Annotated in this window: 49 protein-coding genes (1 of these 49 running past the window's edge); 24 read left to right on the forward strand and 25 right to left on the reverse strand. The window is 58.2% G+C overall.

Annotated features, from left to right (window positions below; translation table 11 throughout):
* Positions 1 to 160: 160 nt before the first annotated feature.
* On the reverse strand, positions 161 to 1438 hold the full coding sequence (locus tag HMPREF2820_RS00050; protein ID WP_048732259.1) for an MFS transporter: 1278 nt from the start codon (positions 1436 to 1438) through the stop codon (positions 161 to 163).
* 261 nt (positions 1439 to 1699) lie between these two features.
* Between HMPREF2820_RS00050 and HMPREF2820_RS00055 the strand changes: the two genes are divergently transcribed.
* Complete coding sequence (locus tag HMPREF2820_RS00055) at positions 1700 to 3268, forward strand: NYN domain-containing protein (protein ID WP_070602141.1); 1569 nt, start codon at positions 1700 to 1702, stop codon at positions 3266 to 3268.
* A 181-nt stretch (positions 3269 to 3449) separates the two neighbouring features.
* Here HMPREF2820_RS00055 and HMPREF2820_RS00060 read toward each other — a convergent pair whose 3' ends face one another.
* Complete coding sequence (locus tag HMPREF2820_RS00060; protein ID WP_070602143.1) at positions 3450 to 4304, reverse strand: PspA/IM30 family protein; 855 nt, start codon at positions 4302 to 4304, stop codon at positions 3450 to 3452.
* Between the two features lie 161 nt (positions 4305 to 4465).
* Here HMPREF2820_RS00060 and HMPREF2820_RS00065 point away from each other — a divergent pair, with 161 nt between their 5' ends.
* Positions 4466 to 5767 (forward strand): serine hydrolase, encoded by a 1302-nt coding sequence (locus tag HMPREF2820_RS00065; protein ID WP_070602146.1) that lies wholly within the window; start codon positions 4466 to 4468, stop codon positions 5765 to 5767.
* 106 nt (positions 5768 to 5873) lie between these two features.
* Here the strand turns inward: HMPREF2820_RS00065 and trxA (HMPREF2820_RS00070) are convergent, their stop codons facing one another.
* The 10 genes from trxA (HMPREF2820_RS00070) to HMPREF2820_RS10770 form a co-directional block, all read right to left on the reverse strand.
* Positions 5874 to 6254, reverse strand: a complete 381-nt coding sequence (gene trxA / locus HMPREF2820_RS00070) for a thioredoxin (RefSeq protein ID WP_016421700.1) — start codon at positions 6252 to 6254, stop codon at positions 5874 to 5876.
* Positions 6255 to 6396: 142 nt separating this feature from the next.
* Entirely contained in the window at positions 6397 to 7245 is an 849-nt protein-coding gene (locus HMPREF2820_RS00075) for a fumarylacetoacetate hydrolase family protein (RefSeq protein ID WP_070602147.1), read from the reverse strand.
* Between the two features lie 89 nt (positions 7246 to 7334).
* Positions 7335 to 8531, reverse strand: a complete 1197-nt coding sequence (locus HMPREF2820_RS00080) for an acyltransferase family protein (protein ID WP_070602148.1) — start codon at positions 8529 to 8531, stop codon at positions 7335 to 7337.
* Between the two features lie 142 nt (positions 8532 to 8673).
* Positions 8674 to 10266, reverse strand: coding sequence for a replicative DNA helicase (gene dnaB, locus HMPREF2820_RS00085; RefSeq protein ID WP_049170075.1), 1593 nt, complete (start codon positions 10264 to 10266; stop codon positions 8674 to 8676).
* Between the two features lie 735 nt (positions 10267 to 11001).
* On the reverse strand, positions 11002 to 11454 hold the full coding sequence (gene rplI, locus HMPREF2820_RS00090) for a 50S ribosomal protein L9 (RefSeq protein ID WP_005511982.1): 453 nt from the start codon (positions 11452 to 11454) through the stop codon (positions 11002 to 11004).
* A 100-nt stretch (positions 11455 to 11554) separates the two neighbouring features.
* Positions 11555 to 12121, reverse strand: a complete 567-nt coding sequence (locus HMPREF2820_RS00095; RefSeq protein WP_070602149.1) for a single-stranded DNA-binding protein — start codon at positions 12119 to 12121, stop codon at positions 11555 to 11557.
* 121 nt (positions 12122 to 12242) lie between these two features.
* On the reverse strand, positions 12243 to 12530 hold the full coding sequence (gene rpsF / locus HMPREF2820_RS00100; RefSeq protein WP_005511978.1) for a 30S ribosomal protein S6: 288 nt from the start codon (positions 12528 to 12530) through the stop codon (positions 12243 to 12245).
* A 311-nt stretch (positions 12531 to 12841) separates the two neighbouring features.
* Positions 12842 to 13033, reverse strand: coding sequence for a hypothetical protein (locus HMPREF2820_RS00105; protein ID WP_016421704.1), 192 nt, complete (start codon positions 13031 to 13033; stop codon positions 12842 to 12844).
* Positions 13034 to 15511 (reverse strand): transglycosylase domain-containing protein, encoded by a 2478-nt coding sequence (locus tag HMPREF2820_RS00110; protein ID WP_016421705.1) that lies wholly within the window; start codon positions 15509 to 15511, stop codon positions 13034 to 13036. It abuts the gene before it with no gap.
* An 11-nt stretch (positions 15512 to 15522) separates the two neighbouring features.
* Entirely contained in the window at positions 15523 to 15894 is a 372-nt protein-coding gene (locus HMPREF2820_RS10770) for a DUF5318 family protein (protein WP_224433683.1), read from the reverse strand.
* 272 nt (positions 15895 to 16166) lie between these two features.
* On the opposite strand from HMPREF2820_RS10770, the gene HMPREF2820_RS00115 reads away from it, so the two are divergent.
* The 4 genes from HMPREF2820_RS00115 to HMPREF2820_RS00130 all read left to right on the forward strand — a co-directional run bounded on the left by HMPREF2820_RS00115 (position 16167) and on the right by HMPREF2820_RS00130 (position 19818).
* Positions 16167 to 17252, forward strand: a complete 1086-nt coding sequence (locus tag HMPREF2820_RS00115; RefSeq protein WP_070602151.1) for an inositol-3-phosphate synthase — start codon at positions 16167 to 16169, stop codon at positions 17250 to 17252.
* Between the two features lie 523 nt (positions 17253 to 17775).
* Positions 17776 to 18267: a MarR family winged helix-turn-helix transcriptional regulator gene (locus HMPREF2820_RS00120; RefSeq protein WP_016421708.1), complete on the forward strand. Its 492-nt coding sequence runs from the start codon at positions 17776 to 17778 to the stop codon at positions 18265 to 18267.
* A 158-nt stretch (positions 18268 to 18425) separates the two neighbouring features.
* Complete coding sequence (locus tag HMPREF2820_RS00125) at positions 18426 to 19358, forward strand: universal stress protein (RefSeq protein WP_070602153.1); 933 nt, start codon at positions 18426 to 18428, stop codon at positions 19356 to 19358.
* A 43-nt stretch (positions 19359 to 19401) separates the two neighbouring features.
* The gene (locus tag HMPREF2820_RS00130) at positions 19402 to 19818 is read left to right on the forward strand and encodes a hypothetical protein (protein ID WP_048733161.1); all 417 of its coding nucleotides are present in this window, start codon (positions 19402 to 19404) and stop codon (positions 19816 to 19818) included.
* Between the two features lie 155 nt (positions 19819 to 19973).
* Here HMPREF2820_RS00130 and leuS read toward each other — a convergent pair whose 3' ends face one another.
* Positions 19974 to 22892, reverse strand: coding sequence for a leucine--tRNA ligase (gene leuS, locus HMPREF2820_RS00135; protein WP_048733159.1), 2919 nt, complete (start codon positions 22890 to 22892; stop codon positions 19974 to 19976).
* Between the two features lie 60 nt (positions 22893 to 22952).
* Here leuS and HMPREF2820_RS00140 point away from each other — a divergent pair, with 60 nt between their 5' ends.
* From HMPREF2820_RS00140 to HMPREF2820_RS10990, 4 genes are all read left to right on the forward strand, one after another.
* The gene (locus tag HMPREF2820_RS00140) at positions 22953 to 23564 is read left to right on the forward strand and encodes an SdpI family protein (protein WP_070602155.1); all 612 of its coding nucleotides are present in this window, start codon (positions 22953 to 22955) and stop codon (positions 23562 to 23564) included.
* Between the two features lie 71 nt (positions 23565 to 23635).
* Entirely contained in the window at positions 23636 to 24619 is a 984-nt protein-coding gene (locus tag HMPREF2820_RS00145) for a bile acid:sodium symporter family protein (RefSeq protein WP_070602157.1), read from the forward strand.
* Between the two features lie 108 nt (positions 24620 to 24727).
* Positions 24728 to 25858, forward strand: a complete 1131-nt coding sequence (locus tag HMPREF2820_RS00150; RefSeq protein WP_069358893.1) for a DUF695 domain-containing protein — start codon at positions 24728 to 24730, stop codon at positions 25856 to 25858.
* A gap of 14 nt (positions 25859 to 25872) precedes the next feature.
* Positions 25873 to 26787, forward strand: coding sequence for a hypothetical protein (locus HMPREF2820_RS10990; RefSeq protein WP_370545943.1), 915 nt, complete (start codon positions 25873 to 25875; stop codon positions 26785 to 26787).
* A gap of 60 nt (positions 26788 to 26847) precedes the next feature.
* On the opposite strand, the gene HMPREF2820_RS00160 is transcribed toward HMPREF2820_RS10990, so the two are convergent.
* The 4 genes from HMPREF2820_RS00160 to HMPREF2820_RS00175 all read right to left on the reverse strand — a co-directional run bounded on the left by HMPREF2820_RS00160 (position 26848) and on the right by HMPREF2820_RS00175 (position 30073).
* Positions 26848 to 27198, reverse strand: coding sequence for a branched-chain amino acid transporter permease (locus tag HMPREF2820_RS00160; protein ID WP_016421723.1), 351 nt, complete (start codon positions 27196 to 27198; stop codon positions 26848 to 26850).
* Entirely contained in the window at positions 27195 to 27878 is a 684-nt protein-coding gene (locus HMPREF2820_RS00165; protein WP_049193116.1) for an AzlC family ABC transporter permease, read from the reverse strand. The genes HMPREF2820_RS00160 and HMPREF2820_RS00165 overlap by 4 nt, the downstream gene beginning before the upstream one ends.
* Positions 27879 to 27989: 111 nt before the next feature.
* A complete protein-coding gene (locus HMPREF2820_RS00170; protein WP_016421725.1) occupies positions 27990 to 28631 on the reverse strand; it encodes a YqgE/AlgH family protein in 642 nt (213 codons plus the stop codon).
* A complete protein-coding gene (locus HMPREF2820_RS00175) occupies positions 28631 to 30073 on the reverse strand; it encodes a CCA tRNA nucleotidyltransferase (protein ID WP_070602160.1) in 1443 nt (480 codons plus the stop codon). Before HMPREF2820_RS00175 ends, HMPREF2820_RS00170 begins: the two co-directional genes overlap by 1 nt.
* Before the next feature lie 160 nt (positions 30074 to 30233).
* Here HMPREF2820_RS00175 and HMPREF2820_RS00180 point away from each other — a divergent pair, with 160 nt between their 5' ends.
* The 7 genes from HMPREF2820_RS00180 (at position 30234) to HMPREF2820_RS00210 (ending at position 41476) form a co-directional block, all read left to right on the forward strand.
* The gene (locus HMPREF2820_RS00180) at positions 30234 to 31091 is read left to right on the forward strand and encodes an NUDIX hydrolase (RefSeq protein WP_210398690.1); all 858 of its coding nucleotides are present in this window, start codon (positions 30234 to 30236) and stop codon (positions 31089 to 31091) included.
* 6 nt (positions 31092 to 31097) lie between these two features.
* A complete protein-coding gene (locus tag HMPREF2820_RS00185) occupies positions 31098 to 33635 on the forward strand; it encodes a hypothetical protein (RefSeq protein ID WP_070602273.1) in 2538 nt (845 codons plus the stop codon).
* Between the two features lie 27 nt (positions 33636 to 33662).
* Positions 33663 to 37265 (forward strand): murein biosynthesis integral membrane protein MurJ, encoded by a 3603-nt coding sequence (locus tag HMPREF2820_RS00190; RefSeq protein ID WP_070602162.1) that lies wholly within the window; start codon positions 33663 to 33665, stop codon positions 37263 to 37265.
* A 235-nt stretch (positions 37266 to 37500) separates the two neighbouring features.
* A complete protein-coding gene (locus tag HMPREF2820_RS00195) occupies positions 37501 to 38064 on the forward strand; it encodes a sigma-70 family RNA polymerase sigma factor (RefSeq protein WP_224783764.1) in 564 nt (187 codons plus the stop codon).
* A 164-nt stretch (positions 38065 to 38228) separates the two neighbouring features.
* Positions 38229 to 39167 carry a thioredoxin-disulfide reductase gene (gene trxB, locus HMPREF2820_RS00200; protein ID WP_070549576.1) on the forward strand — a complete coding sequence of 313 codons (939 nt, stop codon included), beginning with the start codon at positions 38229 to 38231 and terminating at the stop codon, positions 39165 to 39167.
* Positions 39168 to 39560: 393 nt separating this feature from the next.
* Positions 39561 to 39881: a thioredoxin gene (gene trxA, locus HMPREF2820_RS00205; RefSeq protein ID WP_016421730.1), complete on the forward strand. Its 321-nt coding sequence runs from the start codon at positions 39561 to 39563 to the stop codon at positions 39879 to 39881.
* Positions 39882 to 40291: 410 nt separating this feature from the next.
* A complete protein-coding gene (locus HMPREF2820_RS00210; RefSeq protein WP_048733139.1) occupies positions 40292 to 41476 on the forward strand; it encodes an N-acetylmuramoyl-L-alanine amidase in 1185 nt (394 codons plus the stop codon).
* Positions 41477 to 41502: 26 nt separating this feature from the next.
* Here HMPREF2820_RS00210 and HMPREF2820_RS00215 read toward each other — a convergent pair whose 3' ends face one another.
* The 8 genes from HMPREF2820_RS00215 to rpmH form a co-directional block, all read right to left on the reverse strand.
* Positions 41503 to 42456 carry a hypothetical protein gene (locus HMPREF2820_RS00215; protein WP_048733137.1) on the reverse strand — a complete coding sequence of 318 codons (954 nt, stop codon included), beginning with the start codon at positions 42454 to 42456 and terminating at the stop codon, positions 41503 to 41505.
* An 11-nt stretch (positions 42457 to 42467) separates the two neighbouring features.
* Positions 42468 to 43745: a ParB/RepB/Spo0J family partition protein gene (locus HMPREF2820_RS00220; RefSeq protein WP_069358896.1), complete on the reverse strand. Its 1278-nt coding sequence runs from the start codon at positions 43743 to 43745 to the stop codon at positions 42468 to 42470.
* 21 nt (positions 43746 to 43766) lie between these two features.
* Positions 43767 to 44723 carry a ParA family protein gene (locus HMPREF2820_RS00225; RefSeq protein WP_016421734.1) on the reverse strand — a complete coding sequence of 319 codons (957 nt, stop codon included), beginning with the start codon at positions 44721 to 44723 and terminating at the stop codon, positions 43767 to 43769.
* A gap of 278 nt (positions 44724 to 45001) precedes the next feature.
* Positions 45002 to 45637 (reverse strand): 16S rRNA (guanine(527)-N(7))-methyltransferase RsmG, encoded by a 636-nt coding sequence (rsmG, locus tag HMPREF2820_RS00230; RefSeq protein ID WP_083308387.1) that lies wholly within the window; start codon positions 45635 to 45637, stop codon positions 45002 to 45004.
* A gap of 325 nt (positions 45638 to 45962) precedes the next feature.
* Positions 45963 to 47111, reverse strand: a complete 1149-nt coding sequence (yidC, locus tag HMPREF2820_RS00235) for a membrane protein insertase YidC (protein ID WP_070602164.1) — start codon at positions 47109 to 47111, stop codon at positions 45963 to 45965.
* An 87-nt stretch (positions 47112 to 47198) separates the two neighbouring features.
* On the reverse strand, positions 47199 to 47531 hold the full coding sequence (gene yidD / locus HMPREF2820_RS10595) for a membrane protein insertion efficiency factor YidD (RefSeq protein ID WP_083229182.1): 333 nt from the start codon (positions 47529 to 47531) through the stop codon (positions 47199 to 47201).
* Positions 47491 to 47871, reverse strand: coding sequence for a ribonuclease P protein component (gene rnpA, locus HMPREF2820_RS00240; RefSeq protein ID WP_048731381.1), 381 nt, complete (start codon positions 47869 to 47871; stop codon positions 47491 to 47493). Before rnpA ends, yidD begins: the two co-directional genes overlap by 41 nt.
* Before the next feature lie 20 nt (positions 47872 to 47891).
* Entirely contained in the window at positions 47892 to 48029 is a 138-nt protein-coding gene (gene rpmH / locus HMPREF2820_RS00245; protein WP_005511646.1) for a 50S ribosomal protein L34, read from the reverse strand.
* Positions 48030 to 48723: 694 nt separating this feature from the next.
* On the opposite strand from rpmH, the gene dnaA reads away from it, so the two are divergent.
* From dnaA to HMPREF2820_RS00280, 7 genes are all read left to right on the forward strand, one after another.
* On the forward strand, positions 48724 to 50472 hold the full coding sequence (gene dnaA / locus HMPREF2820_RS00250; protein WP_048731378.1) for a chromosomal replication initiator protein DnaA: 1749 nt from the start codon (positions 48724 to 48726) through the stop codon (positions 50470 to 50472).
* A gap of 502 nt (positions 50473 to 50974) precedes the next feature.
* On the forward strand, positions 50975 to 52165 hold the full coding sequence (gene dnaN, locus HMPREF2820_RS00255) for a DNA polymerase III subunit beta (protein WP_048731377.1): 1191 nt from the start codon (positions 50975 to 50977) through the stop codon (positions 52163 to 52165).
* 9 nt (positions 52166 to 52174) lie between these two features.
* Complete coding sequence (recF, locus tag HMPREF2820_RS00260) at positions 52175 to 53374, forward strand: DNA replication/repair protein RecF (protein ID WP_070549578.1); 1200 nt, start codon at positions 52175 to 52177, stop codon at positions 53372 to 53374.
* A gap of 5 nt (positions 53375 to 53379) precedes the next feature.
* The gene (locus HMPREF2820_RS00265) at positions 53380 to 54042 is read left to right on the forward strand and encodes a DciA family protein (RefSeq protein WP_005511606.1); all 663 of its coding nucleotides are present in this window, start codon (positions 53380 to 53382) and stop codon (positions 54040 to 54042) included.
* A gap of 289 nt (positions 54043 to 54331) precedes the next feature.
* Positions 54332 to 56371 carry a DNA topoisomerase (ATP-hydrolyzing) subunit B gene (gene gyrB, locus HMPREF2820_RS00270; protein WP_016421743.1) on the forward strand — a complete coding sequence of 680 codons (2040 nt, stop codon included), beginning with the start codon at positions 54332 to 54334 and terminating at the stop codon, positions 56369 to 56371.
* A gap of 74 nt (positions 56372 to 56445) precedes the next feature.
* Positions 56446 to 57342, forward strand: a complete 897-nt coding sequence (locus HMPREF2820_RS00275; protein ID WP_370449400.1) for an alpha/beta fold hydrolase — start codon at positions 56446 to 56448, stop codon at positions 57340 to 57342.
* 47 nt (positions 57343 to 57389) lie between these two features.
* Positions 57390 to 57671: the 5' end (the start) of an alkaline phosphatase family protein gene (locus tag HMPREF2820_RS00280; protein ID WP_070602167.1), read on the forward strand. The gene runs 1671 nt beyond the window's last position; only the first 282 of its 1953 coding nucleotides appear in the window; its start codon is at positions 57390 to 57392; the stop codon falls past the right edge of the window.

A 57671-nucleotide genomic window follows, 5' to 3' on the forward strand; every position in this document is an offset into this window, starting at 1 on the left:
CTGGCCACGCTGACCTCCAGATACATTACACACATGCCCCTATTTAAGCGAATCCGCTGGTAGAACCTGGAAAACGAATCACTTTAGTTAACTCTGTACGCCAGATTTGAGCCTTCCTACGGCTCGGGCGCTACTTTTCAGCAACTCAGCAATCGACCAATTACTTAGTCAGAGCCGCCTTGTCACCTGCGAGTCGTCGCCAAGCAGTGGCAGACGCGACCCCCATCAGCGCACCCGCACCCAGAAACACGCTGCCTGCACCCATCGCGGTAGCACCCAAACCAGCAACCGGCGGCAGGATGACCTGCGCCAAGCGGTTACCCATCAGTCGGATGGATAGCGCCTGAGCGCGCACCTCGGCATCCACCAGGGAGCTCACCCACGTCATTGACATGGGCATGACAAAACCCCACGCCAAGCCACAGATACCAACCGCGACAACCATCAGCCACGCACTCTGTAGCCACGGCATTGCCAAAAGCGGCAGGACACCGGCACAAACTGCAATGATAAGGACTCGATTGCGATTAGCTCGGTTCAAAACAGTCGGCATGAGGGCTCGGGAAATAATCGCGAGGCCACTACGCGCACCAAGGATTGCCGTCACCTCGGCAACACTAAAGCCCAGTTCGCGTCCCAGCACCGGCACATATGCCGTCAACAGGTCAATGGCTACGATGACCGCAATTGATACAGCCATGGCGCTGGACATGCCGTCGATACGCAGGATGCTTAGGACCGATGCGCCGCTGGCTTCGGCCTGCGCCGGCCGCCTCTTGTCCATCCGGCTGCGGTCGCTAACAGTCGACGCCGGGGATTGCTCAGTTGAGCTAGCAGCTTGCACTTCGGCGGCTGCATTCGCTTCGTGCCGTCGATAAGCAGTTGCGACCGGCCAGCCGATGACCAGGGCGACCGCGCCGATTCCCGTCATCGCCCAGAGCGCAGAAGTGGTGGCGGTCATGGCGCTGCCGTCGTGGTTGGGAGTGAGCAGACCTGCACCGACAATGCCGAGGAACTGCCCGACGGAAATTCCGAGCGTGAAATAAGCAAAGAGGCTATCGAGCCCGGCGACGCCGCCACGCAGGTGCGAAACCATGCCTTGAGCGGCGATGAGCGTGGTCATGTGGGCAAAACCCAGGGCCACGTAGCCGAGCAGAAGAATAGGTAGGTTCGGCGAGAGCGCCATTACTGCTGCCGCGATGACGGTGGCGACGAGACCGGAGTACATGACTTCGGTGGCGCGATGACTGTCGACAAGCTTGCCGGCGGGAAGCGCAATAATAAGAGGTACAAGTGAAAATGCAGCAGTGAACCAGCCGACGGTGGCGGCGGAACCGCCAAAATCGAGGACTCGCCAAGAAAGCAGCACGCGACCGCCGTTGAAAACCGCTTGTCCCAACACAGTAATGAGAACCAATAGGCCGAACCAGCGTCTCATACCTGTTTGTAACTCCCCTTCTCCTGTGTGGTCGTACTCTTCGCGGGGCGATTTCTTTGCACGTCAATACCTAAATTGATCGGTGCCTTCTCGTCGACTCGCACTCCTGCCAACCCGCGAAGAGCGGTCAAAGTGATGCGGCTTATTAAGAATAGTCCCTGAAGTTAAACATGTTTAGCGCATAGAATGAATTATTCGGGCATCCTTGTCGATGTAACCGGTTTGCTTATTTAGTTAATAAAGAATCAGGAATTAGGAGCCATGCTTGAACGCACATTGGTGTTCGTCGATACGTCATATTTATTGGCGAGCTTTTACAACTCGTGGGAAACCGGAGCCCGCGGGCAATTAGAAATCGACCTTAGAGAAGTAGTTAGTGTCCTTGACCGAATGATTAACCAGCAGCTGAACCAGCCAGTTCAGCGGCAACTTTGGTACGACGGCATCCCGGAGTCGGGGCCGCATCGTTACCAGCGCTCACTGCGCACGATCGATGGTGTGCAGCTGCGCGCGGGTCAGCTCATTGAATGGGGTGACCGACGGACTCAGAAGGCCGTCGATACGCGACTCGTCGCAGACATGGTCGTCGCCGGCCTGCGCAACCAAGTTTCCGATATCGTGCTGGTCTCGGGCGATGCGGACATGCTGCCCGGCGTCGCTGAGGCTTCGGCTGCCGGTGTGCGTGTGCATCTCTACGGCTTCGGCTGGGACTCCATGTCCGGTGCACTTCGCCATGCCTGCGATTCGACGACAATCCTCGATCCCCGCGAGGACTTCGCCGACGCCATGCAGCTCAACGTCCTTGAAGGCCCAATCCCACCGGTCGTCCGCACGAATAAGCCGCTGGGCGATGCCGAACCAATCGAGGATCTCGGCGCCACCTGCGTGCCGGATACGCGCATCACTCCTCCGGGCGAGGGCTCGCTTGACGACGGCACGGAGAACACTCCCTCCGCTACCGACGGTGACGCTGCTTCGCCGGAGGCCGGCACTCCGGAGGTTCCGCAGGACCAGCGCGTTGTGCCATCCCCCACGGCTGACAGCGACTCCGACTGTCGCAGCGAAGACAATGCCGCAGCCACGCCGACGGCCAAGGCCGACTCGCCGAAGTTCAACGAGGTCGAGCACGCGGCCAAGATGGGTGCCCGGGAAATCCCGGCGCAGGCTGAGCACCGCGCTGAGGTAGAGCGCACCGGCGGTTCAGAAGCTACACGGGTGGATTCCGCTGCTTCGGGCGTTTCGGCTGCCTCGCCAACACAGCAAACGCAGCCAGCGCAGCCTTCTCCAGCGACCATGCCCGGCGCGACAGTCAACACTGGCAGTGGGGCTGGTAACGACACTGCGAACAACAGCGGAGCCGAGAATGCAGGCGCGTCTGCCTCCGATTCCGCATCGTCGACTGCAGTTGGCAGTGGGGGGTCGGCGACGGAGCCGTCGACAAGCGAAGACGGTGCCAACACGAGTACGCCGAAACCAAGCCCGCGGCCGAATCCTTCGATGATGGCGCCAAGGAGGAAGCTGCGTAGTCGATACGTGCCCCTGCCGAACGAGGTGTGGGCATCCGCGGGTTTTCAGACGCCGTTCGATGTGGGACAGCAGTACGCGAACTGGTGGTACGAGAATATTGCGAACGAGCAGGCGCGCGATAGTGCCCACTTGCTCTCTGGTGGTGGGCTGCCACCGGACATTGATCGTCCGCTGCTGCAGTTTGCGTGCGAAACCCTGCACGAATACACGCTGACGGAGACGCAGCGCGTCAATCTGCGCGATGGTTTCCACGCCGGTATCCGCGGAGTGCTGCTCGCGCGGAAGAACGGCGAATTGGAGTAATAGCGCGCCTCACGGATTCGGCAGTTTCGGTGGCTTCAGCACTGCTGGCGCGGCTGACGCTGCTGGTGCGGCTGACGCGAGAAAGTGTCGGGGTTTATGTCAGTTTAGGGTGGTTTTTCCCGCTCAAACTGACATAAACCCCGACACTTTCTTGTTGGCGATCGGTGGCAACTGGTGAACGCTACTTCGCTTCGTCTGCGTCCGTTGTGGTGTCCTCAACGGCCTCAACGGACTCGGCGGACTCGGCGGACTCGGCGGCCTCCAGCTCGCCGGCGTTATCCTTCACGGCAGAACCGGATTCGAGAGCAGCGTTTTCATTACTCATCTGGGCACGAATTTCGGCCAGACGCATGTCAGCAGCGGCATCGCGAGTCGAAGTCTCGATCTCAGCCATGCGACCTGCCTGTGAGGATTCCGCGAGCTCCTGAGCGCCCAACGCATTGGCGTAGCGGCCTTCAATCTTCTCACGGACCGAATCCAAAGTCGGCACATTCGGATCCTCGGAAATACCCTGCATGCTCTGGAGAGTCTTCGACGCGGTCTCTTGCATCTTGGCCTGATCGGCCTGCGACTCCAGCTTGCGGATATCCTGCTTAATCTGCTCGTAGCGAGCCTGCGACTGCTGCGCCTGACGCTGTGCCTCCTCAGCAGCAGATACGGCCTGCTGGTGGAGCTGCGTAGTATTTTCCAGCTCCTTTTCAACATTCACCAGCTGGGTGGCAAACACCTCAGCAGTGCTTTCCATCTTCTGTGCAGTGGCCTCATCGCCCTTGGCACGAGCTTGATCCGCATTGGCGAGTGCCTGCCGGGTGTTCTCGGTAATCTTGTCACGCTCAGAGGTCAACCGCCCCAGCTGCATTTCCAGCTGATTGCTGTTGCCGATGATAGCCGCAGCCTGACGCTGAATCTCCTGATGGCGCTGACGCTCGGCCTCAGCTGCCTGTGCAATCTGAACCTTAGGATCCGCATTGTCCTCGATCTTCTTATCGAACGAAGACATCATGTACTTCCAGCCCTTGGCAAATGGATTAGCCATGCAAATCCAACCTTCCTCAACATATGCGGAATAACTAATCGGAACCGAGAAGATTCCATCTCTTAAAAAATTGTACGTGAGCTAGCTCGCTCTCTCTCGGCAAACGGAAAGAGCTGGTTACCGACAAGCAAGACTCCCCCAGAGTTGTAAACTCTCTAAACATGGTTCATTGCCCTCAACGCGCGTACCGCGGACTGGCCGCGAGTCTCGCCGCGGTAATTACTCTGTCAGCAACTGCGCCGCTGGCTAACGCGACAGTCACCGCAACTGCTGAATCCACCGATACCGGTGCATTTTCGCAGGTAGTCGTAGCAGCTCCATCCTCAACAGAGCCGACTAAGCCCTCCGACGCAAAAACGAAGAAGACCACCGAAAAGCCAGCTGAAAAGGCTCCTGAGAAGAGCACAGGGCGAACCGCAGAGAAGTCGGCGGAACAGTCGGCTGAGAAGTCGACCGAGAAAACCTCTTCACCGACATCGGAAACGTCCTCGACGGAGCCGTCGGAAAGCACTGTGAAAAGTGAGCCGAAGGAGTTTCCCCCACTTGTGCCAGGGGCGAAGACCCAGTGGGGCCTTGGCGTGCAAACTCGTCTCGACGAAGTGACCGAGAAGTTCGATGCTAAGGGCGGCATGCTCGGCATGGGCATTCTGGATCGCCAGACCGGTGAGTTCATCTGCAACTCACACTGTGATGATGTTTTTCGCCTTGCCAGCCTGATGAAGGTATTCGTCGCCGATGTTGTGGCCTATTCCAACTACACGCAGCCGAAGAAGGGCGAGATCGTCGCTGGCCAGGGTGATATGCCGGTTGAGGGCAATCCCGACGCCATGCTGCGCGACGACATGATTCGATACTCCAACAACGAAGCAACTGACGAGCTGTGGGATTCCTACGGCGGTGTACGCATCGTTGACAATGTCCGACAGCGCTACGGCCTCTCGGATAAGACTGTCGGCTCACCTATGTGGGGAGCCACCACCAGTACGCCAGCCGACATGGTTGCCTACTTTGACCGGATGCTGAGCGAAGAAGGCGGGCTGAGCGACACGGAGACCAAATACATGCGTCAGCTGATGTACTCACTGCCGCGCTACTCCTACGGCGATGCAGACCAGAACTTCGGTCTGCGTGCAGCGCTACCGAAGGAAACGATTGCCAACAAGTCCGGTTGGTACGAAGAGCAGCACACCACTGCCGGATTCCTTGGCGACGATGACCGTTACGCTATCGCGGTTCTGGGCAAAAACCTGACCGCCAACGAACTCACCGAAGCTGTCAAGCACGTGTTCCCAGACGGGCAGGTTCTGCCAACAGGTGAGAAGGAGACAAAGCACGCCCGCACCAGCGCACCACTGTCGATTGAGGAGGACTCAAACAAAGTCGCTCCAGCCCTGTGGACGCTAGTAGCAGCACTCGCTGGCTTTGGTATTGGCTGGCTCATTCGTGGCCAGCGCGCGGACTAGATACAAAAAGCCCCCCCGCGCGCTTGAGGGCTAGTTCAGGCGCGGGGGCTTACGCGGAAGTGCTCCAAGTCGGAAAACGCACAGTATGCGGGCTGAACCGCAGAGTTTACTCGGTAGCGCTATCCTGTGCGGCCTGCTCGGCAATTTGCGCACGGACATCATCCATGTTCAGCTCCGAAGCCTGGCCAACCAGATCGCTCAGGGCGGCCTCCGGCAGCACACCAGAGTGCTGGAAGAGCAGGATTCCCTCGCGGAAAACAAACAGCGTCGGAATCGACTGAATGCCCAGGGCTGCCGAAACCTCCTGGTTGGCATCGGTGTCCAGCTTTGCGAACACTACCTCTGAGTGCTTCTCGGAAGCCTTCTCATAAATCGGGGCGAACTGGCGGCACGGACCGCACCAGGATGCCCAGGCATCAACGAGCACAATGTCGTTGTTCTGAATAGTCTCAGCGAAAGTCTCGTTCGTAATATCAACAGTTGCCATGGGTCTAACTCCTCTTACTCTTTAACGTCGTGTTCTAACTTCACGTTCTTTACGTAGGTTTTTACCCGTTAGTCTCCCACAACGCACGCGGGGGTCGATTCATTCCCGCCGGGTTCGCGGGAACGTCGTAAAGCGGCGCGTGCTAGTGGTTGATGCGGACAGTGTTGGCCTGTTTACCCAGACCATCGATGGTGATGACCATTTCCTGACCATCCTGAAGGTAGGTCTGCGGGCTCATGCCGTGGCCAACACCCGCCGCCGTTCCCGTGGAGATGACATCGCCCGGGTTCAGCTGCACGAACTGTGAGATGTAGGCGATCAACTTCGCCGGGGAGAAAACAAGGTCCGCAATCGGTGCATCCTGGCGCAGCTCTCCGTCGACGTATGTGCGCACCCGCGCGGAGTCCGCATCGAAAGCATCAGCCGTGAGCATCCACGGCCCGAAAGCACTGGCGCGCTGCAACGTCTTCCCCTGTAGCCACTGCGCGGTGGCATACTGGAAATCGCGCTGGGTGAAATCATTCATAATCGCGTACCCAGCGATAGCGTCCTGTGCCTGCTCCTCCGACACCCGCAGGCAGGTCTCGCCGACGATAACCGCGAGCTCGCCTTCGTAATCGAGCTTCTCCGCGCAGGCCTCCGGCACTCGGATGTCATCCTTCGCGCCAGCGACGGCATCGGCAAACTTCGCGAATAACGTCGGCACCTCGGGGCGCTGGTGTCCCATCTCATCGATGTGCGCGGCATAGTTCAGGCCGACGCAGACGATCTTGCCCGGCCGCGTGATCAGCGGTGCGAACGCCCACGCGCTCTCCGCCATGACGTTGTCAGGGTTGTTCCCCGCCTCCGCCAAGAGTTCTTCCGCTTCACGACGCCACGTTGGCCGCGCTAACACATCTCCGAGACAGTGGTCATCAAAAAGGACCGCTACGCCGTCGCCGAGAACAGCGGCGCGGGTTGCACCCTGGTATCGCAACGTTGCTAGACGCATGGCTTTCTCATTTCTTCATGGCTATTCTCTGTGTCACTTCTGCCGCCTGATCGGCTCTCGGTTCCACGCTACCGCCTTGTTGAGCTGAATTAGGAAGCAGGTTCGCTCTTCGGCTGACGCGGAGCCTCGCCTTCAGGCAGGGAAGAAGGATTCTGGCTGCGCTGAAGGGCACGCTGCCCCGGCGTAGTCATGCGCACTACCCACGCAGGACGGACAAAGAGCCACCCGGCACCGATGGCAAGCAGCAACCTGTGCAGACCAAGGCACAGCATCGCCGCAATGATAGTCACCAGCGGCGTCATGATGACCAAGTGTGGGTCCTTTGGCAGGATGAGGTCACAAATAATCATGACCACAACCAACATTGGAATGTGCATAAGGAAGATAGGCAGCGTTCGGCCGCCAACCTTTTCAAAAGGCACAACTAGGCGAGTGTTCTGCAGCATCGCCATGACATTGATTGCAGCCAGTGCGCCAGTGGTGGACAGGTACACGCGGGTGAAGCCGACGTTGCCTTCGTTAAAGCTCGAGTAGGTCGCCTGCACCCAGATCGCCACCGACAGAAACGCCGTCAGCGTCACTAGTAGTGCGAGACCACTGCGACGCTGTGCCATCCGGAAGATCCAGGGCGCGCCGTACATGCCCAGCACGTAGAAGAACAGCATTTTGCTGACAAAGTCCCACGACCAGCTGGACGAGGCAAAAGGCGCCCATGCACTAATGAGGCCTGTAACGATGAGCTGAATCACCGGATGTACCCAGCGGAATGCTCGTGTGAGAATTGCGAACAGCGCCAGCGCCCACAGGAACCATAGGTAGGAAGTTGGTTCGATGATCGCGTGAAGCGTGTTGTAAATTCGCGGCCCCCACGCGCTATGGTCTGTAATCGGCGCCGGAGACACTATGCCATCGGCATCCACGTGCGTATACGGCATGAGGAAAAGCACGAAGTCACGCAGTGGAACCCAAATCACGTAGAGATAGACCATCACCCAGATTCGGCGATTGGCTAACTTATGCCACGACTCCTTGAGTGCCTTGCCGGCAAAGAGACCAGATAGCAGGAAAAACAGCGGCATACGGATTGGTCCGAGGAAGAAGTTAATCCCCGCCCACTGCGCCGTGTAGTAACCGTGCGCTTGCAGCTCTGTGATGGCATGGCCAAGCACAACTAAAAGAATGCACAGCCCCTTAGCCGCATCTACCCAACCGACGCGCTGTTTCGGCGCACTCTTCTGCCTTTTCGCTTTGGCCTCCGCTGCCACGGGAGCGGCAGTTGGTGACATAGTGCTTCCCCGCTTCCCGACGACTCCGCGTAACCCTCAAAACCTTCAAAACCATCAACGCACGAAAACTCGCCCCATTGACTGTCACTCACCTTACCTAGCCCCCCGGATTGCACTAATTCTGGGTGGCTAGGCCAGGCACCTAGAGAGAACCGCTGGGCTCCTCCGCTAGGTTGGCGAACCTGGAGTAGTGCAGCTGGTGGGCCACAGCAATGCTTCCGGTCGGTCCACCACGGTGCTTTGCGACGATAATATCCGCCTCACCAGCACGTTCATGGTCAGCCTCCTGCGAGTCCGGCCGGTAAATTAGCATGACGATATCGGCATCCTGCTCCAGCGAACCCGACTCACGCAGGTCCGAGACCTGTGGCTTCTTATCTGTGCGAGCTTCCGGACCACGGTTCAGCTGCGAAATTGCAATCAGCGGTACCTCGAGTTCCTTCGCCAACAACTTGAGCTGACGGGAGAACTCCGAGACCTCTTGCTGCCTGGACTCGACTTTTTTACCCGAGCTCATCAGCTGCAGGTAGTCGACCACAATCATCTTCAGATCGTGCTTCTGCTTCAGCTGACGTGCCTTCGCGCGAATTTCCATCATGGTCAGGTTCGGCGAGTCATCAATAAACAGCGGAGCATCCCGAATCTTGTCGCCGACCTCGACCAGCTTTGTCCAGTCCCGCTCATCCAGGTCACCGGAGCGCAAAGATGCCATGTTGATTTTCGCCTCTGCGGACATGATGCGCATCATGATTTCGTTGCGCGACATTTCCAACGAGAAAATTGCGCTGGTCATGCCGTTGCGAATCGATGCCGAACGCATGAAGTCCATCGCCAGCGTGGACTTACCCACACCCGGACGAGCCGCAATAATCACCATCTGACCTGGGTGAAGGCCGTTCGTCAGCTTGTCCAGGTTGGTAATCCCCGTCGGCACACCCTGCGCCAGACCGCCGTTTTGGGTAATAAGATCCAGTTCCTCCAGCGTGTCATCCAGGACATCGGCGATGGGAACGTAGTCATTCTTCGTGTTCTCACGTCCAACGCTGAAGATGAGCTGCTGCGCCTCATCCACCAGCTGCTCCGGCTCCGTGTCCTCCGCGCCCGCATAGCCGATCTGGGCGATCTTCGTGCCGGCCTCGACCAGGCGACGGATTGTCGCCTTCTCCGCAACAATGCGGGCATAGAACTGCGCATTCGCCGCCGTTGGAACCAGGGAGGCCAAGGTGTGCAGGTACAGCGGACCACCGATACGCTCCAGGTCTCCAGTTCGATCCAGACGACCTGCCAGCAAAATAGGGTCAATTTCCGAGGACTCACCGTAGAGGTGCAAAATCGCCGAGTAAATCGTCTGGTGCGCTGGCCGGTAGAAATCCTCCGGCGTCAGCTGCTCGTACACATCCGCAACGACCTCTGAGTTCAGCAGCATCGCGCCGAGCACACTCTGCTCCGCCTCGATATTGTGCGGCGGCGTGCGCTCAAAAGTCGCGCCCGCGACCGCACTCGCACGAGCGCCACGACCACGGTCTCGCTCCCAGTCCCGCGCCCCAGATCCGCTTGCCGACGATCCGTTGCCCGAGCTCTGAGAGAAGGAATACTCCTCCGGTGGCGCATCCTCTACCGGCGGTTCCGGGGGCAGCGGAACGTCATCGAAGGAATCATCGTGGGAATTTACCGAGTAGGAGGACGCCTCGTCCCCTGCTCCGGAATGACCACCATCACCTACAGGCTGACTCATCGTGAGCAGCTCCTCCCCTTCTGGACCACTTAGGTGCCTTTTCAACCCTGTTGCTGACTGACCGTCACACTCAATATGTCTGTTCCGACCGCCAGCACTGGACACCTGACTACCTACCGCAGTTATACCTGTTCGAGCGGATTGACGGACCTGTAAAAGTACCCTTGAAGGCCCCGGAAAACAATCTTCTACGGTGTTTATCCCCGAAGTTATCCACAGCACCTGTGGACAAGCCTGGGGAGAACATGTGCACAATCAAGAAAAGTCCAGGTGAACGGTCCGTAACCCTAAACCGCCGCTTGAATGTTAACGGGGGTAGCGGAGTTTCAACCCGGAAATATTCTATCTACGCAGGTCAGTGCGTATTTGCCTTAATTCTGCACAAATGTAATCCTCTGTTACCTCGTTAGCATCGATGCTGCTCATGCGGAGATTATTAACGATAAATTAATAAAAATCTCGCGCTCTCCAGAAAAGTTATCCACGGCAGCCAGGCAAGTTACCCACAGGTTTATCCACAGCAATCATCGTTAGCCTGTGGACAAGTCGTAGACGCTCTTTCCAACACCTGCGTAAAAGGCTTTAAACCAGCCTTAAACCACGAAAAGCCCCGACCTTTCACTACGAAAGATCAGAGCTTCACGTGTGCTGTTGTCATTGGGCCTCAGAGCCCGCGCAGTCTTTAAACGCGGTGCTCGTCAGCCGCCGTCAAAGTAAAAACTCTAAACCGCGAACTTACGCGGCGACGACCTGTACGGAAACATGCGCGGTAATCTGCGGGTGCAGCGCGATGTCAACGGTGTGCTTACCAAGGGACTTGATCTGGCTCGGAGCAAGCACGACTGCGCGCTTGTCGATAGCCTGACCGGAAGCCTTACGAACTGCATCGGCGATGTCACCCTTGGTGACAGAACCGAACAGCTTGCCATTTTCCGAAGCCTTCACAGCAACGGAGACGTTGTCGAGCGAATCAATCTTCTGCTTGACTTCACGTGCATGGTCGAGGTCGCGGATAGCGCGAGCCTCCTGGGCACGACGAATGCCCTCGATCTGCTTTTCTGCGCCGCGGGTGGCAACAATTGCCAGTCCGCGAGGAAGCAGGTAGTTACGTCCGTAGCCGGCCTTGACCTCAACGATGTCGCCTGCGACACCGAGCTTGTCAACGTCGGCGGTGAGGATCAGCTTCATGATCCCTGCCTTTCGCTGGATATGTCTTTAAAAGATTATGAGAATTGTGGATGCTAAATCTGCTGCAAACTAGTCACGTAGTGCCGTGGCTGGAAGGAGCTTAGAACGGAGGCTCATCGCCGCCGAAGCTGCCACCGGCCGGAGGAGCTGAGTTCCACGGATCTTCCGCAGGAGCTCCGCCACCAAAACCGCGATCGCTCTGTCCACCCTGGTTGCCCTGGTTTCCACCAAAGCCACCGCCGAAACCACCACCGGCATTTCCACCCTGGCCGCGGTTACCGCCGCCAAAGTTTCCACCGCCGTTGCGTGGAGTGCGCGTAACCTGAGCTCGAGCGAACTTCAGGGACGGACCCACCTCATCGACCTCAACCTCAAAGACGGTACGACGCTCGCCCTCGCGGGTCTCGTAGCTGCGCTGGCGCAGACGACCCTGGACGATGACGCGCATGCCCTTGGAGAGACTTTCGACAGCGTTCTCCGCTGCCTCACGCCACAGGCTGCAGGTGAGGAACATGCCCTCGCCGTCAACCCACTGGCCATCTCGGTACACCCGCGGAGTCGACGCGACGCGGAAATTCGCCACGGCGGTGCCGTTCTGGGTGTACTTAAGCTCCGGGTCAGCAACCAAGTTGCCAACCACCGTGATTTGTACGTCTCCCTGAGCCATGCTTCTTCTCCTCGGTTGTATTCTGTCGAGCTGATGATGGGGCTTTCGCCCGCTATCCTACGGCTTTCGCTTTACCGGTGTGCCCCATTCGAGCACTCTGGCTACGCAAATATGACGCAGATTAACGATCAACCCGCAGCACCTTGGTGCGCAGGATGCTGTCGTTCAGATTCAGACGACGGTCGAGTTCCAGCACGGTTGCGGACTCGCAGGTGAGGTCGACGACAACGTAGATGCCGTCTTCCTTCTTCTCGATCGGGTAGGCGAGGTGGCGCTTACCCCAGATGTCCACCTTCTCCACCTTGCCGTTCTCCTTGCGGACAACGTCGAGGTACTTCTCCAGGGACGGGCCTACGGTGCGCTCATCCTGAGACGGATCGATAATAATCATTACTTCGTAGTGACGCACGGACCTCATCACCTCCTATGGTCTAGTTCTTGTATTTCGGCTACACAGCGTGGTGCGCTGGCACTGTCTTTCATGCCAACCGCTATGCAGCAGGAGGATCGTTGCGTCAAGCAACCCTGCCAGGGTACCGCAGGCAGAGGTATATGTCCTAATCGCAGGCGCCATCGGCAAGCAGTACTGGCAAGCGGTGTCAGGGCGCCGAATAGAAAGAGACGCACACAGAGCTACTGCGTGCGCCTCTTTGAATTGTGAAGTTGTCGCGTGCTTGGTGGGCAGTTAACGCTCTAGCAACTGACTACCTGGCCTGCGTCCTACATTGATGTCGAGGAAGCATGTGCCAACGCAATAATCACCGGAATGACTGTCGCGAATAGGAAAGCTGCCAGGCACAGAGCCCAAATGATTGCCGGTTTCCACTTCTGCATGAAGCCCCAAAAGGCCGTGCCGAACATCAGGAAGCCAATCGCGACGCAGACGATGGTGAAAATCACCCACGTGTCCACTTACTGTCCACCTCCAGGGTTACCGGGGTCTCCGCCGCCTTCATTGCCACCGCCGAAACCACCGCCTCCCGGAATCGGGATGGGCAGTAGGTCAGCGATTCCGCCGCCACCGCCTCCGCCATCGCCACCCGGAACCGGAAGCGGTGCAGGCTGCTCCTCGGAGGACTCAGAGGTCGACTCCTCGGCCGACTCCTCTTCTGTGGTCTCCGGGGCATAGCCCTGGTCATAGCCAGAGTCAGAGGTCGACGGCGCCTGGTACTGCGGCGCACCTGCGACACCACCGATTGGCTCCGGCTTGGTGAAGTACTCAAAGTCCTCGTTAGACAGTGCGTTATCCATGGTGTACTTCCACAGATCGCCCGGGGTTTGCGAGCCGTACATGATGCCACCATAGGAGTTGTAGAGCGCCGAACCATCGACGTTGCCAACCCACACTGCAGTCGACAGCTGCGGTGTCGAACCGATCATCCACGCATCCTTGTTCTGGCCGGTGTCACCCAACTGCGTAGTACCGGTCTTGGCGGCCGACGGGCGACCACCACTCAAGGGCTTGTTGCTGTAACCGGCAATAGGCTCCATGGCCGATATCATATTGGTGGCCACTGCCTTGGAAACTCGACGGTCGCCCTTGTCAGCGTTGGACTCGTAAACAATCTCGCCCTTGGAGTTTTCGACCTTCTCTACGAAGTGAGTCTGCTGATAGACGCCATCGTTAGTCAGGGTAGCCAGACCAACGGCCATATCCAGCGGACGTGAGAGGTACTGACCCAGGGCGATACCGTCCTGCGAGTGACCGTTGTCGTCCATCAGAGTCTTTTCAATACCCGGGATGGACTCAGCCACGCCCAGACGATGAGCCATTTTGGCGGTGTCATCCGGACCATTCTTCAGGTCGCGCTGCAGGCGAATAAACGGGGTGTTCAGCGACTGCTTCAGGGACTCATAAAGCGGAAGCACGCCACCGCCGGCACCGCCGTCGTTGTGCAGAGTGACGTTACCGGACTGCACAGGTGCCGAAGAGTACTGCGCGGTCAGTGGAATGCCCTGATCGAGCGCTGCTGCCAGCGCAAAAATCTTGAAAGTAGAGCCGGTCTGCAGACCGCTGTTCGCGTAGTCCCAACCAGTCGGATCGTCGCCACCGTAGTAAGCGCGGACAGCACCTGTCTTCGGCTCCACCGAAACGATGGCGGCACGCAAACCCGTTGACTGATCGACGTAGTTTTCCATCGCATCCAGGGCAGCCTGCTGCACCGTCGGGTCAATGGTCGTCGTAATGCGTAGACCGCCAGTGTTGACCTCCTGCTCGGAGATACCTTCGCGCTCCAACTCAGCCAGAACCTGATTCTTAATCATGGCAGCCGGGCCGGGCTCCGGAGCCTGCTTCGGCGCCAACGCCGGATCGATGGTCTCCGGGTACTGCATTCCCGCGCGGTCCTGCGGCGAGACGATGTTCATCTCCACCAGGCCATCGAGGACGTAGTTCCAACGCTGCTCAGCCTCCGGGCGGTTAGTCCACGGATCCAGTGCGGATGGACGCTGAATCGAGGCTGCCAGCACGGCACCCTCTTCGGCATTCAGCTCACCGACTTCCTTACCGAAGTAGGCCTTCGACGCTGCCGCGATACCGTATGCGTTACGACCAAAGTAAATCGTGTTGAGGTAGGCCTCAAGGATTTCGTCCTTAGTCCACTCCCGCGCCATCTTCGCCGACATGACCAGTTCCTTGGCCTTACGGGTCAGCGTGCGCTCATTGCCCACCACAGCATTCTTGACGTACTGCTGCGTAATGGTCGAGCCGCCACCGGCACTGGAATTACCAGTCACGACTCCCAGAGCCGCACGGGCATAACCAGTCAAGGAAAAACCCGGGTTGGTATAGAAATCACGATCCTCAGCTGCCAGCACTGCATTGCGTACAGCATCCGGCACCTTGTCGATAGTGATGTTGCTTCGGTTACCGCCCTCGGGGACGATGCGCGTGATTTCCTTTTCACCAGAACGGTCATAAATCACCGCAATCTGGCTATTGGCCAACTCCTCTGGCTCCGGCACGTCCGTTGTCGCATAAGCAACACCGAACACAACTACCGGCAACAGCACGACCAGCGCCACGGCTAGACCGAGCCACGCTAAAATTCGCCGCTTATTATCAGTCGGCTGTTCTTCTTGCGCCATCGAGCTTTCCTCTTCATGGTCATCTGGTTCATGGTCATCTGGGGCGTACTGCCCCTTCTCCGGGTCCGGCTCGCTTGCCGACGTCATCTCTGAATCGGTAGCCAGACCCTCGTCACTGCCACCGACCGAAACAGCATCAATGCTGTCGCTGGAATCGTCGTCAAGCGATGCGTCATCGGAGCGTGCGTGCGTATTGAAGGAATCAGCATCCGGCTGATCCCACCACTCGCCTGATGAATTAGAACCCTGGCCCTCGTGAGGGCTGTTAGGACCGCCTGGGCTATCGGGTCGATCATTGCTCACGGGTGCTCTCCCTAGTTTTCTGACTCTTCTCGAGCTGCCTGAAGTGTCCGGGTCAGGAAACTCCACTTGCAGTCGGGGCACACCTCAACTTCTTTGACGGTGCACGAACCATATTCATTAACTATTGCGGATAATTCGTTTTCAGTACAAGCAGAGCCGGAACGACGGCCCAAGTTTTCTCCGAACACCCAGAATACGAGTCGGAGGTCGAATTTGCGACATACTGGGCACTCTTCCTGGGGCTTTCTGCCGTGAAAACGCGCGGCAGCGACCAGCCGAGCATCGGCATCACAGAGTGATTTCCGTGAAATCTCCCCTGCACGCCACTGCTCCAATAACTGCTTCTTGAGCAAGGAGTGATCGATCTCGCCCTGCCATGTCATCACGAAGACAGATTAGCAGGCGCGTGCGGGCTGATTTCACCCCCGCTTTATCGGTAAACACATGCCCCCTCACGGTTCGGGCATCGGCAAAAAACGCATAAAGGTATAACGTCACGCTCGTTACCTCAATGCGTGCACCCACTCACGGCCGCACCGCTGGCGTAAGGCCCTGGCGCGGGGTCCTGATGCTAGGTCCTGATGCGAGTTCCCGGTGTGAGTTCCCGGCGCGAGGTCAAAGCCTCCGAGCACATAGTTTCAAGGAGAATTACCAAATGAGTTCAATTCGCGTCGCTATCGTCGGCGTCGGCAACTGCGCCTCCTCCCTGGTGCAGGGTGTCGAGTTCTACCGCGGTGCAAAGCCCGATGAGACCATTCCTGGCCTCATGCACGTCGTCTTCGGCGACTACCACGTCTCCGATGTCGAGTTCGTCGCAGCTTTCGATGTTGACGACAAGAAGGTCGGCAAGGACCTCTCCGAGGCCATTGTTTCCTCCGAGAACTGCACCATCAAGATTGCCGATGTCCCGACTCTCGGCGTTGAGGTTCAGCGCGGCCCGACCCTGGATGGCGTTGGCAAGTACTACGCGGACACCATCGACGAATCCCCGGCTGAACCGGTCGACGTTGTTCAGGCGCTGAAGGATGCCAAGGTCGATGTCCTGGTCTCCTACCTGCCGGTCGGTTCCGAGCAGGCCGACAAGTTCTACGCACAGTGCGCCATTGACGCTGGTGTAGCCTTCGTCAATGCCCTGCCGGTCTTCATCGCTTCCGACCCTGAGTGGGCCAAGAAGTTCGAAGACGCAGGGGTTCCGATTGTCGGCGACGACATCAAGAGCCAGGTCGGCGCAACCATCACCCACCGCGTCATGGCCAAGCTATTTGAGGACCGCGGTGTTCGCCTCGAGCGCACCCTGCAGCTCAACGTCGGCGGCAACATGGACTTCAAGAACATGCTCGAGCGCGACCGCCTCGAGTCCAAGAAGATCTCCAAGACCCAGGCTGTCACCTCCAATCTCACCGGTCCGCTGGCCGGCAAGATCGATGACCGCAACGTCCACATCGGCCCGTCCGACTGGGTGGACTGGCTGGATGACCGCAAGTGGGCCTACGTCCGACTCGAGGGCAAGGCCTTCGGCGAGGTGCCGCTGAACCTTGAGTACAAGCTCGAGGTCTGGGACTCCCCGAACTCCGCTGGCATCATCATCGATGCTGTTCGCGCTGCCAAGATCGCCAAGGATCGCGGTATCGGCGGCCCGGTTTACGCCGCTTCTTCCTACCTGATGAAGTCCCCGCCGAAGCAGCTTGCCGACGATGTTGCGCGAGCACAGCTCGAAGCATTCATCAAGGGCGAAGACTAAAAGGTACAAGCACTCAAAAGTACAAGCGAGCAGCTCCGAGAGCATGTTCCTTGAAAAGCGTCAGCCGGTTACCCATGCGGTAGCCGCTGGCGCTTTTGTGCTTCTCTAGCCTCCCCGCGCCCTCCCACGCTCTTCTCTTCCTCCTCGCCCTACTCGCTGCTGCGCCCATCTCGTCCCCGCCATGGATGCGTGCGCTGCAGTCGTCGTAAAGCAGACAGCAATACACCCGCGAGGATGAATCTGCGAGACATATCACAAGCCAAAAGCATTCGCGAAAGTAGCCGTATGGCTACCTCCAACCCAACGTTCTAAGTACAGAAGAAGTGACACTTTAGGGGGTTTCTGCCAGCACCGAAAAACCTTATACGCAGATAGGTTTAATGTTTTGTACTGGGGTTTTAGATGTTTGGTGGAAAATTCCTGGTGATTTCATCGCCGAAATCACCAGTTGTAGAAAAATAAATAGCACCCCAAATAAATTTCGTATTGGCAACTAGCACTGTTCGCATATAACATCGTCGCTATGACATTATCTTCGGGCTCGATTGGCAATCCTGATGCCGTTACTCCTCTGTCGCTCGCTAAGCGCATTCGCCCTCTCCTGACTCGCGCTGAGCTGCTCTACAGCCGCCGCTCCTCGGAGTCCCAGCTCAGCCGCGCGCAGCTGTCCATCATGATGACCCTGGAGGCACTGGGCGCCTGCCGTATCAGCCAGTTGGCTGAGGCCGAGGCCATCCGCATGCCCACCGCCTCCAACGCCGTGCACCACTTGGAGGTCGCCGGCATGGTGGAGCGCGTCCGCGACAGCAAAGACCGTCGTGGCGTCCGCGTTGAACTGACCGACCGTGGCCGTGAAGAGCTGCACCGTGTTTCTGAAGAGCGCAATCAGCAGATGGCTGAGATGTTCAGCACGCTGACCCAGGAAGAGCTGGAGTTTGGCGCTGGTCTTGAGACGATTCTGTCCAAGATCCTCGAAAACTACCCGGAGCACCCAAAGACAAACCCAAGCGTCTAGTCTCTTTTCCAGCTAGCCCTGCCCTCTTTAAGCCCACAGGCAGGATACATAGCTTTTACACTTCCTCGGTGCCGTTTTAAATATGCCCGCCTATCCACGTAGGCTATTACCCAGAAGCACCACTTGGATATTTCTGAGTAATCACAGGAGGATTAGCGATGGCTTCCCGCCCGCTTCGTATCATGATTGCGTGGCGTCCAGGCGAGTACGGCACCGAAACGCTTGCTTACGCCGCTTGGTTAGCTCGCACCACGAAGGTGCAGATTCGCGTTGTCAGCGCACTGTCGCGTGGCTGGCCGCTGACCTCACTGGCTCGGTTGAGCACCAATGACTCCTGGGTTTCCCACGAAACCGAGTCTCTTGAAAAAATCATCAAGGATGAGCTAAAGCTCGCTGGCCTGCGCAAGGGCATGCTTGACGACGATGCCGTGCGGATCATCGAATCCTCCAGCGAATCCACAACTATCTGCAACGAAGCCGAAGAATTCGAAGCCGATGTGGTTTTGCTTGGCACGCGCCGAAGCAATACCAAGGACTGGGCCGCCAAGAACCGCAGTCGCTTTACTGCGGGATCGACCTCGGATGCGCTGCTGCATTACTCGCCAATCCCGCTGGGATTGGCTATCCCCGGCGCGAAGCTTTCTAAGCACGGTGTGACCCGTGTCAGCATTTGCTACATTGACACCCCGCAGTCCCACCATGCATTGAATAAGGCTGCTGACCTGGCATATCGCTGGGAAGTTCCCCTGCGTTTGGTCTCGTTTACGCCGCGTGGTGCGACCATGTACCCGACGGAGAACGGCTACGGCCCCTCCTCTGACCTGATGATTGAGTGGCGCGAGCAGGCTATGGGCCTGCTCGACCGCGGTATGGACCGCGCGCATACCCGTTACCCAGACCTTTCCGTTGATGCGGAAGTGGCGTCCGGCAACGGTTGGGAAGAGGCCATTCAGTCCATCAAGTGGAAAAAGGGAGACTTGCTCGTTTTGGGTTCGTCTACTCTTGGCCCATTCGGGCGAATTTTCATCGGCTCGTCGACTAACCACATCGTTCGCCACAGCCCGGTGCCAATGCTGATTACTCCGGCCTAGTATGGCAGGCACATCAGACGGCATTTAGAGGCGAGGGGAGCAGATGGTGGATAATTCACCGAAGCGCAGTACACCAGAGCGCAATGAGGATGAAATCTTCGACGAGCTTGAGCGCAAGATGTATTCCGGAAAGCGTGCCTACATCTACACCGCGGGTGTGATTCTTACGACGCTGCTCGCGGGCCTCATTATTGGCATCGCCGGCGCCATTGTCGGTGGCCCCACCTGTGATGCGGGTAAGTCCAGCTTCCTCTGCTCCCGCACTTGGGAGATCCTTTTCCCCGTTGTCCCGGGCGTAATCTCCCTGGTCGGCTGCCTTTTGGGCTTCTGGCAGACCTACGTGGAGTGGAAGAACTTCCGCAACTGGCGCGCGTGGCTCGCTATGTGCTGGGTGCTCATGCCCTTCACTTTGATGTGGATGCTCTCCACATTCGGTGTCCTGATTCTGGGCGTTAAGTAGGGGTAAGAGGCGGCCAGCCTCGGAGCCACCCTCTTGAGGTTTTTGCGAGAAAGTCTCAAGCGAGAAAGTGTCTGGGTTTATGACAGATTTGAGTCGATTTTAGGCCTCAAACTGTCATAAACCCAGACACTTTCTTGTAGGCATTAGCCTCCCGGCTACTTCTTCACAACTAGATTGACCATCTTGCCCGGAACGACAATGACCTTCACGATATTGCCACCGGCGTTCTCCACAGCTGCGACAACCTTTTCGTCGGCACGCGCGGCGGCCTCGATGTCCTCGCGGGAAGCATCGGTAGCCACGTCAATGCGAGCGCGAACCTTGCCGTTGATCTGAACTGGCAGCTCAACGGTGTCGTCGACCAGCCACTTTTCGTCAACTGCCGGCCACGGACCGTGTGCCAGGGACTCGGTGTGGCCGAGACGGCTCCACAGTTCCTCCGCGATGTGCGGTGCCACAGGGCCAAGCATGAGGGCCAGCGGTTCCACGGCGGCGCGCGGGGCACCGGTCGAACCGTAGGTCTTAGTCAGGTAGTTGACGTACTCAATGAGCTTTGCGACGGCCGTGTTGTCACGCAGCTCTGCGTAGTCAGAGGTAACCCCTTCCACGGTGCGGTTGAGCGCCTTGAGGTCGTCGTCGGAAAGCGCTGCGTCCGTGACGGCGAGCTCACCGGAGTCCTCATTGACCACCAGGCGCCAAGCGCGCTGGAGGAAGCGCTGCGAGCCGACCAGATCCTTCGTCGCCCACGGGCGGGAGGTGTCCAGCGGACCCATGGCCATCTCGTAGACGCGCAGGGTGTCGGCGCCGTAGTTGTCGCAGACCTCGTCGGGGGAGACGGCGTTCTTCAGGGACTTGCCCATCTTGCCGTACTCCTGGAAGACCTCCAGGTCAGAGCCGTCTTCGGCACCGCCTGGGATGAGGAACTTACCATCGCGCTCAACAACCTGATCCGCCGGCTGGTAGACACCACGGGCATCGGTGTATGCGTAAGCCTGGATGTAGCCCTGGTTGAACAGACGGCGGTACGGCTCCTTGGAGGTCACGTAGCCGAGGTCGAAGAGGACCTTGTGCCAGAAGCGGGAGTAGAGCAGGTGCAGCACTGCGTGCTCGACGCCACCGACGTAGAGGTCGACGCCGCCTGGGTCGTCCTTACCGTGAGTCTCCGGGCGAGGGCCGGTCCAGTAGCGCTCGTTTTCCAGGTCAACGAACTCCTCAGCGTTGTTCGGGTCGATGTAGCGCAGCTGGTACCAGGAGGAACCTGCCCAGTTCGGCATGACGTTGGTGTCACGGCGGTACTTCTTCTTGCCATCGCCGAGATCGAGCTCGACATTGACCCAGTCAGTGGCCTTGTCCAGTGGAGCCTTTGGCTCGGTGTCGGCGTCGTCCGGGTCGAAGGTGACCGGCTTGTAGTCCTCGACCTCTGGCAGCTCGACCGGAAGCATGGACTCGGGCAGCGCGTGGGCGTGACCGTCCTCGTCGTAGACGATGGGGAAGGGCTCGCCCCAGTAGCGCTGGCGGGCGAATAGCCAGTCGCGCAGCTTGTACTGGACCTTCTCGTGACCCGCACCTTCCTTCTCCAACCACTCAATGACGGTGGCGATGGCGGTGTCCTTGTCCAGGCCATTGATGTCCAGGCCGGAATCATTGGCGGAGTTCACGCACGTACCGTTACCGACGTACGCCTCCTTTGCAATGTCACCACCTGCGACGACCTCGCGGATTGGCAGACCGAAGGCAGTGGCGAACTCGTAGTCGCGCTCATCGTGGGCCGGGACAGCCATGATGGCACCGGTGCCGTAGCCAATCAGGACGTAGTCGGAAATGAATACCGGCACCTGCTCACCGCTCACCGGGTTGGTGGCGTAAGCGCCCAGGAAGACACCGGTCTTTTCCTTGTTCTCCTGGCGTTCCAGGTCGGACTTGGAGGCAATTGCGGCGCGGTAAGCGGCGACGGCCTCGGCTGGGGTTTCCTTGCCGAAGGTCCAGCGCTCATCCACGCCCTCGTAGGAACCGCTGCCGGCTTCAACCAGCTGATCCACCAGCTCGTGCTCAGGAGCGAGCACCATGTAAGAGGCTCCGAAGAGAGTGTCCGGACGAGTGGTGAAGACCCTGATCTTGGTGGAGACCTTCGGGCCGACCTCGGCTGTGAAGTCGACCTCGGCACCGCGGGAGCGGCCGATCCAGTTGCGCTGCATGGACTTGACCTTGTCCGGCCAGTCCAGCAGCTCCAGGTCGTCGACCAGGCGGTCAGCGTATGCGGTGATGCGCATCATCCACTGGCCCAGCCGCTTGCGGAACACCGGGAAGTTACCGCGCTCCGAACGGCCCTCGGCGGTCACTTCTTCGTTGGACAGCACAGTGCCGAGGCCCGGACACCAGTTGACCATCGAATTCGACTGGTAAACCAGACGGAATTCGTCGACTGCTTCGCGCTGCTCGGTCTCGCTGAGCTCAGCGTAGACGCGACCGTCCTTGGTAGCCATCTCGCCCGACTCCAGCAGCGGAATCAGCTCATCGATGCGACGGGCCTTCTTCTGATCCTCATCGAACCAGGCGTTGTAAATCTGCAGGAAAATCCACTGCGTCCACTTGTAGTAGTCCTGGTCAGTGGTCGCGAAAACACGGCGGCGGTCATGGCCAAGTCCCAGGCGGCCCAGCTGTCGCTCCATGTTGGCGATATTCGTTTCCGTCGTCACGCGCGGGTGCGTACCGGTCTGGATTGCGAACTGCTCCGCCGGCAGACCGAAGGCGTCGTAGCCCAGGGTGTGCAGCACGTTTGCGCCCTGCATGCGGTGGAAGCGCGCGAAGACGTCGGTGGCGATGTATCCCAGCGGGTGGCCTACGTGCAGACCGACACCGGACGGGTACGGGAACATGTCCTGGACGAAAAGCTTGTCCTTCGGCGGAGTCGAGCCGTCGGCAGCTGCCAAATCGCCCACCGGGTTGGGGGCGTAGAAGGTGCCGTTATCTTTCCAATACGCCTGCCACTTTCCCTCTAGCTGAGTCGCCAGCTCGGGGGAGTAGCGGTAGTCGGTGGCTTCTGCCGAGGACGAGGACTTTTCGCTGTTGGTCATGGTCTCACAGTCTAATAGGTGCGTTTGGCACGTGCTCAACCACCTATATAAATTGGAAGCATGATTGTCATCCCTGTAATTACCCTGGTTCTGGCTGTTTGCATAGCCGTTGTCGCTGGTTTGGCATGGTCGGCGAAGCTGCCGGGTAATAACTGGATTGGAATTCGTGCGCCTGAGGCTCGAAAGTCCCAGGAAAACTGGGATATTACGCACCGCGTTGCCGGCCCGCCGTGGGCTGTGTCCGCTGTCGCTTTCCTCGGCGCCGCCATGCTCGGCTTCCTCGCCATCCGCCCGGAGGCCTCTGGTTGGATGTGGCTGTGGTACGCCGTCGCTCTGCTCGCCGGTATCGCCATGCTCGGCGTTGGTGCGGCTATCGGCTCGCACACCATCGCGCTTTACGACGCCAAGGTCTCCGCGGAGTCCGGCTCCGGTTGTGGGTGCGGTGACGGTGACAGCGGCTGTGGCTGTGGCTCCGCCGCCACTGATGCCGCCGACACTGCGGCTGATGATGCCTGCTGCTCCGACAACCCGGCAGCAGACTGCGGTGTCTCCGGTGGCTGCAGCTCCTGTGGCCTGGAAGGACTGTGCACGGACAAGGGCTCATCCGCGAATGCCGCTTTCAAGCCTGTGGACAAGGATGCGCTGCGCAAGGCAGCTGAGCAGAAGAAGTAAAAAATTATTGCGGAGAAAAGCTTCTGCAAAATAGTAAGACAACTTCTGGTTGCCCACTAAGCTATTTGTCCATGTGGCAACGAATTGTGAGTTGGCGTCCAGATCCCCTCATCGTCGGTATCGTTGCTGCAGCGATACTGGCGATTTTTTTTCCTGCAAGCGGCACTACCGCTGAGGTTTTCAGCTGGGCCACAAAGATCGCCATTGGCTTCTTGTTCTTCCTCTATGGTGCGCGTTTGAGCCCGCAGGATGCGTTGGCCGGTGTTAAGCATTGGCGGCTGCACATAACCATTCTGGCTTTCACATTCGTGCTGTTCCCAATCCTCGGCCTGCTGATGAAACCCCTGGATTGGATTCTTTCTCCTGGCCTCTACCTGGGCATTTTGTACATGACGCTGGCACCGTCGACGGTGCAGTCGAGTGTGAACTTCACGTCCATCGCCAAGGGCAATGTCGCCGGCGCCATCGTCAGTGCCTCGGCTTCTAACCTGCTGGGCATCGTCGTCACACCGGTGCTCGTGATGCTGTTGATGGCCACTGGTGGCGGCGTTCATGTGGATTCGTCGGTGTTCTTGGATATTTCGCTGCAGTTGCTGCTGCCGTTCGCAATCGGCCAGCTCACTCGCCGTTGGACCCTGAAGTTTGCCGCCGCGAAGACGACTAAGAACGTTGACCGCCTATCCATCGCAATGGTCGTTTACGCAGCCTTCTCCGAGGGCATGGTGCAGGGCATCTGGTCGAAGGTGCCGGCAGGGGACATTGTCATCCTGTGTGTGCTTTCGGTCGTGCTGGTGGAATTCGTTTTGCGGCTGTCCGGTTTCGTCGCAAATAAGATGGGCTTCGACCGCAAGGACCGCATTGCGATTCAGTTCTGCGGTTCGAAGAAGTCCCTGGCCACCGGTCTGCCCATGGCTGCCGTTATCTTCGGTGCCGATGCCAGCCTCTACATTTTGCCGCTGATGATTTTCCACCAGATTCAGCTGATGATCTGTGCGGTCTACGCCGCTCGCTGGGGCAAGGAAGCAGAAGCTGAGCCGGAGCCACAACCCGCTTAACGCGGTCTAGCGCATGGACCCGAGGGGCGAATCCGGCTTGGCACATATACTGGGGCGCACAACATATGGTTCGGCTTTAAACGAGCAAACGAAAGTGTGAGATTCAGCATGGCTAACGAGAATCCGGCTCCGTTCTCCCCGGAACAGCGCGCCGCAGAAGAGACCGCAATCAACGAGTTCTGGTCGTGGTGGAACTCTTTTGGCGCCGATGCGCTCGACTCGATGTTTAGTGTCCAGCTCGGTATCGATGGTGCCCCGAACGCCGCCGATGTGGACATTATTGATGTCCAGAAGGAGGTCGGCGGCCGCATCGCCGCTATTAATGACCGGCTCATCTGGGGGTTTGAGGCTGGCGCTCCGTATTCTCGCCACCTTCTGACTGTTAGCGCTGCCGGCGATCCGGAGCTGCGTCCGGTCGCTCGCCGTTGGCTGGAGGCCGCGCCTGACGACGGCGCGGTGTGGTCTTTCACCGACCTCCGTCAGGCGGATCCGGCGATGAAGCTGTCGCTGGGGGATGTCGCGGCCACGTTGGTTGCACAGGGTGCGCTCGAGGCCGATGCTCCGGCCGAGGTCGATCCGGCAGACGCCCGCGTGGCTGTTAGCAGTGGTCATGGGGCAGTGGACGTTCGCCTATTCCACCCGCTGTTCCCGGCAATTGCTCAGTTGGAGGACGGTGAGCGCTTGGTAGCTCAGCTCGGTTTCACGCTGCTGCAGCTGGCTCTGGGGGAGGAGGACTTCGGCCTATGGCTACGCGGTTTTGCCTTCGCCGGCGAGGAGCCGGAAGGTGCGATCCCGCTACCGGAGCTGGGCGGTGTCGTCGAGAAGCTCGCGGAAGAGTGCCCGGAGTGGCTCACCATTGATGCCGAAGCCAACGGCCAGCCACTCGTCGTCGCCACCCGCGCTCCGATTACGCAGCTGGTGAGCCCGACTATGACGCAGCATGTGCTGATTCAGCTCATGCTCGGCAATATTGACGACAAGGGCTTGCCGACGGACGAATCGAAGGAATCCCTCTCCGAGTTCAATACCGCTGCCGCTGAAGCCATCGCTGAGGACAAGGGTATTTTTGTCGCAACTGAGCAATCCGATGGCATGGCTCTGATGCACTTCTTTATTGACCCGGCATCTGATGCGGAGGCGGGTCTGCGAGCTGTTGCGGAGACGTGGGCCGAGGGAGAGCATGTCGTCGATACCGGTTACGATCCAGCTTGGCAGCGCGTCGGTCACCTGCGCGTGTAGATTGGTTTTTTGTTATGAACGCTCGTCATCGTCTTACTCCACGGCCTTCCCGCGCGATTCGCATGGGTCTTACCGGTGTCATCGCTGTCACCAGCCTTCCGCTGGCAGCTGGAAACGTCGCTGCGGCTCCGCAGCCAAAACTGACTCCGCAGGGCACTATTGATGCTCCGGGGCGAACCCAGATCAGCTTTACCCACACCCCAAGTGGCACGCACTACGGTACGGCGAACGAGAATGAAGCTCGTCCGGGGCTTTCGATTGTCAAGCTCTACATTGCGGACTACGTCTTCAAACATGGCACAGAAGCGGACAAGGCGAAGGCCACAGAGATGATTCGCTACTCCGATGACAATATCGCCAGTGAGCTCTATGGCCGTTACCCGGATTCCATCAACGCCACTGCGCGTGAATACGGCCTCAGCAACACCCACGATGCAGGTCACTGGGGAAATTCAACTACGTCCAGCGCGGACACTGTGAAGTTCCTGGAGGCCAAGAAGCGCGAGAACCCCTCTGACCCGGTGCTGGTTGCTATGAGCACCGCGTCACCTGTGGCAGCGGATGGCTACCGTCAGGATTACGGCACCGCCACGCTGCCGGGTGTTATTGGCACAAAGTGGGGTTGGTCCGATGACCGCCAGAGCGTTCACGCCTCGGCATCCATTGGACCTGACTTCAGCGTCGCTGCTAACACCTACGGCACGAAGGAAACTCACACCAGCGATGTTCAGAATGCCTTCGACGGCACGCTGGGCACTCCATCGCTGCCTGGCCTGCCCGACAGCCCGAGCCTGCCGGGCATCCCAAGCGTCCCGAACCTGCCCGAGAGCCCGAATCTCGGCGAACTACTGAATCTGCCGGAAACTCCGCAGCTGCCCCAGATTCCGGGACTACCGGACTTCACTGGTCAGGTACCGTCGCAGTTCTAGCCACTGCCGCTAGTCGCTGGTCTGCTGGCACCGTCCCACCCAGCGCCCACACAGCGCACCTCACGCGACAAGGTTCACGAGGACCATATACAGCGCCGTGCCTACAAAAATCGAAATCACGGTGTTACGCCGCCACCAGTGCAGGCCAATGGTGACCACCAGTGCTACGGGCACGGCCCAGGCAGCGCCGGGGTCGCCACTCTCACCGCTGAGTCCTAGCCGCCCGAAGACGGTGTAGGCAACCAACGCCACCATGACTCCAACCGGCATGGTCGTGCCGAGGAACTCGAACAGGGGAGACCCCTTCAGAGTGCGCACGAACGCAAACGGCAGCGCACGCAGCGCAACTGTCACCGCTCCCATCGCAAAGAGCGCGGCAAGCACATAGCCGGAATCGGGCAACGCAGTCATGCTCGCTCTCCCTCCGTCGTACGCGGCTTGCTTGCCGACGTCATGCGCATCACCCGATCCACCCGCGGTGACCACACGCGCAACAGCAGCAGGCCGAAGTACATCAGCAGTCCGATAACCAGCATCTGGTTCGGGTTAATCAGCCAGCCCACCAGCGTGCAGACGATAGCGGACAGGGGCAGTGACCAATCCTTGGAAGTCTCAAACGCGTCCATGGCCAGCACCGTAAAGAGCGCCACCAGTGCGAACTCGGCACCGCGGATACCCTCGGGCAGTGCTGCGCCGGTTAGAGCCCCGACAATACCGGAGCCCACCCACAATAACTGGCAGAGAATCTGAATCGTCAGCAGTCGGTGGCCCGACATCTTTTCGTCCGCATTTGCCGCAGAGACGATGGCATACGACTCGTCGGTAAGCGCGTATGTGGAGTATGCGCGACCGAGACGAGACTGTATCCGGTCGCGTGGGAACGTCAGCCCATAGAAGACGTGGCGGAAGTTGACCATAAAGGACGTCACAGCACAGCCGAGCAGACCCGTATGCGCCATAACCAGGCCAACAGCGAGGAATTCCATCGACCCCGCGTAGACCACGAAGGAGAAGATGGGTGCCCACCACCAGCTAAAGCCAGTTTGTGCAATAAGCAGGCCGAATGCGAGCCCCAGCGGAATGAGGCCCATGCCCACAGGCAGTGTCTGCCGGATGCCGGCAGCTATGTCGCTGCGGTCGCTGTTTCCTGTGGCGCTACTTCCTTCAGCCCTGTTTCCTTCGGTATTGATGTGCTCACTCATCTAGTTGTCACGTACATCTACGGGATAGGTGCCATACAGTGGCAGCGGCCAGGGCTGACGGCGCATGCAATCACCCCAGATGTCCGCGGCAGCAGGCGCGAGTACATCTGAGGGCAGGGCAGGGGCGACGTACCAGTCACCGCGCTCGAGCTCGTCTTCCAGCTGCCCCGGATCCCAGCCTGCGTAACCGGCGAAGATGCGTGCGCCATCTATGCGGTCGCGTACGCCCTCCGGCTCCGCACCGAGGTTGACCAGCGCAAACCTGTGAGCGATGCGTTCCATCAGCGGGGCACCGGTAATACTGTCGGTCTCCTCTGGGAGGGTGGCACCATTTCGCACCACACCAATGCAGATTGGCTGTGTCTGGTTGACCGGACCCCCGACGTAGAGCACCGGCGGCTTGGCCATCAGCGGCGCCCAAGGCTCGAGCACATTGTGCACCGGCGTCTGCGAACGCTGCGTGAGATCGACACCAAGGGTGCCGTGTTCATCGTGCTCAATAAGGAAAATCACCGAGCGGGAAAACTCCGGCGAGAGCATGCCGGGTGCTGCGAGCAGCAGCATCCCGGCAGCCGGGTCGTTGCGCTCAAGGCTGGTAAAAAGCCGGTCGCCGTAGAGATTTTCCGGATTAATCGATGCCATTAGCTCTCACTTTCGCTTTCAGCCTGCTCACCGGACTGCTCGTACCACCATTTCTTCAGCGCCAAGATAGCATCTTCACGCTCCAGCGGACCGGACTCCAATCGCAGCTCTTTCAGGTAATTCCAGGCCTGTCCGACTTCTTTGCCGGGCTTCAGGTCCAGAATTTCCATGATTTCGTTGCCATCCAGGTCGGGGCGGACGCGTGCGAGGTCCTCCTGCTCGGCGAGCTCCTTGATTCGCGCTTCCAGGCTGTCGCAGGCTCGTGCGAGGCGTGCTGCTTTACGACGGTTTCTCGTCGTACAGTCGGCCCGCACGATTTTGTTGAGTCGTTCCAACAGATCTCCGGCGTCGTTGACATAACGTCGCACCGCCGAGTCCGTCCACTTGCCTTCGCCGTAGCCGTGGAAGCGCATGTGCAGGTAGACCAACTGCGAGATTTCGTGGTTGGTCTTCTTCGGGAACTTCAGTTTCCGAAGGCGGCGCCGCACCAGCTTCGCACCAACCACTTCGTGCTGGTAAAAGGTGACGTTTCCCTGCTCGTTGTAGGCACGGGTAGCGGGTTTGCCGCAGTCGTGCAGCAGTGCCGCCCAGCGCAGTACGAGGTCCGGTTCACCGGGTTCTTCCTGGTCAATAGCTTGCCGCATGACCTGCAGAGAGTGTTGGTAGACATCCTTGTGCTGGCGGTGTTCATCCTGCGTCATGCGCATGTCGGAGATCTCCGGCAGCACGCGGTCGGCCAACCCCGATTCCACCATCAGGTCGATACCTCGGCTTGGGTCCGCACCCAGGATGAGCTTGTTCAGCTCGGTGGAGATGCGCTCGACCGTGATGCGGTCAATTTCGCTGGACATTTCCTTCAACGCCTTGAGCACACGCGGTGCCACGTCGAACCCGAGCTGGGATGCGAAGCGGCAGGCACGCAGCATCCGCAGGGGGTCGTCGCCGAAGCTGATCTCCGGCGCCCCCGGTGTGTCCAACACACCCGCGACAAGACCCTCGAAACCTCCGAGCGGGTCAAGGAAGGTGCGGGTGCCGTCACCGTGGAGCTCCACGGCGATGGCGTTACAGCGGAAGTCACGGCGGATTAGGTCGCCCTCCAGCGTGTCACCGAAAGTGACCTCCGGATTGCGACTGACCTGGTCATACGTATCCGCACGGAAGGTGGTGATCTCCACCTGACGGCCATGCCGTTCCGCGGAGAGTGTGCCGAATTCAATGCCGGTATCCCAGACAATGTCCGCCCAGTCATCGAGGATCGCGCGTGTCACCTCCGGGCGCGCGTCGGTGGTGAAATCGAGATCCACGCCCAGTCGCCCTAAGAGAGCATCGCGCACAGAACCGCCCACGAGGTACAGGCGATGGCCAGCTGCACTAAACGCAGCTGCCAGCGAATCCAGGATCTCCGACTCCTTGGCGATTGCCTGATCCGCCACTGCCAGCATTGCCGTCCTGCGCACCTGTGGGTCTGCGTCAGCAGTCGCCGGAGTAGCACCGTGAGGTGTAGTCCCCCCGGGCTGGTCACCATTTGTCGTTGAAGGAGTCGATTGTGTCACGACCGACACAATACCCGCTTATACCTATAAACCCGGTAGTCTAAGTGGAATGAACAACGTGGTACGCAATGACAACTCGGCGGCGAAGAGCCGTCGACGTCGTCGGCGACCGCGCAGAAGGGGTGGCGTTTCCTCGTCCACCAACACTAGCAACGCTACTACCAGCGGAAATTCTGCGAAACGTAGTGGCTCCGGTGCCAATGGCCCCCAAAAGGCCAAGCCAAACTCCGGTGGCGCCAAGAAATCTTCCAAATCACCGAAGTCGGCACGACCCTCGAAGCAGTCGAACAACCGCGGTGGCCGTAAGAACGGTCAGGATAGGACCAATCGCCGTCGTCACGCACAGACGAAGCGCACAAACAATCGCCGTGCGCACTCGTCGCGCGCGCAAAATGCAGCGCCGATGCAGACCTCGATTGAGACTTCGGCGGGCGGACTGGTCGTCTCGGGGCTTGCCGAGGCGGTCGGAGATGGCGGCAAGGTCAACCTGTCACGGATTTATGTCGCGCTGATTGGTCGGCACGATCGTCGCGGGCGCCTGCTGTGGTCGATGCCTAAGGGCCATGTCGAACCCGGCGAAGCTTTCGATTCCACCGCCGAACGTGAGGTGTGGGAAGAAACGGGCATTCGCGGCGAGGTCATCGAAGAGCTCGGTGTGATTGACTACTGGTTTGTCTCCGATGGCACGCGGATTCACAAGACCGTGCACCATCACCTTCTGCGCTACGTCGATGGCGATCTGAACGACGAAGACCCCGAGGTCACCCAAGTCATGTGGGTCCCTGTAGACACCCTGGTGGAACGGTTGGCCTACGCTGACGAACGCAAACTGGCCCGGCGCGCGCACAATCTGCTGCCCGATCTCGCCCGCGCGGAAAAGCGAGCAGGCCGGCAGACGCCGAGGTGATTGCGCATGTTCAGGTTGCAGTTGCCAAGGAATGTTGTTCGTAAAGTCACGGCCGCCACAGCAGCGCTCGTACTGTGCTTGCCGACGACCGTTGCGCCCCCAGCTTTTGCGCAAGATGAGCAGTTGTGGGGCAGTGGCACCAATCGTGTCGGTGAACAGGGTCCCCTTCGGCTTTCGATAACCAGCTTCACTCCGCATGTCGCGGCTCTACATTCGACGCTGACCATCAAGGTGCAGGTGCACAACACCTCCGATGCGGATATCAGCAATGTTGCGCTGCGCCCACAGCGGGCCGGCGCACTGGCTTCCTCTGCAGATGCGCGGACGATTCTCGCTGAGCCTGAATCGGTGTTTGATGTGGCTGGGACCTTCAGTGCCCCCATCGAGCTGAAGGCGGGGGAGACGCGTGAAATTACGCTAAGTGTTCCTATCTCCGCACCGTCCCCAGAAGGACTCGACATCACGGAAGCTGGCACGTTTCCGCTGCTCATCAATGCTAACGGGCAACCGGCAGATGACATCGACCGCCTGCTGGCGGAAACACGCGCACTGCTACCGGTGACGGATCCGCAAGCCGCAGGTGATGAGCCGGAACCGCCTGCCGGTGATGAGAACGACAACGATGAGACCGACAATTCCGATGCGCCCACCCGCCGCGACCCAGTGCCGTTTTCGCTGATTTGGCCTATCAGCCAGCCAGTGCCACTGGTCGGCGGTGAGACCGGTGACGCACCCTCGTCGCCGAATCTCATCCTCACCGACAATTCTTTGGCCGAGTCTCTCGAACGCGGTGGCCGCCTCGACGGTTTGCTCACCTCGTTGGAAAAGGGCTTTGCCGGCCCGGATGGGCAGAGGTTGCGGGAATCGACCTGCATCGCCATCGACCCGGAGACCCTCGACGCAATCTCCAGGATGACCCGCGAATACTGGATTGGCACCAGCCGCCCAAGTCCTGTGGAGTCCTCTCCGCGACTGCGGGATTCCTGGGGAAACGCGGATGACACCAATCTCACGCATATGCCCGCCAGTGACAATGCCGCCGCCTGGCTCAATCGGCTGCACGATCTCACACAGGACACCTGCACACTGTCACTGCCGTGGGGCGGCACCGATGCCAGCGCCGTAGCTCGCGTGGGCGATCACGAGCTTTCGATGGAGGCACTCGCCGCTGGTCGGCAGACTATCGCCAAGCATTTGGACGTTCAGGCACTGCCGGGCCTCTATTTGCCGGCCGAGGGATACGTGACGTCGGAAAGCGCCCCGCTGTACTCGGCGGCGACGGCCCTGAACGGGACCGCCCCGGAGCGCGCATTCGAAAACCGCGTCGATACCGGCGAGGCGATGCCACCCTCGCCCACTCCACCCGAAGCCGCGCACGACACCACCGTGTTAGTCGCAGACAACACCGCCGTCACCGCCGATGGTCAGACACTGCGCCCCGGCCACAGTGGCGTGCTTGCCGACGGTAGCCGCGCCTTCGCCCTCCCTGGGGCACTGACAACCTCTCTGGCTGCAACAGGGCGGTCTCCCCAGACTGTGGCGTATTCGAATCTGCTCGGACGCTACGATTTCCGAATCGACTCCGAGGCTGCACGGATGCAGACAGCGATTGGCACTCTGTTCCAATCACTGACTGATTCGGATGACCCTCGCGCGGCTGTGGTGGCAGCACCGCCGTCCGGTTGGGATCCACGCGCTAGCGACGCTGAAGATTTCATGGCTGCGGTCAGGAAAGCCGTGGACGATAACCTGGCTGAGCTGACTCCGCTGATGGACTCCATCACCGCTTCAGCTCACGACCTGGATGCGGGCTCGGTTACTCCAATTGACGAACTTGCCGATCCCGCGCCAGTGAGTGAGACGCTCGTGGAGAAGGCTCAACTGGCCTCCCGCGAAATCACGGACCTGACCACAATCATGTCCAACGATCCCAATGTCGCACTGACGCGGTATGAATTCACCCGCCCCCTGCGGCACGACTTGCTGCGCTCGTTTACAACTCTCGGCCGGCGAAATCAGCTGCAGTCACCTGACGTGCAGCGGCGGAGCGAAGAACTCAGCGACCAGGCACTGATTATGACTCGACGCCTGCGCAATTCAGTGACGTTGGTAGCTCCCGGCGGTGTCTACACCCGCGCAACGCAGCTGTCGCCGATTGCGGTGCTGGCTCGCAATGGCCTGCCGCTGCCGGTTCCCGCGTTCGTGCGCGTCGGCGCTGGAGATTCGGTGTTGAAGGAGAAGTATGAGGCCGCCATCCCCGCCAAGGGGTCGGTGACTGTTCAGTTCACTCCGAAGTCGGGTGATGATGCAGAATCCACTCCGGCAACCAATGCTCCAGAGGGAGACCGGCCACGGGATAGTGGAGACAACTCCCACAATCTGTTGCTGTGGCTCGAATCACCTGGCGGCACGCCCATTTCCCGATCAGTGAGTATTTCCGTGCAATCGGGCGCTTCGGTTGGGGTTTTGGCTATCGTGACCCTCGTCATCGTCACTGTTGGTGGGTTTTTTGCCGCAAAACGGTCACAGTACTTTCGGAAATAGACCCCCTTTTAAGCAACAATAGGACATGTGACTGACTCAGACGCGCATAAATCTGGACTTCGAGGCCGCATTCGTCGCCCCGCGCCACCGGCTCCGGTTCCGGCGGCGCGGCCAACGGCTGAATCTCAGCCGGCCGAAGCGGCCCCGGACCTAACTCGCGTATCCGGCCATAAGGCAAATGCCGATACCGCCACTGACGCGATGACGGAATCGGCATCACCATCGCCAGCAAAGGCGGCAACTGCGACAGCAACCGCTTCCAGCGATTCCTCCGCAGGCTCGACGGCGGACGCAAATCAGGGACAGTCGAACTCGGACATCGTCGCCTCCACGGGCTCGATGGCAATCGCTACCCTGATTTCGCGCATTACGGGTTTTTTGCGAAACCTGCTCATCGGCGCGACGCTGGGTCCGGCTGTGGCTTCAGCCTTCAACGTCGCCAACACACTGCCGAACCTGATTACGGAAATCGTCCTCGGTGCAGTGCTGACTTCTCTGGTGGTGCCAGTGTTGGTGCGCGCGGAGAAGGAGGATCCAGATCACGGTGCCGCCTTCATTAGACGTCTCTTGACTGTCTCTATGACGCTGTTGGCAGTGGTGACGGTGCTGGCGGTGATAGGTGCGCCACTGTTGACCAGATTGAGCCTTAACGAGGCCGGTAAGGTCAACGTTCCGCTGGCAACGTCATTTGCGTTCTTACTATTGCCGCAGATTATCTTCTACGGCATATTTGCGCTGCTCATGGCGGTGCTAAACACCAAGGGAATCTTTAAACCCGGTGCGTGGGCACCTGTCGCCAACAACGTCGTGGCCATTGCCACGCTCTTGCTATATCTGTTCCTGCCCGGCCAATTGAGTCCGGATTCGGACGGTTCACTCTCCGATCCGCACATCCTGCTTTTGGGTCTTGGTACCACCCTGGGTGTCGTCATTCAGGCAGCCATCATGATTCCCTACCTCAAGCGCGCGGGCATTGATTTGCGTCCGCTGTGGGGTATCGACGACCGCATCAAACAGTTCACCGGCATGGGTGTCGCGATTATTACCTACGTGGCAATTTCCCAGGCTGGTTACTTCATCACCACCAATATTGCCTCGACTGCCTCCAAGGCCGCGCCGACGATTTACCAGCAGGCGTGGCTGCTGTTGCAGGTGCCCTACGGCATCATCGGCGTTACCTTGCTGACCGCCATCATGCCGCGACTGTCCCGCAATGCAGCCGACGGCAATGATGGGGCAGTGGTCCGCGATCTGTCCATCGGTACGCGCCTGACCATGATTGCGCTGGTGCCGATCGTCGCCTTCTTCACCGCATTCGGCCGCCCCATCGCCGTCGGTCTTTTTGCGTATCTGGAGTTCCCCCGCGAAACCGCAGAGATTCTCGGCTGGACGCTGTCCTTCTCGGCGTTCTCGCTTATTCCATACGCCATTGTGCTTTTGCACTTGCGTGTTTTCTACGCCCGTGAAGAGGCCTGGACCCCGACTTTCATCATCCTCGGCATTACCACCGTCAAGGTGATTCTGTCGTTCTTCGCTCCTCGTCTGGCTTCTGACGATGAGACCGTCGTCGTGTTGCTCGGTGCCGCCAACGGTTTCGGTTTCGTCGCCGGCGCGGTAATTGGCTTCTTGCTCTTGCGCCGCACTCTCGGACACTTGGACAGTAAGGCGACCGTCCACACCGTGCTGTGGGCACTGGGGGCGTCGCTTGTCGGTGTCGCCGTCGCCTGGGGCGCATTCGCATTGACCGACCTTGTGCTGTTCGATTTCTTCGGTTCCTTCGGCGTGCTGCTGCAGACCATCGTCACCGGCGTGGTCTTCCTCATCGGTACCGGCCTGGTGCTCGCTCAGGCTCCGTTGGAAGAGGTCCGCGTTCTGGGTGGCTTCCTCGGCCGCATCCCGGGTCTACGCCGCTTTGCTCCGCAGCCTCATGCAGCCGACAATGCCGTCGCCGACCGTGAGGATATGGAGCGCGAACGTGGCTTCGCCGCTGATGCTTTCTCGATTGCCCCGTCGAACCTGATCGGCGAGGCCACGGGTCTGGCAAACGAGGGCTTCACCGCTTCGCCGCTGCTGCCGCCGATGCCGACGCAGGGTTCTCGCCCAACCCGCTATGTACCCGGCGAGATGGTCTCAGGTGGTCGTTTCCGTCTGCGTTCTGAAGTCGCGACCTACCCAGGTCTGCGCCTGTGGCGCGCCATGGATATGGGCGATCCCAACAACTCAGATGTCGCACTCGTCTTCGTCGACACGATTGCACTGCCGTACTACGACACTTCGCCATCGGTTGCCGCCCAGAAGATTGCCACGACGACCAATGAGCTGCGTGACCTGGCTGGCACCGGGATGTCCCGCATTCATAGTGTGGCGAAGACACGCACCGAGGTGCTCATCGTCGCCGACTGGACCAGCAGTATCGGTATTGAGCGGTTCGATCAGGCCGCCCACCCGGATGCCCTGGCACTCGCAATAGCATCACTTGCCGAGACAATCGCCGACGCCCACGAATCTGGACGCTGCCTTGGCCTGACAAACAAGCCTGGACAATTGCGCATCAGCAGCGACGGCCACATCTACGACGCTTTCCCCGTCGTTTTGCCCGATAGCTCGCAACGTTCGGACTACAACGCGTTGCTTTCTGTCATCGACGAGCTGTTCTACAACGTGCCAAATATCCCCTCCGATATTTCTGCTGCCATCGACCGCGCGAAGCAGGTTCGCCCAGAGAACTTCAACCAACAGGAGTCGCCAGCTCGCACACTCGCGGAGGATTTGCGCACTGCAGCGCTCGGCCCCGACTCTTCGGAGTTTCTCGCAATCGACCCCGACACCGGTGCGCGCGAATCCGTCGATGCCGACGGTGCAGCCCAATCAAACGCTCGCCACACCAAGAATCGCACCCGCGCATTCAGCACCGGCGCAGTCGTTGTCGGTGTAGTCATTGTCGGTGCACTTGTCGCCGCGGGCATCTTTGGTCTGGTTAACCGTTCCTCGGACGCACCGATTAACTCCGAGTCCGTACGACGCGGCCCGGCTCCGATCACGACGCTTTCGCTTGCCGACGCTAACGAGTGGCAAGCCGACAGCGACAACCCGGCAGCCGGTCCAGACAATCCGGACATGGCTGAGCTGACCATCGATAATGACGAGGAAAGCTTCTGGGTAACTTCGACTTACCTCAGCCAGTTCGGCAATCGTCCAGAGGACTTCAAACCTGGTGTGGGTATTCGGGTCACTCTGGATGAACCGGCAACCATTCGAGAGCTTAAGGTCGCGGCGACCCCGGGCGCACACATTGAAGTTCGCGGCCTACGAGATGCTGACTCGACGAACTTGGATGACACAACGGTTCTCGGAAGCGCTACTGCCACCTCAGGTACGACGACCATCGAAATCGATAGCCGCGACACTGAGTGGAAGAACCTTGTTGTCTGGATCTCCGGCTTGCCGACGGCTGCGGAAGCGGTAGCCGACAGCGACTCAGACACTGACGCTGATACAGATGCTGATGCTGAGTCGCAGAATTCCGATGCGGACAACCCACTTGTCGGCGACCGCAATCTGGCTGAGCAATCTCCGGATTCGTTGCTGCCAGTTGCTATTGGCGACATTCAGGTGCGTGGTACGGAATAACGCTCTGAGCTTGCCTTAGGCGGCAACAGTTCAAGTTGTCCCAAGTTATCCACAGCTACTGGGACGTTTTGAAATTCATCCACAGCCCGCGGTCTCCACAGCAGTTTTGCCAAGCGGAGAGCGCGGGTTTCGTGTTTGCATAGGAGCCATGAACTTTGGGGGAAGAAATCGAATTGGGGACAGTCACCGTAAGGCCCGCATGGGTCGGCGACTGGGGGATTGTGGCGTCGTCGGTATGCAAAAGCATGCATCTGCGGACGAGGTCGATCGTGAATTATTGAAGGCGCACCTGGCGGGGGATCGTCGCGCGTTCGCGGTGTTGGCACGGCGTTATTATCCGCAGTTGGTAGCGATGGCGCGGCGCTATCGTCGGGATGATTTCGATCCCTTGGATGGGGTACAGGAGGGGCTGGCGCGGGCAATTGCGGGGGCGGCGAATTTTCGCGGGCGTTCGACGGTGGCGACGTGGCTGACGTGCATCGTGAAGAATGCGTGTATTGACCACAACCGCGGTCGTTTCGGGGAGATTCCTCTCTGCGATAAGGAGGAGGATTTTGAGACGTTTATGAGTTCACAGCCGATTCCCTGCCCGGATGTTCCGCTACGTGTGACTATGGCCGCCGCATTGGAGCAGCTGCCAACGGATCAACGGGATGCCCTGCTGTACTTGGACATCTTTGGATATTCGCTGCAGGAGACCTCTCGCAGTATTGGGCAGCCGAGCGGGACGTTGAAGTCTCGGCGGGCGCGGGCGCGTCGTACGCTTCGGCGACAATTGGAAGAAGTGCAGGTGGCCTAACAACTGCGGAGCAGGGGAGAGGCTGGGGGAATAGAGATGGCTAACCTCACGTTGGTTGAGGTGGCTGGTTCCGGTAATTTCTTTCCCGGAGCTGAAAAATTTGCTTACTACTGAGCATCACTGTGCGCCATGTGATGTGAGAGATAAAAATTATAGGAGTCTTCATGAGCGATATCGTTCACGACCTGATCATTGTCGGTTCCGGTCCCGCCGGTTACACGGCTGCCACCTACGCAGCCCGTGCCGACCTGAAGCCTGTGGTGTTCGAGGGCATCGAGTTTGGCGGCCTGCTTATGACGACTACCGATGTGGAGAACTACCCAGGTTTCTCCGGGGGCATCATGGGCCCAGAGCTGATGGATCAGATGCGCGCACAGGCAGAGCGCTTCGGCGCTGACCTGCGCATGGAGATTGTCGATCGCATGGATCTCACCGGCGATATCAAGTCTGTCTGGGTTGGCGAAGAAGAGCACAAGGCTCACGCTGTCATCCTGGCAACCGGTGCCGCTCCGCGTTATGTGGGTGCTCCGGGTGAGCAGGCGCTGCTTGGTCATGGTGTCAGCGCCTGTGCCACCTGTGATGGTTTCTTCTTCCGCGACCACGATATCGCCGTCATCGGCGGCGGTGACTCCGCAATGGAAGAGGCAACCTTCCTTACCAAGTTCGCCCGCTCGGTGACGATTGTCCATCGCCGCGATGAGTTCCGTGCGTCGAAGATCATGGTCGAGCGCGCGCAGAACAATGACAAGATTCGCTTTGCGACGAACAAGGTTGTGTCCCAGGTTCTTGGTGAGGACAAGGGTTCGGTTACCGGTCTCGAGCTGGAAGACACCGTCACTGGTGAGAAGTCCGTCCTGGATGTGACTGCCATGTTCGTAGCAATTGGCCACGAGCCACGTTCGCAGATGGTTCGCAATCAGCTGGATTGCGATGAGAATGGCTACATTCAGGTAGCCGCTCCGAGCACCCAGACCTCTCTCAAGGGCGTCTTTGCGGCGGGCGATGTTGTTGACTCGCATTACCAGCAGGCAATTACCGCCGCTGGTTCTGGCTGCAAGGCTGCGCTGGATGCTGAGCACTACTTGGAAACTGTTGCTCGGTAGCTGACAGCAGGGCAGTCGCACTAGCTGGATAAACACCTAATAGTTGGGGTATCGCAATTGTTGGATAAGCCCTACGATTGCAGATATCCAACTATGGGGAATATCCGATAGCCGGTAAGCCCAATTGTTGTTAGCTGTAGCTCAATCAGGGCGCAGCAGGACGTGTTATAGCCCGGTACGCCCCGTACTCATCGAGCACTTGCAGCGTTCTCAAGAACACCATTAATTAACAATTTAGTACTTCACTCGCACCACCGGAAGCCCTAATTTTTGACGCCTTGAGCGCCAAATCCGTACGCGAGGCTGAAGAAGCTAGGTTGAAAAATTAGAATCAAGACCACAAAACAAAACCACTAAGAACTCAAACGAGCTCATTCTAAGGAGAAGAATTTCATGGCTCCGGTAACCGTCACCGCCAACACCTTTAAGTCCGATGTCCTCGAATCCGATAAGCCGGTGCTTGTTGATTTCTGGGCAGAGTGGTGTGGCCCGTGTAAGAAGATTGCTCCCGTTTTGGACGAGGTTGCGACCGAGCTCGATGGCAAGGCCGTCATCGCCAAGGTCAACGTCGATGAGGAGCGTGCACTGGCTGGCATGTTCCAGATCATGTCCATCCCAAGCCTGCTCCTATTCAAGGACGGCAAGAAGGTCGAAGAGATTCGCGGAGTCCGCCCGAAGGGCGAAATCACGTCGCTCATCGAAAAGCACCTTTAAAAGAACTTGGGGTTGCTCTTTATCCGATACGAGGTTACGACTGCCCACCCGCCACTTCGCTATTGCCACCTTCGTTGGACACACCCCATTATGATGTGACTGAAGTTGTGGTTGTGATTTAGAGTTAGTCCTGGGGTTCTGCCGTCGGGCTAGCCGACGCGCCCTCGTAACAATCAATTCGCGCCTGCGACCTGGTAATCTTGCTGGAAATGGCGGTTTACGTCTTCCTTAATACCGTGAAGGAACCAGGTTGCCGCCAACTTGAGAGGTATTGCTGACCATATCCTCTGAGAGTGCGCGAGATTTCTTAACTGAAGTTTCGTTTAGCTCACTGGCCAGTAATACTGATTAAGTGTTGTGAGGACCCACAACGGCCTAAACATAATTGTGGAGTTCGGAAGGGAGTTTTCGTGCCAGAGTTTCTGAAGGTGGGCGATAGGTCACCTCGTGTAGCCGAGGTACGTTCTACCCTGGCTCGTCTTGGGCTTCTGCCCAATTGGGAGGGCTCAGCCGCGGAGGAGAACTCGCCTCAGTGGTCTGGTGACGATGACCTCTTTGATGAGGATATGCGCAACGCTCTCCTGGCGTTCCAACAGTCCCGCGGTGTCTATGCCGACGGGATCATCCGCGACAGCACCCTGCGCCTACTGCGAGAAGCCTCGTACACTCTGGGCACCCGCGTACTGTCCTACGATCCACTGTCACAAATGACCGGTGAGGACGTAGGCGTTCTCCAAGCTACCTTGCAGGAACTCGGCTTCCACGATGCCCGAGTAGACGGCCACTTTGGCCCGAAGACCGATGCCTCTGTACGTGAATACCAGCTCAATTACGGGCTGGAGCCCGACGGTATCTGTGGTCCCGTTACTCTCCGGGCGCTCAGCTACTTGGGCAGGAGGGTTACTGGTGGCTCTGTAAACGCCTTCCACGAGAAGGAAATACTGCGCACGATGGGGCCGAAGCTCTCTGGAAAGCGCATTGTCATTGATCCAGGTCTTGGGGCAGGGGAGCCCGGCATTGTGGTCGACGGCCCTTACGGTCAGATTTCTGAAGAAGAGATTCTTTGGGATTTGGCCTCTCGCATTGAGGGTCGCCTTGTCGCGGCAGGTGCAGAGACTATTCTGTCTCGTCCTCGTACCGACAATCCGTCCATCGAGGATCGCGCTGAGATGGCCAACGCATTTGGCGCTGACGTCTTCATCTCCCTGCAGGCTGACCACTATCACAACAACCGCGCCAGCGGTATTGCGACCTTTTACTTTGGCTCGATGAAGGGCTCCAACTCCATTCTGGGCGAACAGCTCTCTGGCCTTATCCAGCGAGAAATTGTTGCCCGTACGAGCCTGGTAGACTGCCGCTCGCACGCCCGTACCTGGGATCTCCTCCGTCTGACCAGGATGCCCACGGTGGAAGTCGCCGTTGGTTACCTGACCAACGAGGATGACGTCGCAATTCTTTCTTCCCCAGATCAGCGGGACGTAATTGCCGAATCTATCGTTGTCGCTGTAAAGCGTCTGTACCTGGGCGATGAAGAGCAGCAGCCAATGACCGGCGCTTACAGCTTTGCGCAGCTGATTGAAGAGGAAAAAGCCTAAACACGGCTGACCAATGAAACCCAGCGCTAAAGACTGAACAGCTTTGAGCGCATAAAGGGTTCTTTCGCACTTAGATCCAACGCATGGCCGATTTCTTCGTCCCAATCCAATTCCGCATCCAACTCGATACGGAGTTTCGGATGAATCGGATGTGGAGTGACCACCCGAAACCCGGAGTCAAGAAGGGTTCGCGTACGAATCAAATCACCGGCGTTATGGTTAATCGCCGCCAACGAATCTGAAATACACGGCTTAGGATTCAGCTTTTCTTCGAGTTGAGCTTCGAAATCAGCGATTAGATTCTCCGTACCGTCGTCAGGCGTTGGCGACGACGGCGTGGATGCCGACATAGAATCCACCGTGCCACTGCAACCAAACGCTTCTACCGCTGAAATCCCGCGTAGCGCGAGCTTGTGCAGAGCGGTCACAATGAGCACGCGGAGCATGTCATCGTCAACCTCTAAAGCGTTGTAATGCAGACTCGTCAGCGCAATCGCATCCGGCGATATTGGCCCGGAAGGCATGGAAAATGTCGTCGGGCAGAAGCGTGGCGGAGCAAAGAGCAGCGTGCCGACGGTCTCAGGTTTCCCATCGATAAGTGATGCCGGTGGCTTTCGTCGTAGCGAATATCCGCACGGTCCCCAGGAAAGGTAGACGGTATTGAGCCATGCTTCCTTCTCCAAGCGCACCTGGGCGGCTAAATCAGGGCTTAAATCGCCATTTAAGAGGCTTTCACTAGCTCCGCCTGGCCGAGTAGGGGATTGGCCGTCCGAATGCTTTAAATCACCGTTGAGCGCTTCATCCTCTTCTGGCGTGCTGGGGTCCAAATTAGGTTCGCGCGGCTCAGTCGAGAACTGGGGTAGGGCAGTTGCTGTACGGATATGCTCCATGCCCTGTTCCCAAAACAGGCTTAACATCGTGTCTGGATAGATTCCTTCGATGTCGGCCAGCGAAATTTTCTCGATGAATACTTCAGTCACAGTAACCGGGTTTACTCTTCGTCGAGATGCATCAGTGACATGATGCGATCAAAGTCCTCGAGGTTGCCGAATTCGATAACGATTTTGCCCTTACGCTTGCCCATCTGGGCAGTCACCTTCGTATCAAAAGAATTGGACAGGCGGTCAGCCCAATTGTGAAGGACCTCCGGCTGCGGAGTGGGCTCGCGGTGCTGCTTTTTCGGTCGCTCGCCGGCATTGAGTAATGTCACTGCTTCTTCGGTCGCACGGACGGATAGTCCTTCAGCAACAATTCGCTCGGCGAGGCGCTGCTGTTCTTCCTTACCTGCCTTAACTCCAAGCAAGGCGCGTGCGTGACCAGCCGACAGAACACCGACCGCTACTCGTCGCTGTACCTCCACCGGCAACTGCAAGAGTCGAATCATGTTGGTAATAACGGGCCGCGAGCGACCGATTCGATCCGCCAGCTCTGCCTGAGTTACACCAAACTCTTCGAGTAGCTGCTGGTACGCAGCGGCCTCTTCGAGTGGGTTCAGCTGAACGCGATGGATGTTCTCTAGTAGGGCATCGCGAAGCATGTCCTGGTTTGGAGTATCGCGAACGATGGCGGGAATCGTGTCGACCCCAGCTCGCTGAGAAGCACGCCAGCGACGTTCACCCATGATGATTTCAAACTCGGGTTGCGGCGCGTTCGGATCTTCCTTACGCGCTGCCTCGAGTGCGGCCGCACGACTACCCTCAGAGATTGGTCGTACGATAATCGGCTGCAATAGACCGAACTCACGAATAGAGTGAGCGAGCTCATTCAGGGGCTCCTCATCGAAGACCTCTCGTGGCTGCTTCGGGTTCGGCGTGATCAGCTTCAAGTCGATCTCGCGATAGGTCGCGCCAAACTCGTTTGCGGCCGAAGCGTCAACATCGGTCGGCTCCGCGCTGCTATGGTCCGCTACTCCCGACGTCGCCGAGGGCAATGTTTCACGTGAAACATCGCTAGACTTACCAATAGCCTTATCGTCACTGTGACGTTTCTGCGCCTCATCGGTATGAGGCTTGCTCTGGCCGGATTTTGCAGATTTTCCGGCGTTTTTCCCTTCAGTCAACGAGGTGCCGGATCCCGTCGCGGCTGCCCCCAGTACGTCGGCAACTCCGCTACTTCCAGGCTGCTTCGTCCCCTGGGTACGGCGGGGACCGAAGATAATATCCGCGGCACTCTCACCTACCGAGGGGTTAGCCGCCGGAGCAGTTGGGATCAGCGCGGCGATACCGCGACCGAGCCCTCCCTTGCGGTTCTCCTTTTTTTGATTCGACATCGGTTACTACTCCTAGTGGCTTTAATTTGTCTCAGTGGAATTGGACGGGGTAGGGGAGGAAGCTGGTTTTTGCCCAATCGCACTTCCACCCGGAACTGCTGAATAGTCGCCACGCGTTGCCAATTCCTTCGCGGCGTCAAGATAAGCAACTGCGCCCCGAGACCCTGGATCGTAGGAAATTACGGTCTGCGAATATCCCGGAGCCTCCGATACCTTCACGGATCGAGGGATGAGATTACGTAGCACAACCTCACCGAAGTAGTTACGAACCTCATTGGCAACTTCTTCCGAAAGCTTGGTGCGGCCATCGAACATAGTGAGCAGCACAGCAGAAATATGTAGCTCCGGATTGAGATGCTGACGAATCATCTGCACGTTATTCATCAGCTGAGTCACACCCTCCAAGGCGTAAAACTCACACTGAATCGGGATCAAAACCTCGTTGGCGGCAGTCATCGAATTCAGAGTCAACAGACCGAGCGAAGGAGGGCAGTCAATAATGAGAAAGTCAAAGCCGTTGTCAATCAGGTACTGATCTGACACTGCATCGAGAAGTCGGCGCTCACGGTTCAGGAGCGAGACCAGCTCAATCTCGGAGCCCGCCAAGTCCAACGTCGCTGGCACACAAAAGAGATTCTCAGATTCAGGGGAACGCTGGATGACATCGTCAATCTGTAGTTCGCCAATTAGAAGCTCATACGTCGACGGGGTCCCGGAAACATGCTCAATCCCCAGGGCCGTAGAAGCATTTCCCTGCGGGTCATTATCGATGACTAGCACCTTGAGACCATGTCGCGCGAGCGCCGACGCGATGTTGACTGCCGAAGTGGTCTTGCCCACGCCACCCTTCTGGTTGGCGATAGTAATACGGCGCGGGCGTTCGGGGCGTGGAAGCGATAAACGGTTCGGGGCCTTAACTTGCGCTGCCCGTTGAGCTGCCGCAGCGATGGGTGTGTCTTGCCAGGACTTCCGGCTCATTAACTATTCCCCTTACAAGCACAGCAATCACCAATCATGGCCACTGGAGTGCGAATAAAAACTTAGTAACTATCTGCAAAAGCGTAATCATCAAGCCCCAACAAGCGTTAGACGCCGACGATTGTGGAAATGTTTCACGTGAAACATCCACCTTGGCCGGTAGGACTTTGCCATACCGCGATACTTATCCCACTCTAGCCCGACGGCACTACGCGCCTCAATGTCGAAACCAAAACACAAGCGAACCGGCAGTGGAGTAGGGGAGGGGGACTTACAACCTACTTCTTCTGAATAATCACGGCGTACGTCGAAGTTCTCAACACGGAACCGCCAACCTCTACAACGCGGGGATTAGTTCCCTTCGCCTTGGCAATAAGCTTTGCGTCCCGATCAATCTCCTCTTGCGCAGTTCCACCCTTCAGTGCAACCATCGCGCCTCCGGATTTAACTAAAGGAAGCGACCAGCCCGCCAATTTCCCAAGAGGGGCAACAGCGCGAGAAGTGACGACATCTACTTGGCCAACCTCAGCGCGAACCACTTTCTCCTCAGCGCGGCCGCGAACCACGGTCACATTGTCCAGCTCGAGATCTTCCACAACCTCGTTCAAGAAAGTCGTACGGCGCAGCAATGGTTCTACAAGAACCACCTTCAAATCTGGTCGTGCAAGAGCAAGCGGAATCCCGGGCAAGCCTGCCCCCGAACCAATGTCCGCAACTACAAGCCCTTTGCCTATCGCTTCTCCAACTACCGCAGAATTGATAATGTGCCGATCCCACAGCTTTGGAGTTTCACGTGGCCCAATCAAACCTCGGACTGTAGCCTCCTCAGCCAACCATGAATGGTAGCGGTATGCTCGATCGGCATTCCCTCCAAACACGGTATCTATCACCGAACGCAGATCCGGATCGACCAAACCTGCGGAGGCTTCTTGATTATCGACGTCTTTCGCGGAGTTACTCAACAGTTCCACTAACCTTTCTTGCACAATGGGGCAGCTGTGCCGTCACCCGTCGAGCTTTTCACTAGCCCTAGTGTACGACAGTGCAACAGCGATGTTTCACGTGAAACATTGATCAAAGTTGGATGCCAAACTCCAGGCCCCGGAGAAAATTACATGCCTGTAATAACAGTGACGTTGTTTGCTCGATAGAGCACCAAGGCAAGCAAAAACGCCCCGCATCAACTGCGGGGCGTTTCGATTATTTAACTTATGTAGACGAAGGGCGATTCCACTTCAGCTATTTCTTTTTCCGCTTCCGGTTCTTCCGATTTGCGGATTTCTGTCCTGGCGCTGGCTTCGAGGCTGGGCCCTGCTGTCCCTTCCCCGAATTACCATCCGGAAGATGGCTAGAAGCCTTTTTCGCTGCAGAGGCCTGACCGGACTGCGCCTGCTGCGCATTCTGCGCTGCCTGACGCTTGCCACCCTTCTTCGGATTGATTGGCTTCTGGCCAACCTTCGGAGCGAGCTTCTCCTGTGCCTCGCGCTTGGCAGCCTTCTTAGCTGCGACAGCTTCCTTCTCTTCCTCATCCAGCTTGCCGAAGATGTAGCGCTGCTGGAAGTAGGTCCAGACGTTGTTAGTCACCATGTAGACAAGAAGACCGATGTGCCAGAAAGCACCGGTAACAAGAATCATGATCGGGAAGAACCAAAGCATCATCTTGTTCATCATGTCCATCTGCTGCCCCATAACGCCTTCCTGGCGCTTCACCAGACCGGCTTCCTGGCGGGCACGCGTGCGGTCAACAGACATGCGAGCGTTGAAGTGCGTTGCCAGTGCCGCGATAACGATCAGCGGAATGGCAACGATCATGATGTCCATGCGGGTGAAGTCCGCAGGCGTACCAGGCACGGTAAAGGCTGCGTATTGATCCTCACCCATACCAACCGAACTGGACAGTGGAGCATTGAGCACACGAGCCAGCAGGAAAGACCGCACCTCATCTACACCGAAGATGTAGTTAGGCGTATTCCAGTTCTGCTCCACCGACATGCCGAGCGCATTGCCCGACGTACCCGTTCGGTTAAACGAACGCAGCACGTGGAAAAGACCAATGAACACAGGCATCTGAACCAGAATCGGCAGACAGCCGCCGAGCGGGTTGACACCCATTTCCTTCTGCAGCTGGCGCATAGCAAGAGCCTGCGCCTGCTGATCGTTCTTGTACTTCTCCTTGATCGCCTGCATCTCAGGAGCGAGTTGCTGCATCTTGATGGCAGAACGCTGCTGGTTCAGCATCGGCTTAAACAGGAGGATACGGATGGTGACCACAAGCAAAACAATGGCCAGCACCCATGAGATACCCGAGGAGGGATCGAATAGGAAACCTGAGGCCTTATGCCAGAACCACAGGATGGCCGAAATCGGCCGATACACGAAATTGAGCACGGTCTAAGATCACTCCGTTCTTTAGGGGGACAGCGCACTCGCGCCTTCGTCTACAAAGCCCGGTCAAAGGCTAAGCATTACTAGAGGTTACCTGTGCATTCGCTTCAACCACGAACCCAGGCCGGGGAATGTGACAGGAACTGGATCCCAGCCGCCCGGATGCCAGGGTGCGCAACGGAAGATACGCAGGAGAGTCAGCCACAGGCCACGAATAGCTCCAAAGCGGCGCACGGCCTCAAGACCATATGCGGAGCAGGTCGGTTCAAAACGACATGTGCTCGTTGGCTTCAGATTAGAGATACGACGGCGGTAGAAGAGAATCGCCCTCTCAGCCACACGTGCAGCGGGGGCCTGGGCGAGGGGGCCGTCGTCAAGCGAATTAGCGCCGACGTTCGTATGTGGCGAGTGCCGATTGCACATCGTGGGACAGCTCCTGGCTGGTGGCTGTGGCAGATGCAGGCAGCGCGCGAACGACAATGTCCATGGTGGACGGAAGATTCTGCGCGGCCGCGGCCATAACATGGCGAAGCTTGCGGGATACAGCGTGACGAGTCACAGCGTTGCCCACAGCTTTAGATACGACAAGACCGACACGCGGACCACCAAACCTGGCAATCTGCGTATCGGTCTTATCTTCACCGCCAGAAGCGGCGGTGTCACGAATATGCAAGACCAAGGTCTTGCGTCCGATTCGGCGTCCACGTCGTACGGTGACCGTGAAGTCACGCGAAGAACGCAGCTTATTGCTCTGAGGGAGCACCGAAATCGGCGTCCTCTTACTTAAGCGGACAGGCGGGCACGGCCCTTGCTGCGGCGTGCTGCCACAACGGCGCGACCGGAACGGGTACGCATACGGGTACGGAAGCCGTGCACGCGTGCACGACGGCGGTTATTCGGCTGGAACGTCCGCTTCGACACGGTTGACACTCCTTGAAACTCAAACGACCACGAGTCCACGCTGAACACACCGCAGTAAACTCCTCGCTTCGAGTGCGAGGCAGCGATGCGTCTGACGCATTCCCGTGATGCACGGAAAAATTACTTACCGACAGATTGAAAGCTACATGCATTCTGTCGGGTCCAAGCACAAGCTCGGACTCATATCTCAATGGATATGAAACACCCAGATAGGTTACGTCGAATCGAGCGAGAAATTCAAATCAACACGCCGGATTTACCTGGAGAATCATTTTCCAAGTTTTCCGACGGTACCGATGTTGACCTGTGGAAATACTGACCTATGCACTGCAATCCACAGGGCGTTTATCCCATCAGCTGTGGATAACTTCCACACCATGAATCACAGCGAGCAGGGGAAATAACGTGTTTACCTAGGTAAACGCAGACTAGGGGGCTATTTTTCATTGTGGGCAAACTGTGGATAAACTGTTAGTCAATTAGCGACAAGGTTTATCCACAGGTGTGGACAAACATGTGGAAGTCCTGCTCGGGGCGTATAGCACCTTGTGTAGAAACACCCCACAGGGCGAATTACAATAAATAGCCCCCAAATGGGCAGATATGGCGCTCTCGCCATGCCAAAAACGCTCCACAAAAACAGGTCGCCTCGATAAATTTGATGAACGTAAACATGTAAAAGGACATTCACACAGTGAGCGAACAACCAGAATTGCCAGGTGGACTCTGGGAGCAGGTCGTTTCTATCCTGACTTCACCAGAAGGTGCGCCGGAGTTGGGCATTGCACCACTACGCCCGCCACACAAGGCACTGCTGCGGTCAGTGACGCACACTGGTGACTTTCCAGGTTTTTTCCTGCTCAGCACTCAATCGCCAGTGGTGCAGGCGCTGGTAAAAGAAGAGCTCAAGGGCATTATCGAGGCCGTCTTAGCCTCGCTGACCGGCGAGGAGTTGGAAACGGTCATCACCGTTGCCGATCCTGCTGACGACGCTGAAGATAGCCAGGCAGCAGAGACCACTCAACCATCTGCACAGCACTCGGGGCAGATGCCATCTGCAGCTTCGCGTCCGCAGCAGGCTCAGCGTCAACAGCCAAACCAGCAGCACCAGCAGCAATCTGGCCGCAACTACCCGTTCCCCAGTGCAGATACGAACGACTTCAATCTCCACGAGCAGCACCAGGGATCGACGCAGACGCCACAGGTGTCGCAGACGCACCAGCCGAATGTCCATAATCAGCAGAGTGCCCAGTCACAACGCCGATCGATGGACGCCGTAGATTCGATGGCCCAGGGGCTTTCGCACTCATCTGCCGAGAATCCGATGACTATTGCTGATCAGCGCCAGGTCACAAGTCCTTTCCGCTCCGAGAGCCACGGCACTCCAACCGAGATGAGCATGCCTTTCGAGGAGCCCACCCTCAACCCGAACTACACCTTCGAGACCTTCGTTATTGGTCCGCAGAATAAGTTCGCTGCCGCAGCCGCCGTCGCTGTTGCAGAGTCTCCGGGGCGCACCTACAACCCGCTGTTTATCTCCGGCGGTTCGGGTCTTGGCAAGACGCACCTGCTCCACGGCATTGGTCACTACGCCAAGCATTTGTACCCTAACCTGCGGGTTCGTTACGTTTCCTCGGAAGAGTTCACCAACGACTTCATTAATTCCGTGCGTGACGACGCCCAGGAATCCTTCAAGCGTCGCTATCGCGATTTGGACATGCTCATCATCGATGACATCCAGTTCTTGGAGGGCAAGGAAGGTACACAGGAAGAGTTCTTCCATACGTTCAATGCCCTGCACCAGTCCAATCACCAAATTGTGCTGTCGTCGGACCGCCCACCGCGGGAGCTTAAGACCCTGGAGGATCGCCTTCGTACCCGGTTCCAGTGGGGGCTCAATCCGGATCTGCAATACCCGGACTTGGAGACGCGAATCGCAATTCTGTCGAAGAAGGCACAGCTGTCTGATTTGGTCGTTCCGCATGATGTACTCCAGTACATCGCGGAGAACACCTCGTCTTCTATTCGTGAGCTCGAGGGGCGTCTCCTGCAGATTAGTGCTCACGCATCCATGATTCATGAGCCTGTGACCTTGAAGTTTGCGCAGGAGATCCTCGGTGCCGACGAAATCGAGGTGCAGATTACCCCGGAGATCATCATCTCCACCACGGCTGAGTACTTCGACCTAACGGTTGCGGATTTGGTGGGCCCGGGTAAGACTCGCCCGGTCGCTCATGCTCGCCAGATCGCGATGTACTTGACGAGGTCCTTCACTGAGCTTTCGTTGCCGTCGATTGGCCGGGAGTTCGGAAATCGTGACCATTCGACGGTTTTGCACGCTGAACGCAAGATTGTTAAGGAAATTCAGGAGAAGAAGCCCTCAAAGGACCAGGTCAACGACCTGACTACACGCATTCGTGACCGAGCTCGCGGCACGGCTTAAAAACCTTGGGCTCGGCGTGCGGAATTCTTGTTATTAACTGCGGTTTTTCCGTGCACAGAGCTGTGGACAACTCGTAAATTTTGTGGATGAAAGATGAAGCCCGAACACTATCCACAGACACCCCAAGTTATCCACAGTTAGACGCACTGGTTATCCACAGCTCGAAACCGGTGAAGACCAGCGGGAATCATGTAATTTCACAATGTGCACACCCCCTATTACTACTCCCGACTTTAAAAATCTCTAGAAACTTCTAGATAAAAGGGGGCCTGCGCACAACCTCTGGCAAACAACCTCTGGCGCACAACTTCGAAAATGCCAAAAACGAGTAAGAACTACGATCAAGCACTAGACGGACTACAAGAATCCCAGTGAGGTCTTTGGCAGTCTGCAGTAGAGTTGTACGATGGAATCTTTGTAACTCCAGTCATGTGCGCTGACATAGCGTGCTGACAACACAAAAGACGGCTAATAACAGACATCCAATACCGGTGGAGGAACGATGGAGCAGACCGAAGTCCGTATTCGCGCGGCTAAGGACGATCTCGCGGGTGCGGTGAGCTGGGTTGCTCGTAACCTGCCTGCACGCCCGACTCAGCCGATTCTGCGTGGCATGATTTTTCTCGCGGATGACAATGGTCTGCAGCTCGCTGGCTATGACTACGAGGTCTCGACTCAGATTCGTATTAGCGCAGAGGTCGATGAGCCCGGTCGCTTCGCCGTCAATGGCAAGTTGGTTTCTGACATTGTCTCTAAGCTGCCGAATAAGCAGGTAGAGATGCACTTTGATGGCACGAAGGTCATCGTTCGCTGTGGTTCTTCCCGCTTCGAACTGCCAAGTCTGACCTTGGAGGATTACCCGCAGCTACCAGAAGCTCCGGCTGCTACCGGCACTGTCGATGCCGCTCTGTTGGCTGAGGCTATTGGTCAGGTCGCTATCGCTGCCGGCAAGGATGAGTCGCTGCCGATGCTGACCGGCATCCGGATGGAAACCGAAGGTAACGAGGTCACTCTCGCTGCCACCGACCGTTTCCGCCTGGCGGTTCGCAGTTTCGAGTGGGAGCAGATCCCGGAGGGGGAGACCAAGCTGCTCATCCCGGCAAAGACCTTCGCGGAGACTGCCCGCACTCTCGATACCACTTCCAGCGAGCCAGTGACCTTGGCATTCGGCGACGGATCCGATGATCGTGAGGTCGGCTCCGAAGGTCTGCTGGCTATCCTCGCCGATCCTCGTCGCACTACCACGCGACTGTTGGACGCCGAGTTCCCGAAGTTCCGTCCGCTGCTGCCGAAGCAGCATTCCTCCATGGCTGTTGCTCGTGTTGACCAGCTGCAGGATGCCATCCGTCGTGTGTCTTTGATGGCGGATCACGGTGCGCAGATTCGCATGGACTTCTCCGATGGCCAGGTTGTCCTTTCCGCTCATGGCGACGAAGTTGGTCACGCAGAAGAGACTGTGGCCTGCAACTTCTATGGGGAACCACTTCTGATCGCCTTCAACCCGCAGTACCTGCTCGAGGGGCTCAGCGCTGTTCGCTCCCACCGCGTTCTGCTGGGCTTTACGCAGCCGTCGCGTCCCGCGATTCTCATTCCAGAGCCGGAAGCTATCCCGGAGCTCGGTGAGGACGGCTTCTACCCAACGCCGGAGACCGACTTCACTTACCTGCTGATGCCTGTACGCCTGCCGGGCTAGTCTGCGGCTATGCACATTCGGTATTTGTCCTTGCGGGACTTCCGCTCCTGGCCGGAGTTGGAAGTCGAGTTCACGCCTGGAATTACCGTATTTACCGGGCAAAATGGCTACGGCAAGACCAATATCGTCGAGGCCGTTGGGTATCTCTCCACGCTCGGCTCGCATCGAGTGTCTACGGATGCTCCGCTGGTTCGGTCGGGGACCCCGTCGGCACGCATTTCGGCGACGGCGGTCAATGATGGCCGCGAGCTGACGGCGCATCTGCTCATCAATCCGCATCGCTCGAATCAGGCGCAGATCAATCGCACGCGGCTGAAGTCTCCGCGGGAGCTGCTGGGGATCGTTAAGTCGGTCTTTTTCTCGCCCGAGGATCTCACGCTGGTCAAGGGCGAGCCCGCTTCCCGTCGCCGATACATCGATGATTTGCTCGCTTTACGACGGCCACTGTCCGCCGGTATCCGCATTCAATATGACAAGATTTTGCGTCAGAAGAATGCGCTGCTGAAGTCGGCGGGCTCGACGCTGCGCCGTGGCTATTCTTCCTCGGAGGGGCAGGCCGCACTGAGCACGCTGGATACCTGGGATGCGCAATTGGCGCAGGTGGGAGCGGCGTTAATGGCTGCGCGCATGGATTTGATCGCCGAGCTTTCCGAGCATGTCAGCGAGGCCTATGCCACGCTTGCCCCGCACTCGCGCCCAGCCACGATTGCCTATGCGCCGAAGGTCGACAGTCTGGATGGCGGGCCATTGCCCAGCGAACCGGAGCTGCTCGAGGCACTGCTGCTGACGAAGATGGCGGAGCGCCGCACCGCGGAGATTGAGCGCGGTTCCTGTCTCGTTGGTCCGCATCGCGATGATCTCAACCTCATTCTCGGCAATGACCCCGCCAAGGGCTTCGCTAGCCACGGCGAGACCTGGTCTTTTGCACTCGCGCTGCGTCTCGGCGCGTACTTTTTGCTCCGTGCCGATGGGCCCGACCCGATCTTGGTGCTTGACGACGTGTTTGCGGAGCTCGACCGGCATCGTCGGGAAGCTCTCATGGAAATCGCGCAGCAGGCTGAGCAGGTGTTGATCACCTCGGCGGTGGGAGAGGAGTTGCCTCAGGCACTGGTCGAGGATTCTTCGGTGACCCATCACACGGTAACGGTGGCGCAGACTGAGCAGGGGCGAATCTCACTGCTGGATGAAAACCCAGTCGCGGAAGAGTGACGGGTATGGTCGAGAACATGGAGCCGGATAACTCACCGGAAGAGGAAAACGACCTGATCAGTGACGCTTTCTTCCGCATGCGCGATGCTGCAAAGGAGGGCGGTCACAAGTTACCGAATCTCCAGCGGCCACCGAAGAAGAAGGGCTCGTGGTCTGGCCTCGATAGCCGTGTGCCTGTGAAGGCCGCGGAGGGGATCGTTGCGGACGTCGATAAGCAGCGGGCAGCGCAAGCAGTGGTGCGAGATCGTGCCGGAACGGTGATTTCGCCGAGCCTATTGAAGGAGGCGGGGATTCGGCTGTACCGGAAATATGACCGTCGACCTGCGCCGATTGGTGCGGTGCTGAATAAGGCAGTAGTCGATCGCGGCTGGCAGATCCACATTGCCCACGGTGTGATTATGACGGAGTGGGATTCGATGGTCGGCAAGGTTGTCGCGGAACACTCCCAGGTCAAGGAGTTCAAGGACGGCACTTTGGTGGTCGAGTGCCAATCGACAGCATGGGCAACACAGCTGCGGCTGGCACAGCGACAGGTTTTGAAGTCGATCGCGGAACGCGTCGGGGATGGAGTGGTTGAGGAAATTAAGGTGCTGGGGCCGAAAGCGCCGAATTGGCGCAAGGGCAAATTGCACATCGAGGGCCGAGGACCGCGTGATACTTACGGGTAAAGGTCGGTAAACGGTCTACGATTAGCCGTCGGTATGCGTAAAACTGCGAAATTTGGTCCTTTGAGCGCATCGGCTATATCCACAGTAGGGGACTACGTTGGGGTAAGATGGGCAGGAGAAAACCGGCAGGCGGTTCTTGAGACGTTATCGACTTCCAAACTAGCCAGACCTATCTAGTAGTCCTATGTAGTTCTGGCTGGCGCTGATAGCGCTTGACCGCCGGCCTATTTTTCGCGCGCTGACGAATGTTGCGCGGGGAGAGAACCAAGAATAGGAGACGCGCCGAACCGTGGCTGCTACCGAACATCAATATGACGCCTCATCGATTACCATCCTCGAGGGCCTCGAGGCCGTGCGTAAGCGGCCGGGTATGTACATTGGCTCGACTGGTGAGCGTGGCTTGCACCACCTGGTGTGGGAGGTTGTAGACAACTCCGTCGACGAGGCGATGGCGGGTTACGCCACCGATGTTGAGGTCACTCTGCTGGAAGACGGCGGCGTTCAGGTCCGCGATAACGGCCGTGGTATTCCTGTCGAAATGCACCCGTCGGGTATGCCGACGGTGCAGGTGGTTATGACTCAGCTGCACGCCGGCGGCAAGTTTGACTCCGAGTCCTACGCTGTTTCCGGTGGTCTGCACGGTGTGGGTATTTCGGTGGTTAACGCGCTGTCGACCCGCATGGAAACCGAGGTCATCCGCGATGGCTACACCTGGTACCAGAACTTCGACCAGGCTGTTCCGGAAGAAATTATCCGAGGTAAGAAGACTCGCGGTTCGGGTACCACGCAGCGTTTCTGGCCGGATCCGGAGATTTTTGAGACCACCGATTTCAAGTTCGACACCATTTCTCGCCGCCTGCGCGAGATGGCGTTTTTGAACAAGGGCCTGACCATCACGTTGGTGGACAAGCGTGTCTCCGAGGAGGAGCTCGAGGCTGAGGCTCTGGCGGAGCAGGCGGAGACCGAATCCGCTGAGATCGCCAAGGATGCGGTTGAGGAGCAGAAGGAGAAGGCAGAGAAGACCACCAAGCCGAAGGAGCGCCGCAAGGTCTTCCACTACCCGAATGGTCTGCGGGATTATGTCGAGACTCTGAACAAGTCGAAGAACATCATCCACCCGACCATCATTTCCTTCGATGCTGCAGGTGACGGCCACGAGGTCGAGATTGCAATGCAGTGGAACTCGGGTTACTCCGAGTCGGTGCACACCTTCGCCAACACCATTAACACCATTGAGGGTGGCACGCACGAAGAGGGCTTCCGTTCTGCGTTGACATCGCTGATGAACCGCTATGCGCGTGAGCACCGCCTGTTGAAGGAGAAGGAAAACAACCTCTCCGGCGAGGATTGCCGTGAAGGTCTCGCTGCCGTGATTTCGGTGAAGGTCGCCGATCCGCAGTTCGAGGGCCAGACGAAGACGAAGCTCGGTAACACCGAGGTGCGTTCCTTCGTCCAGCGCATGACTAATGAGCACATCGGTCACTGGCTGGAGGCCAATCCGGCTGAGGCCAAGGCCATTGTTAACAAGGCCATTGCTTCGGCACATGCCCGTCAGGCGGCTCGTAAGGCCCGTGACCTGGTGCGTCGTAAGTCCGCGACCGATCTTGGCGGTCTTCCGGGTAAGTTGGCGGACTGCCGTTCGAAGGACCCGAAGCAGTCCGAGCTGTTCATCGTGGAGGGTGACTCCGCAGGTGGTTCTGCAAAGGCAGGCCGAAACTCGCTGTTCCAGGCCATTTTGCCGCTGCGCGGTAAGATCTTGAACGTCGAGAAGGCGCGCCTGGATAAGACGCTGAAGAATAACGAGGTCCAGGCCATTATTACGGCGCTGGGCACCGGTATTCACGACGAGTTCGACATCGAGAAGCTGCGCTACCACAAGATCGTGCTGATGGCCGACGCCGATGTCGATGGTCAGCACATTGCCACGCTGCTACTGACGCTGCTGTTCCGCCTGATGCGTCCGCTGATTGATGAAGGGCACGTCTACCTCGCCCAGCCGCCGCTGTACAAGCTCAAGTGGGCCAAGGGTGAGCCGGGCTACGCCTACTCAGATGCTGAGCGCGATCAGCTGCTGGAAGAGGGGCTGGCTGCCAACCGCAAGATCAACAAGGACGATGGTGTTCAGCGTTACAAGGGTCTCGGTGAGATGAACGCCGCTGAGCTGTGGGATACCACCATGGATCCGGATCACCGCGTGCTGCGTAAGGTCGCCCTCGAGGACGCGCAGAAGGCGGACGAACTGTTCACCATTCTGATGGGCGATGACGTCGCTTCACGACGTTCGTTCATCACCCGTAATGCGAAGGACGTTCGCTTCCTCGACGTCTAAGCCGATACCAAGTCTGGTTATCGGCTTGTCGGTTCCCCTGACAAAACCTCCGTTCAGCCATTAATGTTTATGAAATGGAAGATACTCGGGGAAGCATGGTCAACGGGGAACCGCCAGTCGAGCCACGTATTGTGCAGGAGACATTGCCAGATGGCTCCGTGACCCCGATGGCGCTTCGGTTTCCCGAAGGTTCGCCTCGGGGCATTGTCGTTATTTGGCCGGGCTTTGGCATGGGTGCTCGCTACTACCGGCCGATTGCCCAAGAGTTACAGCGTCGAGGTTTTTGCGTCCTGACCTCGGAGTTGCGCGGCCAGGGTAACCAAACTGCGGTGGCCACCCGCCGTCACAATTGGGGCTACCAGGATCTCGCGTCGGTGGATTATCCCTTGGCGGTGGCTTGTGCTCGGAAGGAATTCGACCATCTGGCAGCAGGGGAGAAGCTTCCCGTTTATTTGCTGTGTCATTCCATGGGCGGCCAGATTGCTTCTCTGTATTTGGCCCGACCGGAAGCGGATGTGGCCGGCGTGGTGATGGTCGGATCCGGCACCCCGCACTATAGGTGTTTTACTGGCAACGAGTACAAGCGGCTTCGTTACGGTGCACCATTTATGCAGGTGGTATCCCAGATTTTGGGTTATTGGCCGGCAGGCAGGTTCGATGTGGCTGGTTACGGTCGGCAGGCTCGCAATCATGTGGTGGAGTGGGCGCGCTTCTCGCGCACGGGCTTTCTGCGACCACGGGGTGCAGACATCGACTATGCCGCTGAGATGCCGAAAGTAACTACCCCAGCGTTATTGCTGAACTGTGGCGGTGACCGTGATTGCCCAGCGGAATCTGCGCAAGCGCTAGCTCGGATGTTGCCTAAGTCTGCGAAGTACGAGTTCATTGAGCAGCGCCTTGGCCATAATCGGTGGGCGCGTGAGCCACAGGCTGTGGTTGACCGTTTCGAGCGATTTATCGAGGAGAATTAAGCGGCAGTTCGCCGGCTGGTAATCTGCGCTTCTTAACGTAGATGCCTATGGCAACTTCACCTAAAAATATATCTGAATTTTCCCGTCGGCACTTCCTGCAGACCGCCGCTGGAGTCGGTGCTGTCACCGCTGCGAGCACGCTGCTGCCGCCATCGTTGCTCCATGCACTCGCGCAGCCCCGACCGGCTGGCTCCCTCGACCAGGTTGAGCACGTTGTCGTGTTGATGCAGGAAAACCGCTCTTTTGATCACTACTTCGGCACGCTCCGAGGTGTGCGGGGGTACAACGACAATTCCGCTTTGCCGGGCGTTTTCAACCAGAGTGGGGTC

Origin of the sequence: Corynebacterium sp. HMSC064E08 (genome assembly GCF_001811805.1) — a bacterium.
Lineage (GTDB): Bacteria > Actinomycetota > Actinomycetes > Mycobacteriales > Mycobacteriaceae > Corynebacterium > Corynebacterium jeikeium_D.

What these genes read in the sequence shown, in the direction of transcription:
- HMPREF2820_RS00050 (WP_048732259.1), bottom strand. Translation starts at nt 1,438, where the DNA reads ATGAGACGCTGGTTCGGCCTATTGGTTCTCATTACTGTGTTGGGACAA.
- HMPREF2820_RS00055 (WP_070602141.1), top strand. Translation starts at nt 1,700, where the DNA reads ATGCTTGAACGCACATTGGTGTTCGTCGATACGTCATATTTATTGGCG.
- HMPREF2820_RS00060 (WP_070602143.1), bottom strand. Translation starts at nt 4,304, where the DNA reads ATGGCTAATCCATTTGCCAAGGGCTGGAAGTACATGATGTCTTCGTTC.
- HMPREF2820_RS00065 (WP_070602146.1), top strand. Translation starts at nt 4,466, where the DNA reads ATGGTTCATTGCCCTCAACGCGCGTACCGCGGACTGGCCGCGAGTCTC.
- trxA (WP_016421700.1), bottom strand. Translation starts at nt 6,254, where the DNA reads ATGGCAACTGTTGATATTACGAACGAGACTTTCGCTGAGACTATTCAG.
- HMPREF2820_RS00075 (WP_070602147.1), bottom strand. Translation starts at nt 7,245, where the DNA reads ATGCGTCTAGCAACGTTGCGATACCAGGGTGCAACCCGCGCCGCTGTT.
- HMPREF2820_RS00080 (WP_070602148.1), bottom strand. Translation starts at nt 8,531, where the DNA reads ATGTCACCAACTGCCGCTCCCGTGGCAGCGGAGGCCAAAGCGAAAAGG.
- dnaB (WP_049170075.1), bottom strand. Translation starts at nt 10,266, where the DNA reads ATGAGTCAGCCTGTAGGTGATGGTGGTCATTCCGGAGCAGGGGACGAG.
- rplI (WP_005511982.1), bottom strand. Translation starts at nt 11,454, where the DNA reads ATGAAGCTGATCCTCACCGCCGACGTTGACAAGCTCGGTGTCGCAGGC.
- HMPREF2820_RS00095 (WP_070602149.1), bottom strand. Translation starts at nt 12,121, where the DNA reads ATGGCTCAGGGAGACGTACAAATCACGGTGGTTGGCAACTTGGTTGCT.
- HMPREF2820_RS10770 (WP_224433683.1), bottom strand. Translation starts at nt 15,894, where the DNA reads ATGACATGGCAGGGCGAGATCGATCACTCCTTGCTCAAGAAGCAGTTA.
- HMPREF2820_RS00115 (WP_070602151.1), top strand. Translation starts at nt 16,167, where the DNA reads ATGAGTTCAATTCGCGTCGCTATCGTCGGCGTCGGCAACTGCGCCTCC.
- HMPREF2820_RS00120 (WP_016421708.1), top strand. Translation starts at nt 17,776, where the DNA reads ATGACATTATCTTCGGGCTCGATTGGCAATCCTGATGCCGTTACTCCT.
- HMPREF2820_RS00125 (WP_070602153.1), top strand. Translation starts at nt 18,426, where the DNA reads ATGGCTTCCCGCCCGCTTCGTATCATGATTGCGTGGCGTCCAGGCGAG.
- HMPREF2820_RS00130 (WP_048733161.1), top strand. Translation starts at nt 19,402, where the DNA reads ATGGTGGATAATTCACCGAAGCGCAGTACACCAGAGCGCAATGAGGAT.
- leuS (WP_048733159.1), bottom strand. Translation starts at nt 22,892, where the DNA reads ATGACCAACAGCGAAAAGTCCTCGTCCTCGGCAGAAGCCACCGACTAC.
- HMPREF2820_RS00140 (WP_070602155.1), top strand. Translation starts at nt 22,953, where the DNA reads ATGATTGTCATCCCTGTAATTACCCTGGTTCTGGCTGTTTGCATAGCC.
- HMPREF2820_RS00145 (WP_070602157.1), top strand. Translation starts at nt 23,636, where the DNA reads ATGTGGCAACGAATTGTGAGTTGGCGTCCAGATCCCCTCATCGTCGGT.
- HMPREF2820_RS00150 (WP_069358893.1), top strand. Translation starts at nt 24,728, where the DNA reads ATGGCTAACGAGAATCCGGCTCCGTTCTCCCCGGAACAGCGCGCCGCA.
- HMPREF2820_RS10990 (WP_370545943.1), top strand. Translation starts at nt 25,873, where the DNA reads ATGAACGCTCGTCATCGTCTTACTCCACGGCCTTCCCGCGCGATTCGC.
- HMPREF2820_RS00160 (WP_016421723.1), bottom strand. Translation starts at nt 27,198, where the DNA reads ATGACTGCGTTGCCCGATTCCGGCTATGTGCTTGCCGCGCTCTTTGCG.
- HMPREF2820_RS00165 (WP_049193116.1), bottom strand. Translation starts at nt 27,878, where the DNA reads ATGGGCCTCATTCCGCTGGGGCTCGCATTCGGCCTGCTTATTGCACAA.
- HMPREF2820_RS00170 (WP_016421725.1), bottom strand. Translation starts at nt 28,631, where the DNA reads ATGGCATCGATTAATCCGGAAAATCTCTACGGCGACCGGCTTTTTACC.
- HMPREF2820_RS00175 (WP_070602160.1), bottom strand. Translation starts at nt 30,073, where the DNA reads ATGCTGGCAGTGGCGGATCAGGCAATCGCCAAGGAGTCGGAGATCCTG.
- HMPREF2820_RS00180 (WP_210398690.1), top strand. Translation starts at nt 30,234, where the DNA reads ATGAACAACGTGGTACGCAATGACAACTCGGCGGCGAAGAGCCGTCGA.
- HMPREF2820_RS00185 (WP_070602273.1), top strand. Translation starts at nt 31,098, where the DNA reads ATGTTCAGGTTGCAGTTGCCAAGGAATGTTGTTCGTAAAGTCACGGCC.
- HMPREF2820_RS00195 (WP_224783764.1), top strand. Translation starts at nt 37,501, where the DNA reads ATGCAAAAGCATGCATCTGCGGACGAGGTCGATCGTGAATTATTGAAG.
- trxB (WP_070549576.1), top strand. Translation starts at nt 38,229, where the DNA reads ATGAGCGATATCGTTCACGACCTGATCATTGTCGGTTCCGGTCCCGCC.
- trxA (WP_016421730.1), top strand. Translation starts at nt 39,561, where the DNA reads ATGGCTCCGGTAACCGTCACCGCCAACACCTTTAAGTCCGATGTCCTC.
- HMPREF2820_RS00220 (WP_069358896.1), bottom strand. Translation starts at nt 43,745, where the DNA reads ATGTCGAATCAAAAAAAGGAGAACCGCAAGGGAGGGCTCGGTCGCGGT.
- HMPREF2820_RS00225 (WP_016421734.1), bottom strand. Translation starts at nt 44,723, where the DNA reads ATGAGCCGGAAGTCCTGGCAAGACACACCCATCGCTGCGGCAGCTCAA.
- yidD (WP_083229182.1), bottom strand. Translation starts at nt 47,531, where the DNA reads ATGTGCAATCGGCACTCGCCACATACGAACGTCGGCGCTAATTCGCTT.
- dnaN (WP_048731377.1), top strand. Translation starts at nt 50,975, where the DNA reads ATGGAGCAGACCGAAGTCCGTATTCGCGCGGCTAAGGACGATCTCGCG.
- recF (WP_070549578.1), top strand. Translation starts at nt 52,175, where the DNA reads ATGCACATTCGGTATTTGTCCTTGCGGGACTTCCGCTCCTGGCCGGAG.
- HMPREF2820_RS00265 (WP_005511606.1), top strand. Translation starts at nt 53,380, where the DNA reads ATGGTCGAGAACATGGAGCCGGATAACTCACCGGAAGAGGAAAACGAC.
- HMPREF2820_RS00275 (WP_370449400.1), top strand. Translation starts at nt 56,446, where the DNA reads ATGGAAGATACTCGGGGAAGCATGGTCAACGGGGAACCGCCAGTCGAG.